Genomic DNA, 57671 nt, shown 5'->3' on the forward strand with positions numbered 1-57671 from the left:
ATACCGCCATACATCAATATACCTGTCACCACCAAAACACCCAAACTCTCCGAAACCGGGGAAGTCAATTCCTGCCGAAAAACCATACGCAATAAGGAATGGCGGTAACGCAAATTGGTTTCTTGAAAGCGGGCATCCATAACGGGTTCCGCTCGAAATGCTTTCACAACGCGCATCGCACCAAATGTCTCATCCAACAAACTAATAATTCCACTCAAATGCTGTTGCACTTCTCCAGCCGCGCGACGTAAACGGCGCGTGATGAGCGCAATTACACCACCAGATAATGGCAAAATAATAAGCGAAAACAGGGTTAATTTCACCGACATGCTCGCAAGGAAAACGAAGAACATAATCAAGGTGAATATTTCTTTAAAGGTCGCCGTGAAAGCTCGACCGATACTATTTTCAACTTCTTGAACGTCCGTCGTTAAGCGCGACATCAAATTGCCTTTCTTTTGTTCTGAGAAATAACTCAAATCCATACGTATAGCACGTTCAAATACGGCCTGACGCAACGAGGCAATCGTATCAGCCTCCACCGTTTTCAAAATACGTTGCGAAAAATACCGGAAAATATTGGCTAACAAAACCGAGATGATAATCGCCCCGCATGCATATTGTAAAGCACCCAAACGACCATAGGACTCCAAAGCCCCATAAAAATAATGATTGAATACGAAGGAAAAGTAACTTGGTGTAACTGAAAACGCAGGCAAATGACGAAACATTGCCGCTTGATTTGCTGATGCTTGATTGAATAAAACATTCAACAAAGGAATCAACAAGGTGAAATTTAAAATCCCAAATAGACTACCTAGCAGTGAGAACCCGAAATATGGAAATACATATTTGCGGATAGAATTAGCATAGGTCAATAAACGGATATAGGTCTTCAACGGATTATTTCAAAATTTGAGGCAAATTACGACAATTTTCACATTTACTTACGTTCAGCGAGTTTGGTATACACATCAACATAGCTCGCGGCAGCCACCGACCAGTCAAATCGTTTGGACCATTCCTGAATCGACTGTTTTTTATCATGTTCCTGATAATCATTTAAGCCATTCACCAAGGTATCCCGCATGGAAGCCCCATCAAAGTCGGTGAAATAATAGGCATCCGGACCACCCACTTCAGGCAGGGAAGTAAATTGCGACAAAAATACGGGTTTCCCAAGGTGCATCGCCTCCACAACGGGTAAGCCAAAACCTTCTGCCAAAGAAGGAAACACGAAAGCTTCACAGTGCACATACAAAGCCATTTTATCTTCCTCGCTGACCGCTCCCGCAAAAATGACACGATCCAAAACACCCAGATCATTCGCTTCCTGCTTGATTTGCTCCAAATAATGTGCTTGCTGGGTTATCCCCGCGATGATTAACAAGCGATCATTTCCGACCAACAAGCGAGGCAAGACGTGAAAATTCTTTTTCTCTGCAATCGTTCCAATCGTAAATAAATAAGGTCGACCAGCAGCAAGCGCAGGATAAGATACGTCCGTTGATATTGTAGACCAATTACAGCCATTGGGTATAACTTCTTGGGGTGTATCGCCCAATACAAAATTCGCCTGCACATCACGTTGTGTGTATTCCGAAATAAATACGAGGTAATCGGCACGATTAATTTTCGCTTGTAACTGATCTCTAAATCGCTGCTTTTTTGCCTCCGATTTCCGGGCGTCATGCAGGTAATTTAAATCCTGAATGGTCAGTACGATAGTCGCCTGTGAATTGGTGGGAAAATATTCGGTATCCTGGTGTGTGGCATGCCAAATGAATGGGCCACTCACAGGTTTTAACCACCATTTATTCCAAAAATGTATTGATATACGTGGACTAAGCACATCGTTGGGCGAAAAAAAACGAATATGACAACGTTTCGAAATAGCTTGTCCCAGTTGGAGGCAAAAATGATATAAACCCGTGTTCGGGTATTTCAAGCGTTCGGCATCAAAAAAAACAGGAACCTTCACCTAAATCATTTTATAGTTACAATACTCACCAATTCGCCATCCTGTCCAATCTTCAATCTGCTGCAAGATTTTGCGTCGTAAACTCATACGTTTACGCAATGCGACAGGATCAAATTGAAAAGGCCATTGCATGGATTCAATTCGTTTTTGGGCGACTTGCGGATGCGTTCCCTCAAAGCGAGTCAACCGTTCTGCATTACCTAAATCAAATGTGAAATTTTCCGGCATATGTCGGTCAAGCCACGCATCATCATGGTAAAACTGATGGAAATTCCGAACCTTATTATTGAGCCCAGTGGGAGGTTTGACCCATCCATAATGATAAATCGAAGCATCAATTAACTTTGCATGTATCTTTTGACCTGCTTTTCGAAAACCCTGCGCATCTTTATACGAATGTACATCTTTGTCAAATTTAACCACGCGTATTTCTCTACGGTACCAGCGACGTGAATCCGCAATGAAATTATACGAACCGTAAAAATGTTTGTAATGGAAAAGTAATCCTTCTACGTTGGGGTCGTTTGCATTGTTTTGCATCGCCTGTAAAATGACGGGCAAATCTTTTTCATGGACACATTCATCTCCTTGAATATAAAATGCCCAATCCGTGTCCGGCGAAATCGCTTGATAGGCCTTATCCGTTTCTAAAGCAAATACGCGCCCCCCTTCTCGGGCTGATTCATCCCAGACCGTTTCAATGATTCGGATTTTTTCCGAAGGAATCCCTTGAATTAATTCGAGCGTTCCGTCATCCGAATTCCCCACAGCGACCACAAATTCATCGCAAATAGGCAAAATGGACGTAATGGCTTCCACGATAGGATAGTCATTCTGCACCGCATTTCGAATAAAAGTAAATCCGGCTACTTTCATCCTTCGTACTTGACTTTAATTCCATGGTAACGCTCTTGCTCCACATAATCCTTTCGCAAAGGATGGCCTTCCCAATCAGCGGGTAATAAGATCCGTGTCAAATTTGGATGTCCAATGAATTGAATGCCAAAAAAATCAAATGCCTCGCGTTCATGCCAGTCGGCGGTTTTCCAAATACCCGATAAACTAGGCACCTCTGGTTTTTCACGATCTAGGACAACCCGCAAGTGCAAAGTCACATGAAAAGGAATCGAGTAGAGTGTATAGATTACTTCCATTTGGCCTGAATCAACACCCAAGTCAATCGCCGTTACACAGGATAACGAATCAAAATAGGTAGTCGGATTCCGCCAAAGGAAATCACAGACAGCAACAAGGTCTTGGGTATGTAAGGTTAGTTGGCCTGATTTTTCATTCAGCTCAACCGATCGTTTCAGCTCATTTTCGAGTAATGCTTTGATTTCTAGCAAATCCATGATGTTACGATATGGCGTCTAAAATGCGTTGAGGAACGACCAAGGTTTCCCGATTAATTTTCTCTTGTAATTTCAAAATGCCCCCAATGAGTGCTTCGGGTCTAGGCGGACAACCGGGCACGTAAACGTCGACAGGAATAATCCGATCTACGCCTTTTACAACATGGTAGCCGTGTTCCCAATAGGGCCCACCGCAATTCGCGCAAGAACCCATGGAAATCACATAACGAGGTTCGGGCATTTGTTCATATAGCCGACGAATACGATCCGCCATCTTGAAGGTTACCGTTCCAGCGACAATCATCACATCGGACTGACGAGGGGAAGGCCGTGGAAACACGCCAAAACGATCCAAATCATAGCCTGCGGCAAAAGTTTGCATCATTTCAATGGCACAACAAGCTAATCCAAAGCTCATCGGCCATAAAGAGCTCGCACGCGCCCAGTTCAACAGGTCCTCTACTTTCGTAATGACAAATCCCTCTTCCTGAAATTCTTGGTCTAGTAAACTCTTCATTTAGCGTATGATGGTTAACGAACCGACCACATCCGGATAATCCGCATTAGGTTTAATTCGGTACATGTAAACACCCGTAGGCAATAATTTACTGTCTAATTTTCCACGAAAAGGTCTTTCTTCATAGGTTTCCCCCTTCCCTTCGAACACCGGCGTACCCCAGCGATCAATGACCGTGATAGTTGCCTCCGGATAGGATGAAATATTATCAATGGCCCAGTAATCATTTAAATCATCTCCATTGGGTGTTATCGCATCGTAAGGTTTTACTCGAGCCAGAATGATTACATCGATCGAGGCAAAGACATTACAACCTAGACTCGGGGCCTTACCTTTAATAATAAAAGAGGTCTTGAAGGCATTTCCACCCAAATCTCCTAATTTTTGAATATCAAAATAGGGCTGCAAAAGACGCGAGCCATCATTTCCATTTTTATCAACCATGCCCAAAGCGGGTGTCCAAGTCCACTCAATCAAAGGACTCAACGACCCATTCACGGGAACCAGAATAGGCTTAATGATTTCGCCTGGTTCCGGAGAGAACATCAAAATCTTGGAATCTGTCGCGACCCAAACATCTTTACATGGATTTGTTGGAACCGCCTGTGCCGATAATGCATACGATATTCCCAGAAAGAATAAAGAATACGTGATTTTATGATAAAAAGTAGAAATCGACATAAAGGATTTTAAGATACGCTTTAACCGTTTTGTAAATATACCTAAATTCACAAAAAATTTGTTCAATGTCGGTAGGCCATTTTTTCGATACGGATCTTTCGCAATTACGCGGCATGACTCCCACCCGTCTCAGTTTACTCCAAACAGAGCTGGGCCTATTCACGTTTGGCGACCTAATTCAATATTACCCCTTTCGCTACGAAGATCGAACACAGATTCATCGAATCGCCGAAATAACGGACCAAATGGAGCATGCGCAGTTCATTGGTCGCATTCGCTACAAAGAAAAACTGGGCAATGGATCCAAACAACGAATCGTCGCCGAATGCTGTGACGAGAGCGGATGCATCGAACTTGTTTGGTTTCAAGGAGTCAAATGGCTCGAAAAATCACTAGTCACCGGGGTTGATTATTTATTTTATGGTAAGCCAACTTCCTTTAACGGTCAGATGCAAATGACGCATCCGGAAATGGAGGTGTTTAAAGGGGCTAATCATACCGATAAATTTTACCAACCGGTCTATCCACTCACAGAAAGACTGCGTAAAAAATACATCGATAGCAAAGTAATCGCAGGATTACAGCGGACCTTACTCGGGTCTGCTTTCTCCCATATTCGCGAGACCTTGCCCATGGAAATCATCCAACAGTTTCGCTTGGTTTCCAAACAAGAAGCGCTTTACCACATCCACCACCCACAAAGTGAAAATTGGTTACATCAGGCTAGGCGCCGACTGAAATTTGAGGAATTATTCTACAATCAATTACGCCTCATTAAGCAGAATCTCGTTCGAAAAGAACAGTTTCCAGGTCAGGTATTCGCATCAGCTGCATTATTAACGACCTTTTACCAGGACCATATGCCTTTTGATTTAACGGGTGCACAGAAAAAAGTGATCCGAGAAATCTTTCAAGATATGAAGTCGGGCAAACAAATGAACCGCCTGTTACAAGGAGATGTAGGTTCAGGAAAAACCATCGTTGCCTTTATTTCCATGTTGCTTTCCATCGATAATGGCGCGCAAGCCTGCATCATGGCGCCAACCGAAATTTTGGCAGACCAACATTACCAGGGTTTGAAGAAATTTGCCGATGTACTTGGCATCACCATCGCGAAGCTGACCGGATCTGTCAAGAAAAAAGACCGAGTCGGTTTACTCGCAGATTTAGCTTCTGGTGAACTAAAAATATTGGTGGGGACTCATGCGATTTTCGAGGATGTTGTCCAGTTTCACAACTTGGGATTATGCGTCATTGACGAGCAACATCGTTTTGGCGTAGCGCAACGAGCCAAACTTTGGGATAAGAATAAACATATTCATCCACACGTTTTGGTTATGACCGCGACACCCATTCCGCGTACATTAGCCATGACGCTCTATGGAGATTTAGATGTTTCAGTCATCGACGAATTACCTGTAGGACGTAAACCGATTCAGACGACACATCGCTATGACAGTCACCGACTGCAAGTGTTTGCCTTTATTGAACATGAATTAGCGAAGGGCCGACAAGTCTACATTGTTTATCCGCTGATTGAGGAATCTGAAAAAATGGATTTCAAGGATTTGATGGATGGCTATGAAAGTATTTCACGAGCCTTTCCGGAAGTTCCGTTGGGCATTTTGCATGGAAAGATGAAACCCGCGGATAAGGATATCGAAATGGCGCGCTTTGTCAAACATGAAACCAAAATCATGGTGGCGACAACCGTGATTGAGGTTGGGGTGAATGTCCCTAATGCGTCAATCATGATTATCGAAAGTGCGGAGCGTTTTGGCTTATCGCAATTACATCAGTTGCGCGGCCGGGTTGGTCGGGGAGCAGAACAGAGTTATTGTATTTTGATGACGGATTATAAATTAAGTGCCGATACAAAGAAGCGAATTGAAACGATGGTTCGTACCAATAATGGCTTCGAGATTGCTGAAGTCGACTTACAATTACGAGGACCCGGCGATATTACAGGAACGCGTCAAAGCGGGGCAATTGATTTAATGATTGCGGACTTGGCGAAGGATGGTGAGATTTTAAAAGTTGCGCGAGAAACGGCGATCAAGATTTTAGAAGAGGATCCGCATTTAGCTTTTGACCGCCATTTAATGATTCGCGAACAAGTAATGCAGCAACGAAAAGAGACCACAAACTGGGCACGAATTAGTTAGCACCTTACCTTTGGCAATCCTCCAAGGTTTGCCAAAGGTACACGGGAGAAATTTAATTTAAGTTGGGATCGTCGGGATAAGTTGATAAAACGCGAAAATTACCACCTTTCTGATAAAGTACATTGCGCCACAATTTTCCAGGCTCCTCTTCAAATACATCTTCTATGCGCGCTTGAGAAACCATCCACGCGTTCGACTTTAATTCGCGGTCCAGTTGGCCCGCCGACCACCCCGAATAGCCAATAAAAAACTTAATCTCTTGAAAAGAAATCGTCCCATCGACGACAGCCTCAATCACTTGTTCGAAATCACCAGCCCAAAACAGACCTGGGCTAATTTCTTGCCCCCCTTGAATGAGATCTGGGCGCCGATGAATAAATTGTAATATCGTAGGATCAACTGGACCACCGGCAAATAAGGGAATTTCCCCCATGACTTTGGCATCCATGATGGAGTCTAAAATCACTTCTTGGGGTTGTGTGAGCACCAAGCCAAACGAATGCGAACGCGTATGTTCACATAAAAGAATCACCGCACGTTTAAAGGAAGGGTCTTCCAAAAAAGGCTCGGAAATCAGTAAAACACCTGGTTTCAAGTCAGATGGGCTAGGCATAAAAAAGAAATTTGTAAGTTTGCTGAGAATATAAACGCAAGAACTATGCACGTTTTCCTCTCTTTAGGAGGCAATCTAGGAAATACTCAGGAAATATTTGAAGCTTGTTATCCGATGATTGAAAATAAAGTTGGGGTCATCCTCCAACAATCCAGCCTATACCGTACGGCAGCATGGGGATTGCAAGATCAAGCCGACTTTACGAATCAGGTTATTTTAGTCGAAACAACGCTGAATCCACATACGATTTTAACCGAAATTCAAGCGATAGAAAAGGCTTTGGGCAGGGAGCGAACAATCACGTGGGGACCACGAACATTGGATTTGGATATATTATTCATTGACCAACAAATCATTCAAACGACTGATTTACAAGTTCCTCATCCGCGCATACAAGATCGGAAGTTCGTTTTAATTCCGATGGAGGAAATTGCAGGAAACTTCAAGCACCCGGTATTCAATAAATCCATGATTGAATTATTGGAAGAAACGACAGACGAAACGGCTGTGTCACTTATTCTGAATCCGTAAATTTCTGGGTTGGGAAGCGCCAGCTTTGACCTACGATCTTCTCGTAGTAGCGCTCGTACATCGGCAAGATTTTTTCTAGAGAAAAGTCTTTTGCACGCGCCAAGGCATTTGCCCTCATTTGCAGGTGCAAAGTCTCGTCGGTCAGAATTTTGACTGTATTCGCAACCATATCATCGATGTCCCCAATTTTGCTAACATAACCCGTTACGCCATGGATATTCACTTCCGGAATACCTCCAGCGTCCGATGAAATAACCGGAACTTCACAGGCCATCGCTTCTAAAGCGGCTAAACCAAAACTCTCTTTTTCAGAAGTCAAGAAGAATAAATCAGCAAGAGAAAGCGCCTCCTCTATGGTATCCAATTTGCCCAAGAAACGAACATCCGATGCTACGCCTAAATCACGGCATAAAGCTTCAATACCTGAACGTTCAGGGCCATCACCTACGAGTAAAAGTTTGGATGGAACTTGTTTTTGCACTTTGGCAAATACCTGAATAATATCCTCGATGCGTTTTACTTTGCGAAAATTCGAAGTATGCATCAAAAGCTTTTCGCCGTTTGGACAAATCGCTAATTTAAAGTGCTCTTTGGGTTGCTTTTGAAAACGCTCCAAATCGATGAAATTCGGGATTACCTCAATATTGCTTAAAATCTCAAAAGACGAATAGGTATCATCCCGCAAACTTTCAGAAACCGCTGTGACGCCGTCTGACTCATTGATCGAGAAGGTAACAACCGGCTCAAAAGAAGGGTCACGCCCCACCAAGGTAATATCCGTTCCGTGTAGGGTCGTAATTACGGGCACGTGAATGCCCTTGTATTTCAAGATTTGCTTCGCTAAATAGGCCGCCGAAGCGTGTGGAATCGCATAATGTACGTGAATCAAATCCAATTTTTCATTTACCGTCACATCCACCATTTTGCTGGCTAATGCCGATTCATAGGGCAAATATTCAAATAAGGGATAGGAAGCCACTGATACCTCGTGATAGAAGATATTTTCACTGAAAAAATCCAAACGAGGGGGTTGGGTATAGGTAATAAAATGCACCTGATGTCCAACTGACGCTAAGGCTTTGCCTAATTCAGTTGCAACGACACCACTGCCGCCATAGGTTGGGTAACAAATGATTCCTATTTTCATATTTGAAGATTCAAACGCAAACAAAACTACGACAAATCCCGAAAGGTTCCTGAATAAGCCCTAAATTTGCAAAAATAAAATAAGCTCCTGTGAAGAACATTGTCATTTTTGCCTCTGGCTCTGGCTCAAACGCCGAGAAAATCATCGAACATTTCAAGCAATCCGATCAGGTAACAATTACCCATATTTTTTGTAATAATCCCACGGCAGGTGTGATCGAAAGAGCGGCAAGATTGCAAATTCCTTGTAGCATCTTCTCGCGTGAAGAATATAAAAACGGAACCGTCTTGCGTAAAATCCAATCCCTGCAAACCGACTGGATTATTTTAGCAGGCTTTTTGTGGTTAGTCCCGTCGGAATATGTACAAGCCTATCCGCAACGCATTATAAACCTACATCCTGCATTGCTGCCTAAATTTGGCGGAAAAGGCATGTATGGGCATTTTGTCCACGAAGCTGTTGTCGAAGCAGGCGAAAAAGAATCCGGCATCACCATTCATTACGTGAATGAACATTATGACGAAGGAGCCATCATCTTCCAGAGTTCATTCCCCGTGTTACCGAGTGATACTCCGGAAGATGTAGCTAAAAAAGGGCAGGTATTGGAACACCGCGACTTCCCAAAGGTCATCGAATCGCTTGTTTTACCAGCCACCACCTAATACGCGATACAATTGGATCGCATGCGTCCATCGTTTTCGAGAAATCTCAAGTAGTTCTAATTCAGAACGCAACGCATTTTGCTGCGCTGTCAAAACCTCCAAGTAATTGGCATTTGCAGTTAAAAACAATGTCCCAACCGTATTGATAGCTCCTTTCGTCAGCAATACTTCGCGCTCCTTTAATTGATTCTGTCTTTGCAAATATCCCAACGATTTAACCTCGGTATCCCATTCTAAATATCCTTTGATCAAGGCGTTTTGATAGGCCAAATCTTGTGACTTCCATTGTGCATCCGAACGTAAAATATCAGCAGTTATCGCAGACCGATTTAACCACGGTGCGGTCACCCCTCCCAGCAATTGATAGGCCATCGATGCCGGCAATTGAAATAGATACGCCGGCTGAAATCCTTGAACGCCTAAAATACCCGACAACACAACAGACGGCTTTAGGGCTAATTTGGCACTTTCTTTCGATTCAAATGCGGCCGACAAATTTAATTTTGCTTGTCGGATATCAGGCCGTCTCTCCAACTGATCAATCTGCACATGCGCAAACAAAGTACTATCCAACGTGCATTGAAAAGGGAATGGAGTCCGTTTAATTTTGGCTCCAGGCTTATTTAAATAATAACGAATCTGATTCTCCAATACCGTTATTTGTTGAAGGACATCGCCCTCCTGCGCACGGGAATTCAACAACTGTGCTTCTAATTGTTGGACCGCCGACTCGTTCACGGCCCCGGCTTCTTTTTGAACTTGAACTAGCTCAAAGGCTTTCCGTTGAATCGAAATATTCGTTTTTAAAATCTCCAATTCCTGATCCAAGGAAATCAATTGACCGTAGGCACTCGCAACCTCCGAAACCAACGAAGTAATCAACCACTGCTGGCCAGACTCCGTCGCTAAATACCGTAAAGCACTCGCCTTTTTTCGTTTCGCTAATTTCCCCCAAATATCCCATTCCCAACTTGACTGAATTCCAATCTGTAGATCCGGTAAATTTTCGGGAATTATCTGGTCCTTTGTAATGTTTGTTGAAAATTGCGTGTCATAATTACCTACGCCATCCATGGTATACTTACCGAATCGTTTGAGACTCGGCTGAATGATGCCGGAAACGATTGGCTTACGCAAACCTCGCTGAAACGTAAAATCTGCACGCGACATAGCCAAGTCCAGAAAGCCAATCTTAATGTCGTTGCTTCGCACTAATACAGAATCAATTAGCTGCACGAGTAAACTGTCGCGGCGCCAACAAGCCTGAACATCCGAAACGGAAGTTTGATCATTCACGATGCGATAGCTTTCTAAATCCGCATCGACACGCTTCTGAACGCTTAAGTTGGATTGGCAGGAAAAAAATCCAAAGCCAAATATGATTAACCAAAATCTATTTCTCATTTGTTGACCATTTAGCCGAGAGCGTTGCAAAGACAACATACAATCCCGGAATTACTAATAAACCTCCTACTGTCCCTAAAATCATCCCGCCGGCTGAGGCAGTACCAATTGTCCGGTTTCCAATTGCACCAGCACCCGAGGCAATCATCAGTGGGATTAAGCCCGCGACAAAGGCGAATGACGTCATCAAAATTGGACGTAAACGAGAGAAGGCTCCTTCTTTGGCAGCCTCGATAATCGATGCCCCTTCTTTCTGTTTTGCGATCGCAAACTCGACAATCAAAATCGCATTCTTACCTAATAAACCGATCAACATCACGAGCGCTACTTGCGCATAAATGTTGTTTTGTAGACCAAATAGGTACAAGAACGCATAAGTCCCCATCGCTCCCAATGGTAGAAATAACAATACCGGGAATGGCAACAGGAAGGATTCATATTGCGCCGCGAGTAATAAATACACAAACAAAAGACAGATGGCAAAAATGAAGATAGCTTGATTCCCCGCCAAATCTTCCTCTCGCGTCATCCCTGACCACTCCAGCGTGTAACCTCTAGGCAAACTTTTCGACGCCTCCACCCGAATAATGTCCAATACAGCCCCCGAAGAGAAGCCCGGTGCCGGCTCGCCATTTACCATGGCCGACGTAAACATATTGTAGCGCGTAAATTGCTCAGGACCATAAACTCGTTTCATTTTCACGAAAGATGAATACGGTACCATTTCACCTGCTTTGTTTTTAGCATAAAACTTCAACACATCGTCTGGATGCGCGCGGTAACGTGGATCCACTTGCACCATCACTTTGTACATTTGACCAAAACGAATGAAGTTCGTTGCATAAAAACTACCCAACAACGTTTGTAAGTTATCCATGGCCGGAAGAACATTCACGCCTTTTTGAGCAGCAGCTTCTTGATCTACTTCCAACATATACTGCGGGAAACTCGGGTCAAAACTCGAAAAGGTATTTTGAATCGCTGGCGTTTCGTTTAATTTCTTTGCGAATTCATTGGAAACGGCTGCCAACTTCTGTAAGTCCCCTGAACCACTCCGATCTTGAATTCTAAATTCAAAACCAGAGGCATTTCCAAAACCTGGAACCGCCGGCGGCGGGAAAAACTGAATACTCGCATCCTTAATCCCATTCGTTTTCGAACGAATGATTTCCGTTAATTCATCGACCGTCTCCTTGCGTTCTTCCCACGGTTTCAGCGTGATAATCCCGGTTCCATAAGAAGCCCCTGAACCATCGGTTAATAAACTAAAACCGGCCAACGTAGAAAAGGATTCAATCGCATCTACACCCTTAATGGATTTGAATACCTGATCCATGACACCTTCCGTGCGCTCTAAAGTTGCACCGGCCGGAGTCGTTGCGTTTACATATAGAGTCCCTTGATCCTCCGATGGAATAAATCCACTCGGCACGATACCAGATAAAACTACCGTTCCCACGACCGAGCCCAGCAAAATCAACCACATCAATATTCGCTTACTAATCAAAGCCCCTACCCAAACCAAATACTTTTGCGCGATTTGATCATAGCGGTGATTAAAGGCATGAAAGAATTTACCCAGCCAATTCTTTTGATTGTGCTCTGGCTTTTTCAACAATAACACACAGAGCGCTGGTGTCAAGGTCAATGCTGTCAATCCGGATAATGCAATGGATATCGCCATCGTTACAGAGAACTGGCGGAAGAATACCCCGATCGGACCAGAAAGAAAGGCTACCGGTACAAACACCGCTCCCATCACCAAGGTAATCGCTAAAATCGCTCCAGAAATCTCATGCATTGCCTCTTGGGTAGCAGCAAGAACAGGCATGTCTTTTTCTTCCATTTTGGCATGAACAGCCTCGACAACGACAATGGCATTATCGACAACAATTCCGATGGCTAGTACCAAAGAAAATAGGGTCAACAAGTTGATGGAAAAACCAAAAGCCAACATGAATGTAAACGTTCCTACGAGCGAAACGGGTACCGCGATAATCGGAACAAGCGTCGCCCGCCAATCTTGCAAGAAGATAAAAACAACCAAAGCCACGAGTAAAAACGCCTCGAGCAAGGTCTTGATTACTTCGTGAATCGATGCATCCAAGAAACGGGAAACGTCATACGAAATCGTGAACCCCATGCCTGGGGGGAAGGTTGTCGTTTTCAATTCAGCCAACCGTTTTTTCACGTTGTCAATAACCTCAGCCGCATTAGAACCGGGACGTTGCTTTAATAGAATCGCAGCAGAAGGTCGGCCATTTTCTTTCGAAAGCACATCATAATCCAAGGACCCAAACTCCACTTCGGCCAAATCTTTTAGGCGCAATATTTGACCTGTCTCAGTTGCCTTAATCACTAAGTTTTCATATTCCGCCACCTGCGTAAACTTACCTGTGTAGCGCATGACGTATTGCAAAGCCTGCGGATGTTTTCCTGAACTTTCCCCAATTTTACCGGGCGCTGCCTCCACGTTTTGATTACGTAGGGCTTGAATAACATCATCTGCTGAAAGCTTGTAGGCAAACAAACGATCTGGATGTAGCCAAATACGCATGGCGTATTCTCTTTGACCCATAATATCGGCAAAACCGACCCCATCAATTCGCTTCAATTCCGGAAGCACGTTGATATCCGCAAAATTGTAGATAAACTTCTCGTCGATGTCGGAATCCTCACTCAATAGATTCACGTACAATAACATACTATTTACCTCTTTCTCTGTAATTACCCCGGCTTTAATTACCTCCTCGGGTAATTCATCCAGTACTGTTTGAACACGCGTTTGGACGTTGACCGCCGCGACATCGGGATCGGTTCCCACCTCAAAATATACCTGAATAATACTTGTTCCGTCGTTACCGGAAACTGAGGTCATGTAGGTCATGCCAGCCACGCCATTGATCGCACGCTCTAAAGGAGTAACCACAGCTTTGGCACACACCTCCGCGTTTGCACCCGTATACTTAGTCGTAACGGTTACCGCAGGGGGAACAATATCTGGAAATTGCGTAATGGGCAATTGCTTCATGGCAATCACCCCTAAAATCACGATAAAAATCGATACAACGATCGATAATACCGGTCGGGTTATAAATTGTTGGACCATGTTACAGTGCTTTATAATCAGTTAATAATTGACGCATCGGCTTGAAAGTCGACTTGATTTTTTGGCCCTGTTTCACCAGCTGAATCCCTTCAATTAACACCGTATCTTTCGCAGAAAATCCTGACTTAACAAGGTAAAAATGAGGAATGCGCAAATCTGGAATGATGCTCTTCATTTTGACCATGCCAGCTGCGTCTTTGACAAAAACATAGCTTTTCTCTTGAATTTCAAAGACCGATTTTTGAGGTATCGCCCAATATCCTGAGACCTTTTTAGGCAATTGAACTTTCCCTGAGGCTCCATGGCGAAGCAATTTATTCGGATTAGCGAAACGGGCACGGAAGGCAATATTCCCCGTATTTTTATCAAACTCACCTTCGATTGTTTCCACAATTCCTTTTTCGGAATAGGTCTCTCCATTTGCCAAAAGCAAATCTACCGCGGCTGCTTTATTCACCCCTCCTTTCATACTAAAGGCCAGATATTCCTGTTCGGAAACATTGAAATATGCAAATACACTCGCATTATCAGAGAGTGTAGTCAGCAAAGTTCCCTCATCCACCAAACTACCGCGTTTAAATGGCAGTCGGTCAACCACCCCATCAAAGGGAGCACGAATATTGGAATGATCAACTTTGAGCTCAGCAGTCAGTACATGCGCGAGCGCCTCCTCTCTTTTTGCTTTTAAGCCATCTACTTTGGCTAAGGAAATAGCCAATTGATTTTTAGAAATGACATTTTTATCCACCAGCAAGCGAGTATTCACCAAGGTTAACTCCTCTGCTTTTAATTCCGCAGTAGCTTGACTTAACACGGCCTTCGCACGGGCTAAATCAGCTACATATTCTTGACTATTGATCGTAAACATAATCTGGCCTTTATTCACCCGCTTACCTTCGTCGACCAAAATGCGATCTAAATAGCCTTTGACCCGTGCGCGAATCTCTACATTTTGCACGGCATGAATATCAGCAACAAATTCCTGACGAATCGTGGTATCTAATGAGATCGGGGAAGAAACCTCCAAGGTTTGAATTTCCAAAGCTTCTTCTTTTTTTGCCGTACAGGCGGACAAAAGCAATAGTCCGAATAGGTATTTTTTCATAGCTACTTAGTTTGGCCTTCCTCCGTGTTGTTTATAGGAAGGGGTTTGCGTTTTAAATGTATCGACCCATTCTATATTGGGTTTATTAACTTGGTACTTCGGGGTTTGATTACTAGGTTTCGTTTCTTTGATTTCCACCCGTTTTTCAATCACTATGTTCTCTTTTAATGTCCTATTTATCTGGTTTTTATAGTGCTTCCCCTGAGCCAATCCATTAAAAACCATACAGATAAATACAGACGCATATGCGTATATTTTCATACCGTTCATTTGTATGCTATAAAAGCACACGTTACAAGAAATTATTCTGATTTTGTTTCAATAAGGCACGCGTATTATGCGATGCGGGGTGGGGGACTCACCTGCTCTAGGAGCACATTTAACACGGATTTCTGATACTGATCATCAATGGATTTATCAATAAATCCGTCTTGAGAGTTTTGATTTAAGGCTAAACCAAAATCTTCACTGGCAAAAATATCATCTAAACTATCTTCTTCGAAGGAATCTTCCAAATTCATCTCACAGGCAATGTTACCCTTTTCTCGTATGACATCAAGCGCTAACGAAATGCCATCTTTCGTTAACAAACAAAATAAAAACAAGAAATAAACAACAATTCCTTTCAACATACCTATTCCTTAACCTCTTCATAAGGGACATAATCCCCCTCTAAACTATCTGACTTCGCTTTTTGTTTTGGTGGCACATAATCCACATCAATCGTACCCTCTTTACGAGGATTTGATTTTTGTTGATTGCGAATATCTTGTTCTGACATCTTTCTGTGCACCTGCGTGATGACATACCCCTTCATCAAAAACTTGATTAAGGGCCAAATAATGTAATAAAACAGAAAAATTAAGCCTAGTACTTTTAACATAGTCTTTTAACGACTTAAATATAAGTTTCGCTCTCCATAAACCTTGCGGAAGAAATCGTCCTTCAAATCATCAATGAAGTAAATCGCTTCACCCGTTGACTTCATCTCCGGTCCTAATTCCATATTCACATTCGGGAATTTACTGAAAGAAAACACCGGAATTTTAATCGCGTATCCTTTCTTAACCGGTTGGAAATTAAAGTCTTTCACCTTCTTGTCTCCCAACATCACCTTCGTCGCATAATTCACATACGGCTCTTGGTATGCCTTACAAATAAACGGAACCGTACGAGATGCACGCGGATTCGCTTCGATGATGTAAACTACCTCATCTTTCACGGCAAACTGAATATTCAACAAACCTTTCGTTTTCAATGCTACCGCAATCTTGCGCGTATGATCTTCGATTTGCTTGATGACGTTGTCCGACAAATCAAATGGAGGTAATACCGAGTGAGAATCACCTGAGTGAATTCCTGCTGGCTCAATGTGCTCCATCATACCGATGATGTACACGTCTTCGCCATCGCAAATCGCATCCGCCTCCGCTTCAATCGCATTCTCCAAGAAATGATCCAATAAGATCTTGTTACCCGGAATATCGCGTAAAATATCTACGACATGTTGCTCTAACTCTTGCTCATTGATAACAATCTTCATCGACTGACCACCTAATACATAAGAAGGACGAACCAACAAAGGATACCCCAACTCGCGACCTAAGGCCACAGCATTATCCGCATCTTCACAAACCCCAAACTTCGGATAAGGAATTCCTAAATCTTTCAATAAGCTTGAGAATGCCCCACGATCTTCTGCTAAATCCAACGCCTCATACGAAGTTCCGATAATCTTGATACCGTATTTCGATAATTTCTCAGCTAATTTCAAGGCTGTTTGACCACCCAACTGAACAATCACACCTTCCGGTTTCTCATGCTGGATAATGTCATACACATGCTCCCAGAATACAGGCTCAAAGTATAATTTATCGGCAATATCAAAGTCGGTAGACACCGTCTCTGGATTTGAGTTGATCATGATTGTCTCGTATCCTGCCTCTTTCGCTGCCAAAACACCATGCACGCACGAATAATCAAATTCAATACCTTGACCAATCCGGTTAGGACCTGAACCCAATACAACCACTTTTTTCTTTGGCGTAACTTGTGACTCATTATCCAAGACATCTGTTCCTACTTGACCAAAAGTCGAATAATAATAAGGTGTCTTTGCTTCAAATTCCGCCGCACACGTATCGACACATTTGTAAATACGATTGATTCCCATGGAATTACGCATGTCATAAACCTCTGATTCAAGGCAACGTAACGTATGTGCAATTTGGCGGTCCGCAAAACCTTTGTGTTTTGCTTCTTCCAATAATTCCTTTGGTATATTTGAAATCGTATACTTTTCAACTTCACGCTCCACACGCACTAAATCCTCGATTTGATTCAAGAACCACTTATCGATTTTCGTTGCTTGTTGGATCGTCTTGAACGAAATGCCCATCTTAAAGGCATCGTAGATATGGAACAAACGATTCCAAGAAGGATTCGCCAACGAGTGCATAATCGCATCTTGATCACGCAATTCCTTGCCATCCGCGCCCATACCGTTACGCTTAATCTCTAAGGATTGACACGCTTTTTGCAAGGCCTCTTGGAAGTTCCGACCGATACCCATCGTCTCACCTACCGACTTCATTTGAAGTCCAAGGGTACGATCAGAACCTTTAAATTTATCGAAGTTCCAACGTGGGACCTTCACAATCACATAGTCCAAAGCCGGCTCAAAATAAGCGGAAGTTGTCCCCGTAATCGCATTGGTTAATTCATCTAAATTGTAACCGATCGCCATTTTTGCGGCAATCTTCGCGATTGGATAACCCGTCGCTTTCGAAGCTAGTGCTGATGAACGTGAAACACGTGGGTTAATTTCAATCGCAATAATCTCATCCGTGTCCGGATTTAATGAGAATTGTACGTTACAACCTCCTGCAAATTGACCGATCGCATTCATCATGTTGATCGCCATGTCACGCATGCGCTGGTAAATAGTATCCGGCAATGTCATCGCTGGAGCCACTGTAATGGAATCTCCCGTGTGAATACCCATCGGATCGAAGTTCTCAATCGAACAGATGATAATCACGTTACCTAAATTGTCACGCAACAACTCTAATTCATATTCTTTCCAACCCATGATGGATTGTTCAACCAAAACCTCATGGGTTGGTGAAGCGTGCAAACCTTTATTTAAAGCTGCATCAAAATCTTTGGGATCATGCACAAAACCTCCACCCGTACCACCCAAGGTAAATGATGGACGAATAACCAAAGGGAATCCCGTCTCTTGTGCAATCTCTTTTCCTTCCAGGAATGAACGAGCCGTACGGCCTTTACACACCCCAACACCAATTTCCAACATCTTCAAACGGAACTTCTCACGATCTTCCGTCGTTTCGATTGCTGCAATATCCACCCCAATAATCCGCACCCCGTATTTCTCCCAAATTCCTGCCGCATCACAATCGATCGCCAAGTTCAAGGCCGTCTGTCCACCCATGGTAGGCAAAACCGCATCAATTTTGTGATTTTCTAAAATATGAATGATCGAAGCCTTCTCTAAGGGTTTCAAGTACACATGATCCGCATTCATCGGATCCGTCATGATGGTTGCCGGATTTGAGTTAATCAAGATTACTTCAATGCCTTCTTCACGTAATGATCGTGCGGCTTGAGAACCAGAATAATCAAATTCACAGGCTTGACCAATGACAATAGGACCAGAACCAATAATTAGGACAGATTTAATCGACGAATCTTTAGGCACGAGATGGTATAATTTTAAGAGTATTGATTAGCAAATTGTGAGACCTTAACACTAGGCTCAAAAATTGTACAAAATTAGGGTTTTACGCCCGAAAAGTGAAGCGTTTGTGAAAATAAAATTCACAAGGACAATCCAGCCAAAAAATCCCTTATTTTTGACAATTAAAACCTAAAATCGTGCTAAAAATCTTGGTGGCCTTCGATGAAAATCGGGTAATTGGAAAAAATAATACGTTGATTTGGCATTTACCTGCCGACTTGAAGCGTTTCAAAACCTTGACAACGGGTCACGTGATCATCATGGGCCGCAAAACCTTCGAGTCAATCGGGAAACCATTACCTAATCGGACAAGCATCGTGATTAGTCGGCAGGCCGATTTACAAATCGATGGCGCAATCATCGCCCACTCAGTTGAGGAAGCCATCTTAAAAGCCAAATCCATCACACGAGAAGACATTTACATCGTTGGGGGAGCTGAAATTTATGCCTTGAGTTTACCTTTGGCAGATCAGATATTAGTTACCCAATTGCATGATATTTTTGAGGGGGATGCTTATTTCCCCGAAATTCCCACGGAAACATTTGAGGTCGCGGAAAAAGAACGGGGGATTACGGATGAGAAAAATGCTTATCAATACAGCTACATAACCTATACCCGTAAATGACCCATCAGATTCTATTAAGTGAAACCGCTTTGTCCATCGATGAAACCTACCAGTATCTTCAGGATCCCGAGGCAGGTGGAATTTGCCTATTTGTAGGAACAATCCGAAACAAGAATCAACATAAAGATGTAGAACATTTAACCATGGAGGCCTACTCTGCCATGGCAAAAAAACAAATGGAACGTATTGCGAATGAAGCAGCAGCTCAATGGCCAATTCGGAAGATTAGTGTTTCTCATCGGACCGGCAAACTTGAGATTGGGGATATTGCTGTGATTATTGGTGTCTGTTCAGTTCACCGGGCGGAGGCATTCAAAGCCTGTGAATGGCTCATCGACACATTAAAACAGGAAGTTCCTATCTGGAAAAATGAATTTTACACGGATGGTTCCGCTTGGCTCGTTCCCCATCCTTGATCCACCATCAAATTACACCCGCGTATTTCCGAATTATCGAACCGACCTAAGACTTTAAATCGAATTCCATCTTCTTCCAAAGAACCCAAATCCCGTGTTTCGATGAATGGACATGAATCGATGTTCGCCAAATCGATGATTTGAATACCTCCCACGCGACCCGCTTGTGTTACTTTGGCTAAAGGATCCGTCACTTCGCGCAGTTGAACTCGCATGGAAACACCGGGAGTAAATATTCCATCCGATGTCGCATATGCCTGCGAAAACAATTCGGTCATCCCATATTCCGACGCGATTTGATCAATACCCATGGATGTTTTAAGAAACTCATGTACTCTTTCTCGGATCCATTCTTCTCTTCTCCCTTTCATCCCTCCTGTTTCCATCACGATCAATCGGCCGGCATCCACCGCTTCCTTCCAAAAAGAAAAATCCTGACCTGAGTCTACCCAATCCAATAAACCGAAGGTTACCCCCATCACCCAGATCTTACGATCCGATTGCAGGGCTTTTTTTATTTGGCCAACGAGATCCTCATATTGATTGAGAAAAAATCCGGAAATCGGGGAATTGGATTCTTTGATAAAATAATCCATCATGAAAACGAGTGAAGAAGTACTTCGCTCTAGATAAGATGGCAGCAAGGCGTAAATATGGTAATCGGTCAAGGCGCCATATTGCTCCTCAAAAATACGCTTGGATTGCATTTGGTAAAACGCCGGATCACAAACGGGGTGTTTGGAGGGGATTTGACCCGTCGTCCCCGAACTTTCAAAATCGAATAAAACGGGTGCATTACCGCTTAGCACGCGGTGGTTTTTAAACAATTCAATGGGCAAGAATGGGATATCGGAGATTTCCTTGACAGCCTGGATATCGATTTGCATTAAGTCGATATATTGCCGATACAAAGGATTATATGTCGAAGTAAATCGAAACATTTCCAGAGCGATTGCCTCAAAATCAGCATCCTGCATCGCTAGAACCTTATTTTTAAGATCCAAACGCCAAGAGTCCCACATGTTCAAATCGTCCTGCATCGCTTTTTTTGAATAATCATACAAAATTAAACCAATTCATTAACTTTACGAATTATGAAATGGGGCATTCGCTTTTTCGTTGGTTTATTTTGCTGCACAGGTCTTTTGGCTTGTACAGAAGAACCTCAATGGAGTTTAACTCCAAGCATAAGCTTTAGCCAAATTCAAAAAATCACAAAAATAAGTAACGATGGATTTGGAGGAAAGGCCAAAATTGATTCCGTTGTGATGTCCATTCGCTTTCAAGACGGTGACGGAGATTTAGGCATCACGCAAGCGGAACTAAAGGCTAATCCAACAAAATACAAGGACTTCCGCAATTTCGAAGTCAATGTATTGCTACAAAAAAATGGCAAGTTTATTCCGGTCAACTTTAGTCCAAGTTTAGGGGGACTCATGAATTTCAAATTTAAAGGGGAACAAAAACCCGGGCCGATCGAAGGGACCGTTGATTATTCTACGCAATTCGTTTACGCCTTTTACAAGGGGTATTCACCGCTGTTTACAGCCAAGAACGACACGGTAAAATTTCAAATTTACATTCGAGATAATGCATTACAAACAAGCAATGTGGTAGAAACCGACCCCATTGTTATTTTCCAAGATTAACCTACTTCTAACAAACAATGAATATCAAACACTTTCTTTTAGGATTCCTATTACTAGGATCTTCGCCAGCATTTGCACAAAAAGACATTACTCTTGAAGATATTTGGGCGAAGCCTACTTTCCGTCAAAAAAGCATTCAAAACTTGAATTGGACCCAAGATGGCCAATCGTATTTGGAACTGAAGGAAGGCAAAATCATCAAGTACAATATATTGGATCCGAGCAAGTTCGAAACCTTGTTTGACGAATCGATTCACAAAACAAGCAATGGCGGCACGATTCGCGTTCAACAGTTTTCTATTTCTGCTGATGAACAGACAATTTTAATCGGGACCGCTTCAGAATCCATATACCGTAGAAGTTCGAAGGAAACGAATTACATCTTTACCCGCAGTAAAAATACATTGCAGCTTCTATCGCAAGGGGGCAAACAGATGCATGCAACTTTGTCGCCCGATGGAAAACGCGTGGCATTTGTTCGAGACAACAATCTTTTTTGGACGGACATTCAAACAGGTAAAGAAACCGCTGTAACGACGAATGGGAAATTCAATCACATCATCCATGGAGCTTGCGACTGGGTTTATGAAGAAGAATTCTCATTTGCAAAAGCCTTTACTTGGTCACCCGACAGTAAAAAAATTGCTTTTTACACATTTGATGAAAGCCAAGTGCCGGAATACAATATGCAAATGTGGGGTGATTTATATCCCAAAGATTACCGTTATAAATATCCCAAAGCAGGCGAAGCCAATTCAATCGTAAGCCTTTCGGTAGCTTTATTAGATGAAAATAAAATCCAAGCGGTACAAGTTGGCCCCGAAAAAAACCAATACATCCCGCGCTTAAAATGGACAAAAAATCCAGATGTCGTTGGATTCATTCGCTTGAACCGCTTGCAAAACCACATGGAATTATTGCATCATAGCATTAGCAAAGCAACAACTAGTTTAATCTATGAGGAACATGCAGAAACTTCCATTGAAATTGAAGCCGTAGGCAATGATATTACGTATTTGAATGACGGGAAATCGTTCATTTTTAGCTCGGAGCGGAGCGGGTTTAAACATCTATACGTGGGCGACATCGCTAGTGGCAAATTCACTCCCATCACCACAGGCAACTGGGAGGTAGATGATTTGTATGGATACAATGAAAAAACGAAAACCTTGTATTTTAATTCGGCGGAATTAAGTCCGATCGGCCGACAAGTTTATTCAATCAAATTAGACGGAACGAATAAAAAAACCATTTCAACCTTATCGGGAACGAATACGGCAAGCTTTAGCCCTGACTTTTCTTATTATATTTTGAATAACAGTTCAGCGAAAAAACCCTTAAGTATCGGCTTATACAGTGCTTCAAAGGGTCTCGTGCGTGTCTTAGAAGACAACCAAAAACTACAAGCACAAATCACCGAATATCAAATTTCGCCACGTGAATTCTTTGAGATTCCTTTGGCAAATGGGGATCACTTAAATGCGTATTGGATCAAGCCCACAAACTTTGACCCAAACAAAAAATACCCTGCATTAATGCATGTGTATGGAGGCCCGGGCAGCCAACAAGTGTTGGATTCCTATCCAGGCGGTGATTTTTACTGGTATCAAATGTTGTTGAAAAAAGGCTATTTGATCTATTGCGTGGATAACCGTGGAACGGGTGGACGCGGCGTAGCATTCAAAAAAATCACTTACCAAAACTTAGGACGCATTGAAGTCCAAGATCAAATTTTTGCTGCTAAATTCATCGGCAATCTTCCTTATGTAGATGCAAGCCGTATTGGAATTTGGGGATGGAGCTATGGTGGATTTATGTCGTCTAATTGCTTGATGCAGGGAGCTGATGTATTCAAGGCTGCGATCTCGGTCGCGCCGGTGACCAACTGGCGTTTTTATGATTCGATCTACACAGAAAGATATCAACGCACGCCACAAGAAAACCCGACGGGATATGATGAGAATTCACCGGTTTACCATGTAAACAAATTGAAAGGAAACTTACTATTAGTGCATGGGACAGGAGATGACAACGTACATTTCCAAAATGCGGTGGCGCTCGAAGATGCGTTGATTAAGGCCAACAAACAATTTCAAACATTCTATTATCCAAACCGAAATCATGGAATTTCAGGAGGGAATACACGTTTGCACTTGTATAATATGTTGACAAATTTCTTAGAAAAGAACCTATAGCTTTTTAATCGCTTGGTAAATCGAATCGGTTAGTCGGTAAGTCAGCATCCGTTGGTCCTTATCATCAGCTTGAATATCGAGTACCTGTTCCCCCGGGAACACAAGGCCAAGTGACTTATTTAATCCTTCAATTAATTTAGCCCTGAATTGCCTTTGCGATTCGGGGCTACTTTTATGTTTGCCAAAGAAGGCGACAATTTGATGTCCCGAAACATAGCCCTGTCGGTAATTCAAGCGCAAGAAATCCAAGAATTGCTTTTCGTTTGGACCTAGTAACATGCGCAATTGCTTCCTTTTATTACGTCTTTTCAGCAAAATAAAGAAGCGTAACACGAAAAACACAATCAATACTCCGAAGAAAATCACAGCAAAATCACGGGCCGTATCCAGCAAGGGTTTTTCCATGATGGGACCAAGCGGTGTACTTTCGGCTAGCAAGGTTTTGATGGGAACCTCCACAATCTGGTAGGATCCATAGGGAAATGTCTCCTGGGCCTGAGGCAAAAATAAAGTTGTCCCGTTTACAAATACACTGTATAATATACCCCGATCTTCAATAAATTTTCGAATTTGAAAACGCGCAGGATTTGTCCACAAATAGGCTTTGAACGAATCCTTGACATCTATAATATAGAGTAAATCGTGATTATAGCCAGGAACATCATGTTTAGGAGAAATGACAATATATTGACCCAATGCGAGCATAAAATTACTGGGTTCGCCTGACATCAATTCTTTCAACAAAGGTTCATGAACTTCTCCTAAGCGCTTGAAACTTTTATCTGAAAATTTGAAATCATAAACCGAATAATTTAAATCGAGCGCACCTGCTGATTCCGTCTGATTAATGCGTCGTGCACCAATCGCGACAAAGCGATCTAATTCAGGCAAATAAACGGATGATTTTTTATGAATGGCCTGAGGAATATCACCTTTTGCTAAAATATGCGTCCAATCTTTCGAAACCCAATTAAACTGGGTCATGATATTCGTTGACTGCCAAAATCCATACCCACCAAAACTGTACAAAGTATCCTTTCGCGTAAATTGGGCTGCTTGACAATTTGCTCCACGGTAATAGGTCAAATCCTCTCTTTTAAGCGTTTTAGAGGCCAGATTGAAATGATATACTTGTCCACTGCATTCCATGACCAACAGCGTACCCGGTCTCCCCTTAATTTTGATCGGATTTATAGCATCTGCATTCGAGTATAAATCGGCAGATTTAATATCAACCAAATTTACTTCGCCTAAATCAACCCATTGCCCTTTGACATTGGATTCAAATAAATGATTAGCTACAAAATCAATTTTATAACAGGTTGATACTCCCGGTTCACGCCAAGAAAACACTTGCGCATGCGACAGCAATGGGGCAAATAACAGGGCAAAAAGAATGAAAAGAAGAAATCTAACTCGCATGCATCGAAATATCAAGACCTCAAAAATGCACTTTTTTTATACAAAAATTGAATATTGTTTAGGTAACGGCGGGAAAAATGTAGTAATTTTGTCTTTATGCTATTAAAATAGCGCAAAACCATTCGATTTATGACATTACACCGAGAAGGAAAATCTTTATTAATTAGTTCGTTACTTATTGTTTTAGTGATTAATGGGCTTGTCGCCTATTTTTTCCCAGCGCAAGTTTATTTTCGCGAAAGTGTTGTTGTCATTACATCACTCTTCTTTTTAATTATTCTTCAGTTTTTCCGTGTGCCGAAACGTCATACCGAAATTAACCCCAATCACATCATTGCGCCAGCGGATGGAAAAGTGGTTGTAATCGAAGAAGTCGAAGAGCCCGAATATTTTAAAGGCAAGAGAAAACAAGTTTCCATCTTCATGTCACCGATTAACGTGCATGTGAATTTTAACCCAATTTCAGGGATTGTAACCTATTTCAAATACCATCCAGGCAAATATTTAGTAGCTTGGCACCCCAAATCAAGTACAGAAAACGAACGTACAACTTGTGTCGTTAAACATGAGAATGGTACGGAGGTATTATTCCGTCAAATCGCCGGAGCACTTGCAAAACGCATATGTTGGTACGTTAAAGAAGGCGACCAAGTAACCCAAGGACAAGAATTTGGGTTTATCAAATTTGGTAGCCGCATTGATATCTACCTACCCTTAGATGCTGAAATTTGCGTGAATATTGGGGATAAACCGGTAGGAAGCGAAACGGTTATTGCCAAGCTTCGTTAATTAATCCGAGTATTTTTTCGAGTCCTATTTGGTCAACTTCTGAAAAGTCGTTGAGCAAATCTGAATCGACATCCAATACCATGGTCACACGACCTGCCTGATTTTTCACGGGCAACACAATCTCTGATTTAGATGCAGACGCACAGGCAATGTGTCCCGGGAATTCTTCTACGTCGGGAACGATGATTGTTTCCGCTGTCGTGTAGGCGTGTCCACAGACTCCCTTATGAAATGGAATTCGAGTACATGCAACAGGACCTTGAAAGGGGCCAAGAACTAATTGTTCATCCTTCACAAGGTAGAAACCCACCCAAAAAAATCCAAAAACTTCTTTGATCGCAGCAGCTATGTTGGCGAGATTGGCCGTTAAGTCATTTTCACCCGCAACAAGCCCTTGAATCTGCGGAAAAAGTGCTTCATATTGTTGGGAACGTGAGCCTTGCGGAATAATTAAATCTTCTGCCATCTTAGAAATAACGCTTTAAATAGGATTGATCGGCTGAGCTTAACCAATTGTTCCGGTACTGTTCAACACTTTGTAGCAAGGGCGTAATGATTTGATCTCCGGCTTCTAAAATCCCGGCTTGAACCGCTGATTTTAATTGGCCTAAGCCTAATAATTCGACTTGTTCATTGCGTACAACCGCCACATCCCGACTAAAAAAATCAACCTGCAAGGTTTCGCCTAAAGCCTTAAACCAACGGGTAGATGCATCGATAGAACAACCAGATGCAGCATTCATAGCTTCATTTACGGCAACGATGATTACTTGGTTATACTTTATCTCAAAAGAGGCTTGTAAGGGTGCGCCATGCGCTTCCCAGTTTTGGCAAGATTGAGCGAGTACTTGCTTGATTTGATCAAGTTCTGTTGCGTGTAAGCTGCGTGAAGCCTGGTAGACCCATATACGCGCTTGGCCCGGCATTTCCTGAAAAGGTATATACATCTTATTTTAAACTTTGCTGAACTAATTCAGCTAGATCGACTACTTGGATTTCATGTTCTTTGCCAGATTTGTTCAAGCCATCTTGAAGCATCACCATGCAGAAAGGACATGCCAAAGCTACTTTATTTACGCCAGATTCTAGTATTTCATCCGTACGTTTTACTTGAACTTCTCCCGTTCCAGCCTCAGGTTCTTTGAATACTTGAGCGCCACCCGCACCGCAGCAAAGCCCTTTGGTCCGACAGCTTTTTAATTCCTTTACTTCTTTTTTAAGCCCAGCGATTATTTCACGAGGAGCCTCAAAAATTCCGTTTCCACGGCCTAAATAACAGGAATCATGGAATGCAATCGTCTCAGCCTGTTCATTGAATTGAATCTTACCGGCTGCTAACAAATCAGCCAATAATTGACTGTGATGAATCACTTCATAAGTCCCACCAAGTGAGGGATATTCATTTTTGAGCGTATTAAAGCAATGCGGACAAGCGGTTACGATTTTTTGAACGCCATACATGTTCAACACCTCGATGTTTTGCATCGCCTGCATTTGAAACAAAAACTCATTCCCTGCCCGACGAGCAGGGTCACCTGTACATGCTTCTTCCGTTCCTAAAACGGCAAAATTTATCCCGACATGGTTCAGAATTTCAGCCAATGCACGCGTAACTTTCTTGTGTCGGTCATCGAATGAACCAGCACAACCTACCCAAAACAATAGGTCGGGGCTTTCTCCTTTTGCGGCCCATTCGGCCATCGTGGTCACTTGTAGTTCCATGATTATTTCTTTTTCGCTTCTGCGCGCATTTGTTCGACGGTTAATCGGCTTCCATCATCACTCCATCCTGGAGGGCCAAATAGATAACCGGCCACTTGTTTCATGCTTTTGGCATGAATTAAATCCTTCCCGATTTGCACCCATTCATAGAAGGCAATTTTGGCCGGATTGTAACTTTCAATTTGCTTCGTTAAGCCATAATGTGGACGATCTTTTTCCGTTTGAAAAGATCCAAAAATACGATCCCAAATGATTAATACCCCCGCATAATTTGTATCAAGGTAATCCAAATCGGTACCATGATGTACCCGATGGTGTGAAGGCGTATTGAAAAACTGCTCAAACCAATTAGGCATTTTTTGAATAAACTCTGTATGAATCCAATATTGGTAAAGCAAGCTAGTTTGTTGGAAAAAGAACACAATAAACGGATGAACACCGAGCAAAGGCAACCAAGCCCAAAACAGAAATCCACCGGTTAAATTACCCGTCCACGTTTGGCGTAAGGCAGCTGCTAAATTGTATTTAGGCGAAGAATGATGCACCATGTGAGATGCCCAGTAAAAACGTACTTCATGGGAAATGCGATGCACCCAATAATAAGTCATGTCTTCCGCAAGAAAGGCAAATACCCAAACCGGCCACCAATTGAATTGGAAGTCGGCCACACGCCAATGATCATAGACATAGAAATAAGTAACAAAGGCTAGACTTTTGGTAATCGTACCTACAGCCAAATTACCTAAACCAAGGCCAATGGAAGTTAGTGAGTCTTTGGCCTCGATAAAATCACGATGTTCTTTGTAGGCAAGCCAGGATTCAAATAGTACCGTAATCAGAAAAAACGGGACAGCGTATAAAATTAGTTGAGGGGTCATAGTTTCTTAATAAAATCGAGGGAAGCTTGAATCGGTAAATCGACACGTTTCCCTAAGATATCGGACGTAATTACATGATAGCCTGAAAGTGGGAATGCCTGTTCTTTTTTAATTACACTTCCTAATTTTAGGAACATGTCGCGCATGGCTTGCACGGAAACGACATTATCTTGATGCGCTTCGTCTTGATAGTAATAACTTAAGAACACAGGTACTTTCACATTTTCAAAGGTTTCGTCGGTCATTGCATGCGTCAAGAAATTTTGAATCGCAACGATGCCTTCTAGGCGATAATGTAAACTCCAAAAGTTTTTATGTCCCGGACTCACGGAAGGGATATCACGAAAATCGGATTGCATAACGGTGCGAGCTAATTGCAATCCCCATGGATTATCAACGAGCGGCGCTGTCGGGTCTTTGATGGCGATACATGGGCCATATAACATCAAGGCCTTCAATTCTGGGTGTTTGGTCGCGAGGACTAATGACATCGCTCCCCCAAAAGAAGTACCCAAAACAATAACCTCATCGCCTAATTTTTTCGCAAGGGCATAATAGTTCTCTACGCTTTGGTAGAATTTATCGGCAGATGCTTTGGCCATGGTAGAATCGGTAGGGAACTCACCATGATCTTCAATGCGGGCTAAAACGAGATTAGCATTCAATGCTTTGGCCACCGATTTATGCAAGGGATTTCCTTCCATAGGAGACGCAGAGAACCCGTGAATGTACAAAACAACCGTCTTTGTTTTTTGGGGATTCGCCGAATCTGCATAGATGATTTGACCTTGGTTATCAGGCTTCAAATTTCCATTTTCAGCTTCTTTGGCTTGTAAAAAAGCTCTGATGGCTTGAGGTTCATTGGGAATATTATTCCAAGATGGACCTGGAAAAGTTGGGGCATCCGGATGAGGGCCTACGAAATAAAGGCCTACTAAAACAACAATGGCAATGAGGATTTTCTTCATGATTTGGCCCAGTTTAGTCGGTCGCTTGGATTAAATTTCCAAGGAGCTTGATTGGTTTCAATATTGGCAAACATCGCATTCCACGCCCCTGGAGCATCAGATTGTTCCATGATTTGGTAGCGACGTAAAGCCAAAATAATTTCTAGAGGTGATAATTGGATCGGGCAGGCCTCTACGCATGCTTGACAAGTCGTGCATGCCCTGAGTTCTTCAGCGGTAATGTAATTTCCTAAAAGTATATTGGTGGAATTGGGGTCTTTTTGAAGTTCTTCCAAACGATCCCGCGTATCCATCATAATTTTCCGAGGAGACAAGGCCTTACCTGTCTGATTCGCTGGGCATTGTTCCGTACAACGACCACATTCGGTACAACTGTAGGCATCTAATGTATTCTTGATCGTTAGGTCTTTGATATCTTGTGCCCCAAATTTCAAATCAGGGTTACTAGGTTCGCCAGGCTTACCCAACATGATGTTGACCTCATTGGTTACATGTGGCATTTCCGACATCTGTGCGCTAGCATCTAGGTTCGAATAATAAACGGCAGGGAAGGCGAAAAAAATGTGCAAATGTTTCGAATAGGTCACATAGAGCGCAAAAAACAGGATTCCGATGATGTGAATCCACCATGCACTTTGCTCAATGATATGCAGATTTTCTTCCGGCAGGAATGATTTAAGATGACGTGAAATAACAAAGGATTGATCCGGGTCGGCGGCGTTCATGATATATAGCGCCGACATGAGGACTAATTCAATGATTAAAATTTGCATCGCATCTTGGATGGGGAAGCCTTTTAATTCACGATGTGCCGCGGAGTCTAATCGAGGAACTTGTTTGCTTACTCGGCGCAAGATAAATACCAAACAGGCTAGTACCACCCCGCCAGCGAGTATTTCAAAAAAATTGATAATTACGGGATAAAAATCGCCTAAAAAAGGAGCAAAAATTCGATGAGTTCCGAGCATTCCATCGAGGATAATTTCGAGAATTTCGATGTTAATTAACACAAATCCCAGGTAAATCAACAGGTGCATTGTGCCGACAAACGGCTTCTCAAACATCTTCTTTTGCCCTAAAGCAAGCAATAGAACGCGTTTCCAGCGTTCCTTTGAATTCGTAATACTTATTGGCTTTGCGAGATGTATTGTTTTTGCAATTAGTCCAAAACGCCTTGCTATCAGATAGCCCATGGCTAGAAGTAGTGCGATGAAGCTTATTTGAGTCATGTTGATTGTGTTCTGGGTAAACGCTGCCGGGGTCTACGACCCCGGCAGCGTTACCGAAATCCACCACCAAACTAGCTCAAAAACATGAGAGAAAAAAATCAAAATCATGATAATTTTTATCTATTTATTTCAATCCATAAAAAAGACTTATTGCCAAATTTGAAGAAAAAATAAAATGAAAAATTTCACTGAGCCACTAATAGAAAATAAGGTTTTCCATATCTATACCCGCGGTATCGATAAAAAACCAATTTTTCTTTCCGACAAACATTACCGATCGTTTCTCTGGAAGTACCATAAAAAAGTAAGCCCCTATGTTGACACTTTTGCTTTCTGCCTTTTAGGTAATCATTTTCATCTATTAATTCGGGTTAAAACTTATCAAGAGATTGATAAACTGACTGATCTAAAATTATGTCCAAAACCCAAAGGACCAATTGGACTATTTATCAGCCGAGTTTTAGGAGATATTTTGAATTCACATGCACAAATGTTCAATCGTGCGACGGATCGAACAGGCGGATTATTTGAATCCCCCTTTAGAAGAAAACCCGTGGATTCATTGATTTACTTGACGCATTTAATCAAATACATTCATTTAAACCCTGTAAAGCATGAAATTTACAGTAATTATGAATTTTACCCTTACTCTTCCTATCAGGAATATTTAAAATTCAAACCACGAATAATTAATAAAACTGAAGGTTTAAATTTCTTCGGCAACCTGGCCATTTTTGAAAAATTTCACGAAACAGACACTTCTTCAGAAGAAAAAATATCCAAGTTACTGATAGAATAAAATTGAATATAACACGTTTGAGCGGTAACGCTGCCGGGGTCTGCGACCCCGGCAGCGTTTACCCTACATCTCCTTCTTTAAAAACCTCCCCGTTTCACTTCCCTTCACTTTACAAATCTCCTCTGGCGTACCCGATGCAACCAATTTACCTCCCGCATTACCACCCTCGGGGCCCATATCAATCACATAATCCGAAACCTTAACAACATCTAGGTTATGTTCGATAATCAAAACGGTATTTCCCTTATCCACCAACTTCTGTAAGACGTCTAGCAACAGCTTTACGTCTTGAAAGTGCAGACCGGTCGTTGGCTCATCTAAGACATATAAAGTCTTCCCAGTATCCTTTTTAGACAATTCCTCTGCCAACTTCACCCGTTGAGCCTCACCACCCGACAATGTTGTAGCGTGTTGGCCTAAAGTTATATACCCCAACCCCACTTCCGACAAGGTTTGAACCCTCCGATGAATGCGCGGTTGATGTTCAAAAAACTCAAGCGCTTGCTCAACTGTCATATCCAACACGTCGGATATAGACTTTCCTTTGAAGCGAACCTCTAAAGTTTCCCGATTAAATCGCTTTCCTTTACACGTTTCACATTCCACCAACACATCCGGCAAAAATTCCATCTCAATCTTCTTCCGACCAGCTCCTTCACAATCCTCGCAACGACCGCCTTTCACATTGAAACTAAATCGGCCGGCTTTATAACCTCTAATCTTTGATTCCGGTAACTCGCAATACAATGCACGAATATCTGTGTACATGTTTGTGTAGGTCGCTGGATTTGAACGTGGAGTACGCCCAATAGGCGATTGATCTACCTCAATAATCTTATCAATATGCTCAAGACCCGAAATCGACTTGAATGGCAATGGATCTCTCTTTGAGCGATCAAAGTGTTGTTTCAATTTCAACACCAAGGTATCATGAATCAAGGTAGACTTACCTGAACCCGAAACACCTGTTACCGTAATAAATTTCCCTAAAGGAAATGTAACCGAAACACCCTTTAAATTATTCCCAGATGCGCCTTTCAATTCAATTAAATGACCATTTCCGGATCTACGTACCGCGGGTGCCTTTATCGCCAATGTCCCATTCAAAAATTGAGCTGTGGGGGTTCCTAATTTCACAAACTCCGCTGGAGTTCCACTACCTATCACCTGCCCACCATGTCGGCCTGCACCCGGACCAATGTCCAAAATATAATCGGATTCCAGCATCATATCCTTATCATGCTCAACAACCAACACAGAATTCCCCAAATCCCGTAGATCCTTCAAAGCCTGAATCAACTTTTCATTATCCCGCTGGTGCAATCCAATGGAAGGCTCATCCATAATGTACAATACACCCACCAACTGCGTTCCAATTTGGGTAGCTAACCTGATCCGTTGGGACTCCCCGCCCGACAAGGTCTTCATTGGTCGATCTAAAGTCAAATAAGTCAAACCAATTTGTGTCAAGAAAGAAACACGCTTCCGAATTTCCTTCAATACTTCCGCACCAATTTGCAATTGGCGTTCTGAGATGCGCGAATCGATATCTTCCAACCAAGCAGCCAGCTCGGCAATATCCATTTGGGCTAATTCTCCAATATGCTTATCTGCAACCTTAAAATGCAAAGCCTCCTTCTTCAAACGATAACCCTTGCATTCCGGACAAATCTTGATCACTAAAAAATCACGTAACCAATCTTGCGTTTTCTCAGAACCACTCTCCTGCTGACGCTTTAAAAAATTGATTATTCCATCGTATTTTGAATTCCAGTCGGAACCCACATATTTCTTCGATGGCACGGGAACGGGTTCATCCGTACCATACAACATCACTTCCACCGCCTCGCGGGGAAACTTAGCAATAGGGGTTGATAAACTTACTTGATAAGGCTTCAGCAAAACCTCTAATTGCTTAAAAATCCACAACTCCCGATATTCTCCAATCGGTGCAATAGCACCACGTAAAATGCTTAATGATGTATCTGGAATAACAGATTCCTCGGTTATTTCTTCCACCACACCGAGACCCGAACAACAAGGACAGGCGCCGTAAGGACTGTTGAATGAAAAAGTATTAGGAGCTGGCTCATCGTAAGACAAACCCGTCTTAGGATCCATCAAAGTCTGAGAGAAATAATGCAATTTATTGGGGGCATCCAAGACAAAAACTTGCCCTTTACCCACATTCATGGCTGTTTGTAAACTTTGGGACAAACGTACACGCTCATCTTCCGTGATTACTAATCTGTCCACAACCACTTCAATATCGTGCACTTTAAAGCGATCTAATTGCATCTTGGGTTCGATATCCATCACTTCCCCATCGACGCGCACTTTGGTATATCCCCATTTGGCAATCTGTACAAACAATTCACGGTAATGGCCCTTCCGCCCCTTAACAACGGGCGCAAGCAAAACAACTTTACCGTTTGCAAATTGAGAAAGCAAGGTCCCAATAATTTGGTCCACGGACTGCTTCACCATCTTCTCCCCACTCAAATACGAGTAAGCCTCTGATGCACGCGCATACAATAAACGCAAGAAGTCATAAATCTCCGTTACGGTACCCAGGGTCGAACGTGGATTTTTAGAAGTTGTTTTTTGCTCAATGGAAATAACCGGCGACAAGCCTTCAATCTTATCTACATCCGGGCGTTCCATATTGCCCAAAAATGAACGTGCATAAGCAGAAAAGCTTTCCATGTAGCGACGCTGCCCTTCGGCATAAATGGTATCAAAGGCCAAAGATGATTTTCCTGAACCCGAAATACCCGTCACGACTACCAGCTGATTCCGAGGAATCGAAACATCAATATTCTTCAAATTGTGCTCACGAGCACCCAATACCTCAATATGTGAAAAACCCGTTAAGTCCATGCCTGCTGCTAAAAATTCAATCCATAAAGGTACAAAAAAAGAGGCTGCCCTTTTCGGGGCAGCCTCAAGAAAAACGAGATTATCTTATTTATTCAATAACTCATCAAATGTAATGCTTACATAGTACATACTTCCCACAGTTGGGTTAGCCCAACCTGTTGTGTATGGTGTACCAAATAAGTTAGTAGCTCCCACTTTTAAGATAGATTTCAAGCCAGACAATTTCTTGCTCACTTGCGCATCTAACGTATTAAATGAAGGAATTAAACTCTGTTGTGACTGATTAACCACTTGGTTAACAATCGATGATTGCCAAACAAATTTCTCTTGGTATCTCCAAACTGCATTTACACCCCAACCAGATCCACCGATGTTACGGTTACCAATTGTAATGTTAGTACGGTAGTTTGGCGTGTTGAATGCCAATTGGTAATTATTCAAACCACCATTATCCTTTACTGCGTTATAAGATACGTTCGTTCCTAAAGTCCAGTTAGAGCCTAATTGGTAATCTAAACTCAAGCCCCATCCATTTGTAACAACTTCATTGTCAACATTTGAAGGGAAAGAGTAAAGTTTGTTACCCAAAACAGCAGGATCTTGATGCTGAGCAGGCGTTTGAACAACAACTTGACCCGCAGAGAAGTTGGTGAAGTTTGATTGATATACATAGAAATCAGCCAAAATACGATCACCTAAAAATCCTTTATAACCGAATTCAAGTGTGCGAACTTGCTCAGGCTTCCAAGCCTTTGATTGATATGGAGCTGGCTTACCTGCTAATACAGATTGCAAGGTATATGAGTTACCTGAAAGTTTGTAACGATCTTGAACTACTGCTAAACCTCCTAATAAACGAGCAGAAGGTGTCTGCAAGTCAATGTATTGGTCTTGTGTCGTAGGAATACGGAAACCTGTTTGGTAAGAAGCACGGAAGTTTGAACGTCCTTCCGAGTAAACCCCTGACAAACGTGGACTAAATTGTCCTTCAAAATTTTCGTTCTTATCATAACGTAACGATCCAGTCAATTTGAATTTGTCAGCAAACATTTTCTTCGCCACTTGTGCATAAGCACCAAACTCATTGATTGTAAATTCATTTCCTGCATTATCTAAAGCGAACAAAGTTCCTTCAGAGTTCAATGCATATTGACGATAATTTGCACCTACAATCATTTCAACTTTATTGTTCAACTTTTCAGTCAAATTGTACATCCCTTCTAGGTGATACAAAGCCGACTTATCTGTAAACTTAGCACCTCGTGGTAACGCTTGGCCTTTGATTGCCTCAACAGCTGTATTAAACGCCGCTGTTCCAGGAACCAAACGACCTACATCCGCTACCGAACGAGCTGTTCCATGGTAGTATGGAAAACTAGCTTGTGTACTTGCAATGGCAGTTCCAACAGCAGTAGTAGGATTTCCTGTTTGCGCTAATGTTGTTTGTAACACCTTTCCGAAGTTTGTTAATGCCAAACCAGCAAATGTGCTAAAGTATTCTGGATACCAAGCCTGGCTAGGTTTCGCTGCTTCGTTGATCAACTGGCCCAATGTACCCGTTGCATAAGCATCACCTGAATTTTCTTGCGTCGTGTAAGCACGTAAGAAGAAGTTAGAACCTTTTAACTCTGCCTTGTATTGTCCCATCGAGAAGTTCTTAATCGAATAACGATCAGCTCCTGTGTACATTGCTGTACCTTGACCATAAGAACCTTGTAAAATCAATTCTACTTTATCGTTGAAACGATAGTGCAATGCAGCATTAAATTTGATGTTACGATTTGCATATGAAGCGATATCGCTTTCTGCATAACCTTGACGAGAAATCGCTACGTTAGGAACGATGTAACCTAAAATAGCTGATGGAGTCAATAAACCTCCTGTCGCCTTTGAAATTTGGTTAATTCCAGCAGTTAATGGATTTGTTGGCACACCTAATAGTGGAGTCAATGATGACAACATATTTACATTTGTCTCATCACCATAAATACCTACACCATTGTAAGCCAAATTCGTTGAACGATCACCGAAACCTAATGAACGGCCGTTCAATAAACTTTGATCACGCGTGTCTGTAGCAGCCCAATCTTCCGCACTTAACATGTTGAAGTTGATCTTATAAGCCCATTTGTTATTGATCGCTTTCGCATAACGCAAAGAAACATCTCCATAAGGAGTCAATGCCTCAGCACGATTACCTGCATACATCGCACCGGCTTTCACCTGTGCACTTAATCCTTGGTACAAGAAAGGTGATTTTGAATTCATCAAAATGATACCGTTCATCGCATTGGGTCCGTATAGCGCAGAAGCAGCTCCTGGTAAAACCTCTAAGCCTTCCAAATCCAACTCTGAAATACCTACGATATTACCTACCGAGAAGTTCAAACCTGGCGCTTGGTTATCCATGCCGTCAATCAATTGAACAACACGAACGTTACCATTGCTATTGAAACCACGCATGCTGATGGAAGAGAAATTCACAGATTGTGTACTCACCTCTACCCCTTTCATGTTGCGTAAAGCATCATAAAAGTTGGCCGCTGGCGTCTCACGAATCGAACGCAAATCCATTTTTTCGATTGAAACTGGAGATTGCAATACTGATTCCTCAATACGTGAAGCCGAAACAACAACGTCTTGACCTAACACAGATTGCTCTTTTAAATCGATTTGAATATCTGATTTTGCAGATTTAACTGCAATTTCTTGACGCTCATATCCAACCATTGAAACGGAAATCGTAAATGGAACTGGAGTTGATGTCGTAAATGCAAAATGTCCATTTGCATCGGTAATTGTACCAATTACCTTCCCTTTAACCGATACACTTACCCCGATTAATGGTTCCTTTGATGCCGCATCTTTAATCGTTCCCCCAACCTTTGTCTGAGCAACTGCTGCAAACGCAAGTAAAAAGACAACCGTAAAAACCGGCAAGATTTGAGTAAAAAGTTTTTTCATAAATGTGATTGTTTGAAGTTTCTGTTAACGTTTTTATACACTTCTTTAACAAAGCTAAACAAGAATTAAGAATTTGCCCAATGATTCATATTAAAAATATACCAATTTTTCCGAAAATATTTTAATTATAAATAAATCTTAGCTTCCAATCCTACCAAAATGCTTCCGTAACGACATAATTCTTAGTAGCTTTGATCAATTATTTGACTCATGCAGCAAACACGTATTTTTTTAAAAACCCTCCTAATACTCTGTATTACAGCAGCTTGCAAAACTCAAGAGCCCGCTCGATTATCCATTGCATGGAAAGAAAGCCCTGTGCCTGCTGAAATTGACTATAACGCATCTGAAAATTGGGCTGCCTTACCCGAGCGGAAGGACGCTGCTGATGCAATTCCTACTAATTCCCCGCTAAAAGATGAACAACAACAGGCCGTAGCCGATGTATTTTTTGTTCACCCCACGATCTATACCTACGCTCCCACGACAGCATATCAGTGGAATGCCAACGTGCAGGACCAATACCTCAATCATAAAGTTGACTCATCTACAATCTTGAACCAGGCTTCTATTTTTAACTCTGCAGGAAGGGTATTTGCTCCGCGCTACCGGCAAGCTCATTATTTTGCTTTTGTCACGCCGAACAAGGCGGATAAAGATGCGGCGCTTCAAATAGCCTACTCGGATGTTAAAAAAGCCTTCGAATATTACCTGAGCCATTATAACCAAGGAAGGCCATTTATCATTGCTTCTCATAGCCAAGGAACTGTACATGCGACAAAACTGATCCAAGAGCTTATCGATGGCAAGGACCTACAAAAACAATTTATTGCAGCCTATTTAATTGGTATTGCCACACCCAAAAATACCTTTAAACAAATTAGCCCATGTCAAAATGCGGATCAAACGGGCTGCTTTGTTGCGTGGACGACGTTCCAACAAGGCTATTTGCCACCGTGGCATCCGGGTAAACCGACTGAGCTTGTCTCAACAAATCCATTAACTTGGACGCTCGATGAAAACTTTGCTTCGAAGAAACTTAATGATGGTGGCGTATCCTATGGGTTCAAGTGGGTTAAAAACTTTGCTGACGCACAAAATCATCAGGGCATCCTTTGGATCAATACGCCCTATGTATTCGGTAGATCATTTGTACGAATCAAGAATTGGCATCAAGCCGATTTGAATTTATTTTACGCACCCATCCGAAATAATGCTAGCAATCGGGTTTCGGCTTACTTAAAAGCAACAAAATAATATGCAAAATACATACCTCATCATTATGGCTGGCGGCATTGGCACACGTTTTTGGCCAATTAGTCGGAGTGCAAATCCCAAGCAATTTCACGATGTGCTGGGCGTAGGTAAAACGATGCTTCAACAAACAGCCGAAAGATTTGAAGGAATAATTCCACAAGAGAATATATATGTAGTAACCAGCGAAGAATTTGCCGGTATTGTCAAGGAACAGCTACCCTATTTGACGGAAGAGCAAATACTACAAGAACCCCAACGGAAAAATACGGCACCCTGTATTGCTTATGCAGCCTATAAGATTGGGAAAAAGAATCCTAACGCCACACTGATTGTAGCACCCGCGGACCATGTGATTATTAAAGAAATTGCTTTTCAAAATCATGTTAGAGCCGCTATTGAAACAGCAAAAGAGGATGTATTGGTAACCTTGGGGATTCTTCCTACTCGACCAGATACAGGCTATGGGTACATTCAATTCCAACCCGGAGAAACAACAGCCAAAACAGTCAAAACGTTTACTGAAAAACCTCACCTTGAACTAGCTGAAGCCTTTTTAGAAAGTGGTGATTATGTTTGGAATGCGGGCTTATTTGTCTTTAAAATTCCTGTATTTAAAAAGGAATTGGAAAAGCATCTTTCACGCCTGGCTGAACAATTTGAGGAAGGAGAAGAGTTCTATTTCACTAGCGAGGAACAAGATTTTATCCGCAAAGTCTATGCGGTTTGTAAAAGTGTATCCATTGACAATGGCATCATGGAGAAAGCGCAGATTGTTAAAGTAATCCTTGCCGATATTGGCTGGTCCGATCTAGGAACATGGAAATCACTCTATGAAATTCATGACAAGGATTCTAACGGCAATGTGATTGACGGCAACGTGATGATCTATGATACTCAAAATTGCATCATCAAAACCCCAAGCGAGAAATTAGTTGTCGTTCAAGGATTACAGAACTTCATTGTTGCAGAACATGAAAATGCCTTAATGATTTGTCCGCAAGATCAAGAACAAGAGGTGAAAAAGTTTGTGGAGGCTGCTACCTATTTGAACCCTAAATACTCTTAGGCATTCGCCAAATCAATCATGGCTTGAAAATCCGAGAGCAATTTAATATTAGCAGGAACTTTACGATCCGGTTGTAATATTTGATAGCCTGTTAACAAGACCTGAGATTTGGGAAAATCCTGTGCCATCTGAACTAGATAATCATCGATTAGCTCCGCATTGGGTTCAGAAGTAAATACGCTAAAAATATAATCGGGTTGATGAATTTCGTAAGCCAACTGCAATTCCTCATAGGGCAGAGATTGGCCTAAATACACCACCGAATGTTTACGGGCACGAAACACATAATTCGCAAATAAAAGTCCAATTTCATGCAATTCGCCTTCCGGCAAATACAAAAGGAATTTCTTCGAGTCTGGCTTTAAACTTAAATCTTGTGAATCAATGTTGGCAATCAGTTTTTGACGAATCAGATGACTGATGAAATGTTCCTGTGCGGGTCCCACGGAACCTGATAACCATAATCCGCCTAGTCGGCGCATAAAAGGATAAATCACATGCAACATATAGCTCTCGAAGCCATGCGCATTAATCATATTTTTGGTTAATAATTGAAATTTGGCTTCATCCAAATCCAACATAGCCAAGGTCAATGCTTGAATTTGTTCGGGAAAATCGAATTGACTTTCGGACAAATGTAAAATGTGCGATGCCATTTCGGCCTCCGACATATTCGCAATGGCTGATATCTTAAATCCGCCTTTATCTTGAAGTAAAGCAATATTGAGAACACGCTTTAACTCCTCGTCGGTGTAGGTTCTGATGTTCGTTTCCGTCCGACTCGGTGTCAAAATGCCATAGCGTTGTTCCCAAATGCGCAAGGTATGCGCTTTGATTCCGCTTAAATTCTCTAAATCTTTAATTGAATATATGGCCATTCCACGAATCTGTATAGTAGGCTAACGAATCTAATGGTAAAATGTTTAAGAAAAGATTTGCAATAAAATCCAATGTCCCAAAAAGAAACAAAATTGCAAGACAGCGATGAGTCGAAATAAACTCGATTTCGTAGATAAACCCGCCGTGTTGTACACCCAATGAAAAAAGAAACTAGCTAACCACCAGGCACCGAAATTCTGCACGGGTACCGTATTCCCTGCCCATTGCCAGAAATCATAATGCATGGCAACGGGTTCAATTAATAAATCCAAGGCCGTCATCAATCCTGCACCTATGGCTGCCTTTCCAATACGCCCTTCTATATTCCATTCTGCGACAACGGCATTCGTTGCGATGACTAAAATAACCCAATTTAGCCCGATGGTAATCGGAACATTCATCACTTGAAATCCAAGCGTCTTTCCATACGCATAAGAACCAAATATTTGGCCCGTTTTCACGCCCACAACTTCCAGCATCCAACCAGCAAATGCCAAGGCAAATAACATGATATAGGCGTTTTTATTGGGATTGGGATAATAAACCACACAGATAAAGGCCGTAAACCAAAGCGTCAAGGGTACCAAAGAGGTAAATAGCTGCGCCGTTTCAGGAATATGCATACCTAATAATCCTGCAGCATAGACGACAATCAAAAAACGTTTTAAAAATTGTGGATTCATATAATATTTTATTTACCAACCCGCGGGTTTTTGTAACTCGATGCCATCCTTTCCCACTAGCTTCATGGGAAATTGACACTCGATTAATTTTTCTTTGGTAATCAATTGACTTGAACGCGCCTCCTCCTCTAATGTTTCGTTTTCGCGCAGTGGAGGAAACAACATAACCACCGATTTTGAAGCAAAACTTTCATTGACAGCTTCAACACAAGGAGTAAAATCCGTATCGCCGGAAACCACAAATGCGACATCATAAGCATCCAAATGCGCATCCATGAGTAGATGCGTCGCCAAATTGACATCCGTCATTTTCTCCGTAGGCGTCACCCATTTGTGATTACATTGATAACATTCAATGGTTTTACTATGGTAAGATCCAAAAATCAAATCAACCCCGGATAATTCAAGCGCATCCAAATACGTTGCTTGGCGTGCTTCTTTCGCCACATCATGGGTTAAACGAGACGTAAAGAATTTTACAGCGACCAAGGATTGACCAGAATCTAGAAAACCTTCCATCAGCTTCTTAACATCTAACCATTTACAATACTTCAGGCCGGCATCGACCATGCCAAAATATAAATTAGAGCCATCGATGTAAGCAATTACGCGCTGCTTGGATTCGTTCATGCCCAAAAATAAAAAAAAGTCCTGGCATTATACCAGGACTTTTCAAATGAAACGGGCGGATGATGGGACTCGAACCCACGACCAAGCGCACCACAAACGCCTACTCTAACCAACTGAGCTACAACCGCCATTTAGGACTGCAAAAATACGGAAAGCTTGCAATAATGCAAACCTTAGGATAAAAAAAGCGGGAGATTTTTTTCAAATCCCCCGCAATAAATTATTTCTGAGCTGCTACGTAACGCGCCTCAGCCTTGTTCCAATCGATCACACTCCAGAATGCATCGATGTAATCCGGGCGCTTGTTTTGGAATTTTAAGTAATACGCATGTTCCCAAACATCTAATCCGATGACAGGAAATCCTTTTACATCCGCGACATCCATTAATGGGTTATCTTGATTTGGTGTAGAAGAAACGGCTACAGAGCCATCTTTTTGAGAAACTAACCACGCCCAGCCTGAACCGAAACGCGTTAAACCTGCTTTTTTAAACTCTTCTTTGAATGCATCAAATGAACCGAATTTCGAATCGATTGCTTTTGCTAACGTTCCTACGGGAGCCCCACCACCGTTTGGCGATAAGATATTCCAAAACAAATCGTGGTTAAAGTGACCACCACCATTATTACGAACCGCCGGAGATAGGGTTGAAATCGTTGTAAACAATTCTTCCAAAGACTTTCCTTCTAATTCCGTTCCAGCAACAGCTGCGTTCAAATTCGTCACATAGGCATTGTGGTGACGATCATGGTGAATCTCCATCGTCAATGCATCGAAATGCGGTTCTAATGCGTTATTCGCATAAGGTAAAGGTGCTAATTCAAAAGCCATATCTATTAAAATTAAAATTGTGAATTACCTATTGATTTTAGTAAACACGAATTGCGACAATTTTGTTCGCTTTCCCTATCGTTTACGTGAAAAAAATTCTTTTAATAATGCCTCCGATTCTTCGGCTAAAATCCCCCCAATAATTTCTGTTTTGGGATGCAAAACAGTTGAACCCAACGCACGAAAACCTCGTTTTTCTTCCAAAGCCCCAAATACCAGTCGGCCCAATTGCGACCAATATAATGCCCCCGCGCACATCAAACAAGGCTCAAGCGTTACATATAATGTACAATCCTTTAAATATTTCCCCCCGATTGTCTGCGCAGCTGAAGTAATGGCAAGCATTTCGGCATGTGCCGTTACATCGGTCAATATTTCAGTTTGATTAAATGCCTTCGCAACAATTTTGCCTTGACAAACGACAACTGCCCCTACGGGGATTTCATCCTCCTCTAACGCCTGTTCAGCTTGTCGGAGCGCCAATCCCATGTAATATGCATCTTCATTCAAGACCATTAGGCAGGCATTTGAATCACGCGATTACGCAAATAAAAATCCAACAGAACGATGGCAGCCATCGCTTCTACAATGGGCACTGCACGAGGTACAACACAGGGATCATGTCGGCCTTTGCCTGAAACCGTAATCTCCTCGCCCTTTTCATTCAAGCTTATTTGATCTTGCATGATGGTAGCAACAGGTTTAAATCCAACGCGGAAGTAAATGGGTTCTCCATTCGAAATACCCCCTTGAATACCACCTGAATGATTTGTCAACGTTTTTAAAGTTCCATCAGGACGTTTTTCAAACAAATCATTATGTTGGGAACCACGTAAAGCAACCCCGTCAAAACCACTTCCGTACTCAAAGCCTTTCACGGCATTGATACTCAACATCGCCTTGCCTAATTCAGCATGCAATTTATCAAAAACAGGCTCTCCTAATCCTACTGGACAACCAGTAATATAAGCGGAAACAACACCCCCAACCGAATCACCCTCTTTCCGGATACCATCAATGTAAGTGAACATCTTTTCAGCTAAGACTGGGTCAGGGCAACGAACAGCATTGGATTCCGTTAAACTCAAATCCAATTGCTCGACTGGGGTTTCTAATTTCAATGTCCCCACCTGCGATACATAAGCAGTGATTTTTACCCCCAGTTGATTTAATACTAATTTCGCCAATGCTCCTGCCGCAACACGAGCGACAGTCTCACGTGCCGACGAACGTCCGCCACCGCGGTAATCCCGCAATCCGTATTTCGCAAAATAGGTATAATCCGCATGCGAAGGGCGGAATTGATCTGCGATATGCGTGTAATCTTTCGAACGCTGATCTCCATTCCATACCAACATGGCAATAGGAGTACCCGTAGTCTTACCTTCAAAAACCCCAGAAACTACTTCAACGGAATCAGCCTCTTTACGCTGTGTCGTAATACGCGATTGACCGGGTTTGCGTCGATCTAATTCTGCTTGAATAAATTCCAAGTCAAAATTAATGCCTGCTGGGCAACCCTGAATCACGACACCCACAGCCGCACCATGTGACTCGCCGAAGGTACTTATCTGAAAAATTTTACCGTATATACTCCCCATATTACTATTTTGACGCCCTCCAAAAAAGGAAGACAATGAATCCAAACATGATAATCAATACAAAATTAACCAATTGTCGCCAGTTGACCCAGCGATTCCATTGTACTTCTAAACTGTCTTGTTGCTCGATCGACTCATAAATACCTCCTTTTTCTAACGAGGTATCTAATTTCCGATCACGCGGTTGGCCTTTGACAGTCAAAACCAATTTTGAACGCAAGGTATCAAAACGCGCCTTATCAACATTGAAATAGATCCAATTAAAATAATTGGCCAATGCAAAAGTACCGGCTTGCTCCGGAATTATACGAACAATGTCCGATTTATTCCCGAACATTTGATCGCGGTAAGGAAATACAACACGCTCCGTTGATAAAAGATTAAAACTTAAAAAATAATCCGATGCGACCGCCTTAGTATCCCATAGAATACTATTCCCATCGCCTAAGACCTTAGCGCGATACGTAATGGGATCACCTGTTTTAGCCACATTTTTATCTATCTCCTCTACCAAGGTATAGCGTCCCACAGGAACCCTACCGGAAAGAACGTGCTTAGGCATAGCTTTCGGATGAATAGAAAAAGCTGCTGATTTCAGGAAAACAGGTCTTTTCTCTGTGGATTTTACCTTTTGCAATACACGCAATTGAACAGATGGAATTTGAATAACATGCATATCCAAAGGAAAATAGGTTGCTTGAAAAAACCGATATTCCGTATACTTTTTACCTCCAAAAGTCACCTTCAATACACGTTCTACTTGTAAATTGAAGTTTTCTTCCCAACAATTATGCGGCCTGATTTGCTGAATCAGGGCCGGTATTTGAATATCATTCCGATCGAAACTCAACTCCATCGTATTATTCGAGGGCACATACAATGACATGGTCAATGTAAACGATTGGCCAACGTACGGACGATCGATCGTTGATCGTACGAGAAAAAAGGGTTTATTATTCGCTAGATCAACAGTATTAGGAACCTGAATTTCACTTGAGACATCATCTTGCTTCTCAATTCCCGGAACAACTACGATGACAAATGGCTCGATCTTAAAAACCTGTTTATTGACTTCTAATTCCAACAAAGGCACCAATACATTTCCAGGTCCGTTTGCTTGATAATATTGCGTAAATGTTAATGTCTGCTCAACTTGCTCATTCTCAAAATTAGAGGCTTTACTCCTACTGACCCCCAATTTCCTAAATCCATTGATTTCAGGAAAACGATAAGTAGGCAATTGCTCTGTGGCAGTAACGGAAAACTGAATACTGAATTGATCCGTTGTAGAAATAGATTTTGCGCCTATTTGAACGCTAATATTTTCTTTTGCTTGGCAAAACGCTTCCGCGGAAGGCAGGAATAGCCCCATGTACATAACCAGCAAAAAGCACAAAATATACCGCATCCCCGCAATTTACACAATTATCGTATTCAAGCACAATCACCAAAGACGCATACGGAAAGAAATACCCAGTGCGACATACCATGAATCACTTGTACGAAGACTCTTCCCAGCGGATACGTCAGCTTTGATGTGATCAGAAACATAATAGGCTAAGCCCCCATCAATCCAATGGTCCGTAAATTGTGATTGAGGGAAACGACCAAAAATCTCAGCATAGGCATAACCTCGTTTACCGAGGTTAACATTGGGAGCAATTCGGTAAATTCCCTCCACAGCCCCATCCGAATGATATTCAGCGCCCAAATTATATCCAATTCCCCAAGGTCCACCTAAGCTATTCTGAAAGGTTAATATAGTTTCCCCAATCGAGTGTGGAATCGAATTTAACTCACTTTGATCTCGATGATCCTGATTGACGTGGTATTGGACGATAAGTGCTGAACGTGGGATAAACCCTTTCTCTTTGAATAAGTGTGCCTTAAATCCGAATGATTCATTCGAAATTCCACTTCCTGGCTCATGCAGCACGGTGTAGCGTAATTCTACTAATGGATGAACACCTACTTTCAATAGGCTTGTTGGCAATAAATAATGAACTTGACCCGCTTCGCTAGCGCGATTAAAGCCGATTTCCGCTTGAAAATAGCCTTTCTTGACAATAAAAGGACATTCCGTTTGATCGGGACGATCTGTCTCAATTCGACCGCTTTGTTGGGCCCAAAGCACATGGCCCAAAAACAAAAAAAAGATAACTCCGTAGCGCATGCCACGAAGATATAAATTTTTAGACTAATCTAAAATTTATTTTTTGCGCCCAAAAGAAAAGCCGAGCGCGCCATAGACCTCCCCAAACCATATACTTTGATCGGCGGAGTCGCCTGTTTGACCTGTGGTGCGAATATCCCAAAGCGTCGTGTAACCTCCTTTCACCGTTGTTTCAAAGAATAATAGCTTGGTCAAATTCAAGCGCAAACCTGTTTTAATAGATGCCCCAGCCCCTGCTAAATTCCAGAAATTATTACGACCCAAGGTAAACAATCGCACATCGGAACGTGGAACCACAGCCCCCAAACCAACACCATTCATCCACTCCAATTCCAATTTCCCTACACTTGGTTTCCATAAGGACGTATAATGCTCTAATTCCACAGAAGCATAATTAAATCCATCCGTATGTTCAAAACGTAAAAAATCCTTTGAAGCAATGGTAAAGGGGGTATTCGAATAGGTCCCTACATAGGTGGGATTGATCGTATATGCAGGATTAGATACCTGCGCACCGATTGTCCCGCTAATGTGTGAAGCCTGATCAGGTACCATCACATATTTCATGTGATCCCAGCCTAGGCTAATGGATAAATTATCCTGAATGAAATAGCCCACATGCAGATTAAACTGTGGAACAGAAAACAAATTCGGGTTAAAATAGGTGGTAAAACCGTCAAAGGGCGTAGGCGCATCAGCAGCCTCAACGTTTGCTAACGTAAAATCATAACCATTGCCTGCAAAGTGAATATCGGAATTGGCATAATTAGACCGATTATATCCCCAAGTGACATTATAAGAACCTTTACGCCCTTCATGTTGGGCTTGTAATAGAAACGGGAAACAAAGTAAAAAAACGTAATAAAACTTAGCCATTCGAGGTGAAATTTGAAAAGACAAAATTGCAAATAATTCCAGGGATAAAACTGATAAAATGCTGATTTTAGTCAGAATTTTAAAAGCAATTGAAAATATTTCAAGAACATTGGCGTAAATTGCATGTCCAATTATTGCCTAAAAGTAGCTAGGAACAATCTTGAAACATAAGCCTGAAAGGCCTTGATCAACATGAAAAAAACAACACCTAAATTTGAATATAAAACCTTCACCCTCGGCGAAGCCTTGACGGAGGAACAAAAACAATACTTCCAGAAGTATGGTGTTATACAATTCAAAAACTTCATTTCAAACGAAACTGCTGAACTATTCATTGCTGAGCTAGGAAAAATTGAGGCTAATTGGTTAGCTGAGGGCGTCGAAAAAATCAACGGAATCCCTTTAAAATTTGGCAAAGATCCAGAAGGGAAAGACATGATTCAACGGATGTGTTTTACGAATAAGCACAGTGACGTTTTAGCTGAATTCCTAAAAGATCCACGATTCGAATTGTTATTGGAATTCCTTGAACCTTATGAAGGAAGAATGGGTTCCGACGAAAAAGACGGTTTAGTATTCAACCATTATATCAACCAACCCAATTCCAAGTTCACTCAAATGGGTTGGCATACAGACTCCCCGCGTGATTTGTTCTTAGGACAAAAAATTCTACCGATGTTAAACGTAGGGATTCACCTAGATAAATGTCCCTCTTCCAACGGAGGATTACGCGTTTTACCAGGCACCCAGAATCAAAGCATGTTAAAATTACTGTTTGGTAAAAAACAATTCATTGATCATCGTCCAGATCCACGTGAAGCAGCTTTTGAAATCGACCGTGGAGACTTAACGATTCACGATGGCCGCCTATGGCACCGCGTTGAAGTATCTCCGAATTTTGGCGAAAAATCAAGAAGACGTGTCATGTATGTTCCCATTATCACAGGAAAATACAAACCAAAGTCTTCCACGAGTAAGACTCCTTTTTATCACCGATTTGCCAAGGTGGTAACCAAATAATAAAAAAGGCCATCCGTTGGATGGCCTTTTTCTATGCTTGCGACTCCATATAGGATTGCAAAATGATTGTCGCCGATACTCGATCGACATTTCCTTTTTCCCTTCGATCTTTTTTCGACATGCCTCCTGAAATCATTGCTTGCATCGCCATTTGCGAAGTAAATCGCTCGTCATGCTCAACAATGGGCATGGCCGGAAACTTCTTTTTAAAATGCTTGATGAGTACGCGGACACCATGTGTAGAATCCGTATCTGAACTATCCAAGTTCTTTGGCATTCCGATGATCACTTGATCGACCGCCTCTTTGGCAAAATAAGCTTGTAAATAGTCCAACAACGTGTGCGTAGGAACTGTTTCCAATCCCGTAGCGATAATCTGCAAGGAATCTGTTACTGCCAAACCCGTACGCTTTAATCCAAAGTCAATGGCTAGCAGTCTTCCCATATTAGTTAATCAAACCCTTATCACGCATAATTTTATCCATCAACTTACGATCATTGTCATTATTGAAAATCGCTAATGGCAAGTAAATGAATTGGTATTTACCCATTTCTAATACGTAGGCTTCTTTATCCTTATAGGCCGACAAAATCATATCCCACTTTATCACACCACCTTCTTTGTCGGAGATTTTCATGAATATCTGCCGACTATCGATTTCGTAACGGTATTTATCGAATAGTTGCTTGTATTGTGCTAATTGAGTGATACCTGTAAATTGGATTAACCAAAATAAGATATATCCAATCACACCGATAGCTAAAAAGATGTAGATCCAATAGTTTTTATACGTGCCCGACAGATTAAGAAAGACATTTAGTCCGACTAAAGCCAAAGGTAGAAACGCCCATTTCCATTGGTTAGCGAATAATTGACGCATGCACATGGCAATGTATTTATTCTTCTCTAAGCCGTATTTCTTCGTTTTTATTGCTAAAGGATTGGAAGGTGCTTGCATTTGGGCACGTTGTTGTGCTCCGTAATTCTTAGCCATAGGTAATTAATTTAAACGCTAAATAAAGGCCAAAGGTACAAAAATTGGATAATTTTGGGTAATTTTAGTCGGCTAATTTAGACAATAAGCGAAAGAATATGTCGGCAAAACAAGTTTTAGACGGACCCGCTCTCCTACAGAAAATCAGACGGATTGCTTTTCAAATATTTGAGAACAATTTTGAAGAACAAGAAATCATCATGGCAGGTGTTCATGGACAAGGGTATGCACTTGCTGACATGTTGAGCAAACACCTCAAAGAAATCTCAACGATTAACGCGATTCCGGTAGAAATTAAACTGAACAAAGAGGTACCCTACGAAAGTCCGGTTCAGTTTTCCGCCGATATTAAAACATTCGAAAATAAGGTCATTATTGTCGTTGATGATGTACTTAACACAGGCCGCACTTTCTCTTATAGCCTAGCACCCTTTTTAAGTATCCCGGTAAAAAAACTTCAAGTTGCTGTTTTAATCGACCGAAACTATCGCAAATTTCCCATCGCGGCAGATTACAAAGGTTATGAACTTTCCACGACCATTGCAGAACATGTGGAAGTCATTGTAACGGACGACGTGAAACGAGGTGTGTATTTGAAATAACTAAGACTGCCAAATTTCCCAAGCCTTATCCGCTTGCCCATACAGCATCTCAATACCTGTATGGATTCCGCCAGCACCATGCGCTAAGCCATTCCTCAGAAAGGTTGTTTCCAAGGGATTGTAGACAATATCATAGAGGTAATGTTGGCCTCTCAATAATTCATAAGGAATAGGCGGACAAGCTGCTTCATTCGGATGCATGCCCAGCGGCGTTGTATTGACAATTAGCCCAACAGATTCCATTAACTGCGGTAATGCTTCGTATGCAACAACACCCTCACCTGCCTGGCGAGATACTTTAATGACAGGAATCCCCAAGTCCTCAATCGCCGCGATAACCGCTTTGGCTGCGCCCCCTTGACCCAAGACCAAAGCACTAAGTGATTTAAAATGCGGATAAGCAGGCCAGGCCTTTAAAGTTCCTTGAAAACCAAAATAATCCGTGTTGTACCCACGCGTACGCCCATCCGGCAAAATCTTAATGGTATTCACGGCACCAATTCGCGCGGCAGCAGGATCAATTTCATCTAGAAATGGAATGATTTGTTTCTTATAAGGGATTGTTACATTAAAACCTTTGATTGATTCCGTACCTAATAGCGCTGGAAAATCTTCAATCGTTGGGATCTCGAATTGCGTATAGGCATGTGAATCCTGTAAGTCTAATTGCTCAAACTTTTCCGTAAAATAGCGCTTTGAAAAGGAATGTCCCAGGGGATAACCGATCAATCCGAACAAGGAATTCATCTTATTTCTTTGAAAATTGTTGCTTGAGAACTCCTACAATAATGGGCAATACCGATACTCCAACGATTCCCAAAACGACTTTCTCGAAATTATCTTTAATCCAAGCGTTATCTCCTAAGAAATAACCCGCGAGTGTAATGCTTATCACCCAAAGGCAAGCACCCACTACGCCAAAAAACAAATATAAAGGATATGACATCCGGCCCGCGCCTGCAACAAAAGGGGCAACGGTACGTACAATCGGGATGAATCGAGCTAAAATAACCATTTTAGCGCCGTATTGCGCATAAAACGCTTCTGTTTTTTCAATATGCTCACGCTTTAAAAACAAGATTTTTTCTCGGCTTTTTACCCATTCACTGAAGTTGCGACCAATGTAATAATTCAATTGATCACCCAATAGCGCAGCGATAATCATCAATGGAATAACCGTCGTTAAACTCAGTTGGCCACTTGCCGCTGCTAATAAACCCACAGAAAACAGCAAAGAATCTCCGGGCAACAAAGGCATAATAACAAAACCCGTCTCGACAAAAATAATGGCGAACAACAAAGCATAAGTCAATGACCCATTTGCCGCAATAAAATCACTCAAAAATGTCAAGGGATCTTTAAGTAAATCGAGTATGATTTGAAGCATCTGCTATTTATCTAAGAAATGATCAAATGTATCACCACGTAAACCCAAACGTATTGTTTCTAACGAAATCACCTCATGAGGTGCGATATTTCCTACGTTAACATTGGCGCCAACCAATTTCACAAACCAAACTTGTTGGGATTTCTGAGGAGCCTCCCAAATGATTTTTTCCTCTGGGATTTCTGTCAATATTTCTTCAACCAAACCTTGGCGTACTTCGCCTGAAGCACGAAATAGCCCCACATTACCTCCTTCACGCGCTTCTCCGATAACCTTCCAAGATCCCGCTTCTAATTCCATTCGCATCAATTTGATCCATTTGTATGGAGGAATTATTTTGGCCTCATCTTTTGATCCAACTTCCGACAATACCGTTACTTGCTGAGATAATGTGCGAATAAACTCACATTTTACCTCGGATTCCATTTCAACTGAACCATCGGAAACCTCGGCATATTCCATCCCATACTGGTCTAAAACACGGCGGTATTCATCGAATTGCCCTCGGATATAGAAAGCTTCAAACAGAGTCCCTCCGAAATAAACAGGAATGCCTGCAGATTTATACAAGGCTAATTTTTCTTTTAAATTGGGGGTAACATAAGACGTCGCCCAACCCAATTTTACAATATCGGTATGCCCAGCTCCCATTTCCAAGAAATCTTCTACTTGACGTAGACTTAATCCCTTATCCATGACCATCGTCAAACCTTTTTGTCTTGGCTTGGTTGTTCTGTCGGGTATTTGATTCAAATTGTAATTCATACGTTCAAAAGCTTGTTATGAAATTATTTATTAGCGGGTAATATCTCACAAAAATAAGCATAACATCTGACTGAGGCAAACACTATGTTCTTCGAATTAGAAACAACAAATCCCAAAATCATCCTATATTTGTCACAAAACTTACACACACAATGAAAAAAACAATTGCACTACTGCTTTACTTAGCACTCACACAAGTTCCATTATTCGCAATGAGCAATGGTGATACCATTTTGGGCGAATGGATTTCCGAAAACAAAGACGGGAAAATCGTCATTTTCAAGCAAGCCGACCGCTATTATGGTAAAATCACTTGGGGGAAAACACCTGGTAGAAAAGACACGAATAACCCCGATAGTCGTTTACGCAACCGTGAACTCGTGGGCAGCGTGATTCTAAAAGAGTTTGTATTTAAAGGCGAAAGTTGGGAAAATGGAACGATTTACGACCCAAATTCTGGAAAAACTTACGACTGTATTTTAAAGGTAAAAGATAATAATCGAAAATTAGATATTCGCGGATTTGTGGGCATGGCCATGTTTGGCAGAACTTCCACCTGGTCTCGAAATTAATCTACATCCGCCTAAGTAATAACATGAAACCAAACGAAAAAATACTCGCTTATTTACAAGCGAACTTAAACAAAAAAATTGCCGACGGGAATCCAAATCCCATCTCCACGTGGCTTGATGGAACACTGATTAAAGCTTCTGCTGGTTCGATTACGGCTGAATTTACCGTACGTGAAGATCAGTGCAATCATGCACAGGTGTTACATGGAGGCATTATTACGACAATCTTGGACGAGATTATGGGCATGACCCTCATTACCGTGGAGATTGAACACCTTTATGTGACAATCAACCTACATGTAGATTTCCTATTTGGAGCGAAAGCTGGCGAAAAAGTCACAGCGGTTTCGGAAGTATATCGCGTAGGTAAAAAAATTGCCAATGTTGAGGCAAAACTTTATAATGCGGAAGGCAAATTATTAGCGAAGAGCACGAGCAATTTAGCCGCTACTTCAATTCCGATGAAGTTTTAGGATAATACTTGGTAAACGACGAAGGCCGACAAATATGCCAAAGCCGTCATATATAGAAACTGAATCGTTGGGTATTTCCATGATTTGGTCTCCCGATAAGTCGTTGCCAGCGTACTCATACACTGCATCGCAAATGCATAAAATATCAACAAGGAGAAACCGAGAGCCGCATCATAAAGCGGCTTTCCTGTTTCAGGATTTATTTCGGCACGCATCCGATTTTTGATCGTTGCATTTTCATCATCTACTTCGCCACCTAAACTGTAGATGGTCGACATCGTTCCCACAAACACTTCACGTGCAGCAAAAGAAGTAATTAACGCAATACCAATCTTCCAATCGTATCCGAGCGGCTTAATGACTGGCTCAATAAAATGCCCAAAATGACCCGCATAGGATTGCTCCAATTTCTCTGCCGCAACCTTATTGGCCAAAGCCGTTTCTGATAATGTGGGGTTCGCTTGTCGAACAGTTTGCTCAACAGAAGCCAAACTGTCACCGGGCCCATAACTCGCCAATACCCAAAGCACAATCGATATAGCCACAATAATTTTACCCGCTTCAAAAACAAATGCTTGTACCGAATTATAAATCGACAAAGCCATGTGTTTAAAACGAGGACCCTTATACGTAGGCAACTCCATGATAAAATAGCTCTTTTCCTTCACTTGCAACAATTGTTTCATCACCCAAGCCGACAAGATTGCCATGAAAAAGCCCAATAGATACAAGCCAAACAAGGCTAAACCTTGTAGATTAAACATCCCAAACAAGGTGCTTTTCTCCGGAACGACTAACGCAATTAAAACAGTATAAATAGGTAAACGAGCAGAACACGACATCAAAGGCGTCACCATAATCGTAATCAATCGATCTTTCCATGAACCAATGGAACGCGTACTCATAATCGCAGGCACCGCACAAGCGACACCAGACATTAGTGGCACGACTGATTTACCATTTAAACCAAAGCGACGCATCAACTTATCCATAATGAACATGACACGCGACATATAGCCTGTTTCTTCCAACATGGAAATAAAGAAAAACAAGAAAGCAATTTGAGGAACAAATATTAACACCCCACCAATTCCGGCAATCAGCCCGTCGGTTAGTAAACCCGTCAGAGCGGAAGGAGGTAAAATCCCTTTTAAATAATCATTCAACTGAGCAACACCGCCATCAATCGCATCCATAGGATAAGAAGCCCAGGTAAATACTGCCTGAAACATCAAGAATAAAATGCCCAAGAAAATAAGGTAGCCACCTACAGGATGTAAAAAAAACTTATCCAAACGGTCGGTCATCGTTTTTACCGGTGGTGCGTCCCATTGTCGATTCAAATTAATGACACAACGCTCAACAATTTCAGATAAGGCCTCGTAGCGCTTAACGGTTTCTGAGGTTTTATACGATTTTGCATCGAAACGATGTTTCTCTTGCAAACGGTCAAATCCCATACGTTGCTCATCCGAAAACATTTTCATGCGATCATGTTCCATCAACCACAACAATGAACGATAAGGATCCGCTTCACCAAATTGCGCTGTAATGTCAGCCAATAAATCTTCGCCTACAGGCAAAGGTAAAGCGTCATTAGAGGCATATCGATTTTTCAAGGTTTTCTCCACAGCCAAACGTAATCCGTTTACTCCGATACCTTTTTTCGCATTGATTTCGGCGACTTCAATACTTAACTCGCGAGCCAACTTAATGGAATTAATCACATAGCCTTGGCTTTCCGCCACATCAACCATATTCAAGGCCAAAACAGTCGGAATGCCTAAATCTCGCACTTGCGAGAATAACAACAAGTTACGCTTTAAATTAGAGGCATCTGCCACCACAATCGCCATATCGGGATAATCTGGGTGGGCTGGATTCCCTAAGATATTGATCACTAATTCTTCGTCAATAGACTTCGGGTAAATGCTATAAATACCAGGTAAATCAAGTACCTCGACTTTGGAATTTGGCTCTAACTCCCAAATACCAGTATGTTTGTCCATTGTAACACCCGGAAAATTCCCCGTCTTCTGATTCAAGCCCGTGAGGCTATTGAACAGCGACGATTTCCCCGCATTCGGATTCCCGATTAAAGCTATTTTAGGTAGTTTGGACAAAATTTAGTTGGTTTTAACTTGAATGGTTGCTGCTTCCTCTTTTCGCATACTCAGCGTATAACCCGAAACTTTAATGGCAATCGGATCACCAAAAGGCGCCTGATGTGTCAATTCAATTACGGTACCTGGCAAACAACCCATTTCTAACAATTTCAATGAAAGCAATTCGTCAGTAAAGCCTATGATTTCTGCCTGCTCTCCCACCTTTAAATCTGCTAAAGTTACCGACATCAAATTTTACTTATTTAGAATTGTTCAAAATTAGGACAAATGTACTAAGTATTTCCGACCTAAAAAATGATAAGTTACAGTTTTGGCGTAATTGATTTGAATTAGCTAAAATACTGACGGGATTATACTTTAAAGCAAATTTTCTATTGTAAATTGCATGTCCTTTAAGGAAATCGAGGCATGATCCTGAATGAAATACACGTGTTGGTTAAAAAGGAGCTACATCTTGAGTGGCGGCAGCGCTATGCCCTGCATGGTTTGCTCTTGTATTTAGCATCCACTATCTTCGTTTGCTACCTCTCATTCAAAGCCAAACAACAAGCCATTAATCCAATTACCTGGAATACCCTTTTTTGGATTATTATGCTTTTCATTGCCATTAACGCAATCGGGAAAAGCTTTACCCAAGAATCCAATCAGCGTAACTTATTTTACTATACGTTAGTCAGCCCTGAGGCGATCATTTATTCGAAAATTATCTACAATTCCATCGTTATGATTGGGATCTCATTCGTAGGCTTCTTTTTTTACTCGTGGGTCATGGGCAATCCCGTGGGAAATATCCCGCTTTACCTGGTTGCGATTGTTCTGGGAGGCATCGGATTTGCCTCGAGCTTATCATTGATGGCGGGTATTGCCGCGCAAGGGGAAAATTCTGCCACACTCATGGCCGTATTAAGTTTCCCTCTCATCATTCCCTTATTATTATTGATTTTAAAATTGGCCAAAAGCGCCATGGATGGCATATCAATTCAGGAAAACTGGGATGAAATCGCTATTCTGAGTTCGCTTGACACCATTGTGATCGTCTTATCCGGAATTCTATTCCCGTTTATATGGAAACATTAAAAAAACATTATGGCAAAATTCTCTGCATGATTTTGCTTTACTACACGATTTATGCAGGGTTTGAAGGGAAAGTACCCCGGCAACCCATTTTAAATGAAACGGTTCGGAACCTATATTTCCACGTAACCATGTGGTTTAGCATGATTTTCCTGTTAGGAACCTCTGTTTATCATTCCATAAAATATTTACGTTCGGGTGATGTTCAAGCAGATTTAAAATCCTATGCTTATGTCGAAACTGGTTTGGTATTTGCTTTGTTGGGCTTAGTAACGGGTAGTTTTTGGGCCAAATTTACCTGGGGAGATTGGTGGACCAACGACCCGAAACTGAATTCCGTTGCCGTAGGTTTATTGATTTACTTAGCTTACCTCCTTGTCCGTTCTTCACTTCCAGAAGAACAACAAAAAGCGCGTATATCCTCTGTGTATAACATTTTTGCATTCGTCGTGTTTATGGTATTGATCTGGATCCTTCCACGCATGACCGATTCTTTACACCCCGGAAATGGAGGAAATCCTGGTTTCAACTCCATGGACTTGGACAATCGCATGCGCATGGTGTTTTATCCAGCTATTATCGGTTGGACTTTACTCGGCTTTTGGATTGCAGGTTTACGCATTCGAATCAAACAATTGGACCAACAAATTGAAGAAAACAACTAACATGAAAAAATACATTTTCAGCTTATTCATGGCGCTTATTTCCTTCGCGGGACAAGCACAGGCACAGGTAGAAATGGCCGACCAATTTCGGGCCGACGGTAAAATCTATGTTGTCATTGCCATCGTGGCAATCATCTTAACGGGTATATTCATTTATTTATTCCGCTTAGACCGTAAAATCACAGACTTAGAAAAACGAATCAAATGAAAAAGAAACATATCGTAGGGCTTATTCTCATTGCGATTGCGATTGGCATCATCTTGATTACAACAGGGGACGCAAGTACTTATGTGGGATTTGATGAAGCCGAACGCATTAGCCAGCAAGATCCTAGCCAGAAAGTTCACGTGGTGGGTAAATTGAAAAAGGATGAAGCCGGGAAAATTGTGGGAATGATTTTCAATCCAGCTTTGGATGCCAACCGACTAGA

The 57671-nt window shown here is 41.9% G+C and carries 60 protein-coding genes and 1 tRNA gene (2 of these 61 cut by a window edge); 19 read left to right on the plus strand and 42 right to left on the minus strand.

Annotated features, from left to right (window positions below; all coding sequences use genetic code 11):
• The 6 genes in view from PQG45_RS10150 to PQG45_RS10175 are tightly spaced (at most 44 nt apart) and all read right to left on the minus strand, a layout consistent with a single transcriptional unit that may run on beyond the window.
• Window positions 1-899 carry the beginning of an ABC transporter ATP-binding protein gene (locus PQG45_RS10150; RefSeq protein ID WP_315576910.1) on the minus strand. It extends 931 nt beyond the left edge of the window, so the window shows 899 of its 1830 coding nt (coding positions 1-899); its start codon is at window positions 897-899; the stop codon falls past the left edge of the window.
• A 44-nt stretch (window positions 900-943) separates the two neighbouring features.
• Window positions 944-1981 (minus strand): glycosyltransferase family 4 protein, encoded by a 1038-nt coding sequence (locus PQG45_RS10155; RefSeq protein ID WP_315576908.1) that lies wholly within the window; start codon window positions 1979-1981, stop codon window positions 944-946.
• Window positions 1982-2857, minus strand: coding sequence for a glycosyltransferase family 2 protein (locus tag PQG45_RS10160; protein ID WP_316070807.1), 876 nt, complete (start codon window positions 2855-2857; stop codon window positions 1982-1984).
• Window positions 2854-3333 (minus strand): NADH-quinone oxidoreductase subunit C, encoded by a 480-nt coding sequence (locus PQG45_RS10165; RefSeq protein ID WP_315576903.1) that lies wholly within the window; start codon window positions 3331-3333, stop codon window positions 2854-2856. The genes PQG45_RS10160 and PQG45_RS10165 overlap by 4 nt, the downstream gene beginning before the upstream one ends.
• A gap of 4 nt (window positions 3334-3337) precedes the next feature.
• Window positions 3338-3850: an NADH-quinone oxidoreductase subunit B gene (locus PQG45_RS10170; RefSeq protein WP_315576901.1), complete on the minus strand. Its 513-nt coding sequence runs from the start codon at window positions 3848-3850 to the stop codon at window positions 3338-3340.
• A complete protein-coding gene (locus PQG45_RS10175; RefSeq protein ID WP_315576899.1) occupies window positions 3851-4531 on the minus strand; it encodes a T9SS type B sorting domain-containing protein in 681 nt (226 codons plus the stop codon).
• Window positions 4532-4596: 65 nt separating this feature from the next.
• Here PQG45_RS10175 and recG point away from each other — a divergent pair, with 65 nt between their 5' ends.
• Window positions 4597-6696 (plus strand): ATP-dependent DNA helicase RecG, encoded by a 2100-nt coding sequence (recG, locus tag PQG45_RS10180; protein WP_316070808.1) that lies wholly within the window; start codon window positions 4597-4599, stop codon window positions 6694-6696.
• A 52-nt stretch (window positions 6697-6748) separates the two neighbouring features.
• Here the strand turns inward: recG and PQG45_RS10185 are convergent, their stop codons facing one another.
• Window positions 6749-7309 (minus strand): YqgE/AlgH family protein, encoded by a 561-nt coding sequence (locus PQG45_RS10185; protein WP_316070809.1) that lies wholly within the window; start codon window positions 7307-7309, stop codon window positions 6749-6751.
• Between the two features lie 45 nt (window positions 7310-7354).
• On the opposite strand from PQG45_RS10185, the gene folK reads away from it, so the two are divergent.
• A complete protein-coding gene (gene folK, locus PQG45_RS10190; protein ID WP_316070810.1) occupies window positions 7355-7840 on the plus strand; it encodes a 2-amino-4-hydroxy-6-hydroxymethyldihydropteridine diphosphokinase in 486 nt (161 codons plus the stop codon).
• Here the strand turns inward: folK and bshA are convergent.
• Window positions 7824-8987 carry an N-acetyl-alpha-D-glucosaminyl L-malate synthase BshA gene (gene bshA / locus PQG45_RS10195; RefSeq protein ID WP_315576891.1) on the minus strand — a complete coding sequence of 388 codons (1164 nt, stop codon included), beginning with the start codon at window positions 8985-8987 and terminating at the stop codon, window positions 7824-7826. The two genes, folK and bshA, sit on opposite strands and share 17 nt — an antisense overlap.
• A gap of 89 nt (window positions 8988-9076) precedes the next feature.
• Between bshA and purN the strand changes: the two genes are divergently transcribed.
• Window positions 9077-9649 (plus strand): phosphoribosylglycinamide formyltransferase, encoded by a 573-nt coding sequence (gene purN, locus PQG45_RS10200; RefSeq protein WP_316070811.1) that lies wholly within the window; start codon window positions 9077-9079, stop codon window positions 9647-9649.
• Here purN and PQG45_RS10205 read toward each other — a convergent pair.
• The 7 genes from PQG45_RS10205 to carB form a co-directional block, all read right to left on the minus strand.
• Entirely contained in the window at window positions 9632-11053 is a 1422-nt protein-coding gene (locus PQG45_RS10205; RefSeq protein ID WP_316070812.1) for a TolC family protein, read from the minus strand. The genes purN and PQG45_RS10205 overlap by 18 nt on opposite strands.
• On the minus strand, window positions 11043-14162 hold the full coding sequence (locus PQG45_RS10210; protein ID WP_316070813.1) for an efflux RND transporter permease subunit: 3120 nt from the start codon (window positions 14160-14162) through the stop codon (window positions 11043-11045). Before PQG45_RS10210 ends, PQG45_RS10205 begins: the two co-directional genes overlap by 11 nt.
• A gap of 1 nt (window position 14163) precedes the next feature.
• Entirely contained in the window at window positions 14164-15267 is a 1104-nt protein-coding gene (locus PQG45_RS10215; protein WP_316070814.1) for an efflux RND transporter periplasmic adaptor subunit, read from the minus strand.
• Window positions 15268-15273: 6 nt separating this feature from the next.
• Window positions 15274-15528: a hypothetical protein gene (locus tag PQG45_RS10220; RefSeq protein ID WP_316070815.1), complete on the minus strand. Its 255-nt coding sequence runs from the start codon at window positions 15526-15528 to the stop codon at window positions 15274-15276.
• A gap of 74 nt (window positions 15529-15602) precedes the next feature.
• Complete coding sequence (locus PQG45_RS10225) at window positions 15603-15899, minus strand: hypothetical protein (protein ID WP_316070816.1); 297 nt, start codon at window positions 15897-15899, stop codon at window positions 15603-15605.
• 2 nt (window positions 15900-15901) lie between these two features.
• Complete coding sequence (locus PQG45_RS10230) at window positions 15902-16150, minus strand: hypothetical protein (protein WP_315576878.1); 249 nt, start codon at window positions 16148-16150, stop codon at window positions 15902-15904.
• A 6-nt stretch (window positions 16151-16156) separates the two neighbouring features.
• Window positions 16157-18988: a carbamoyl-phosphate synthase large subunit gene (gene carB, locus PQG45_RS10235; protein ID WP_316070817.1), complete on the minus strand. Its 2832-nt coding sequence runs from the start codon at window positions 18986-18988 to the stop codon at window positions 16157-16159.
• A gap of 176 nt (window positions 18989-19164) precedes the next feature.
• Here carB and PQG45_RS10240 point away from each other — a divergent pair, with 176 nt between their 5' ends.
• Entirely contained in the window at window positions 19165-19653 is a 489-nt protein-coding gene (locus tag PQG45_RS10240; protein WP_315576874.1) for a dihydrofolate reductase, read from the plus strand.
• Window positions 19650-20069, plus strand: coding sequence for a molybdenum cofactor biosynthesis protein MoaE (locus PQG45_RS10245; protein ID WP_316070818.1), 420 nt, complete (start codon window positions 19650-19652; stop codon window positions 20067-20069). Before PQG45_RS10240 ends, PQG45_RS10245 begins: the two co-directional genes overlap by 4 nt.
• On the opposite strand, the gene PQG45_RS10250 is transcribed toward PQG45_RS10245, so the two are convergent.
• Window positions 20030-21133 (minus strand): LuxE/PaaK family acyltransferase, encoded by a 1104-nt coding sequence (locus PQG45_RS10250; protein ID WP_316070819.1) that lies wholly within the window; start codon window positions 21131-21133, stop codon window positions 20030-20032. The genes PQG45_RS10245 and PQG45_RS10250 overlap by 40 nt on opposite strands.
• A 30-nt stretch (window positions 21134-21163) precedes the next feature.
• Between PQG45_RS10250 and PQG45_RS10255 the strand changes: the two genes are divergently transcribed.
• Complete coding sequence (locus PQG45_RS10255) at window positions 21164-21718, plus strand: hypothetical protein (protein WP_316070820.1); 555 nt, start codon at window positions 21164-21166, stop codon at window positions 21716-21718.
• Between the two features lie 17 nt (window positions 21719-21735).
• Window positions 21736-23913 carry a S9 family peptidase gene (locus PQG45_RS10260; RefSeq protein WP_316070821.1) on the plus strand — a complete coding sequence of 726 codons (2178 nt, stop codon included), beginning with the start codon at window positions 21736-21738 and terminating at the stop codon, window positions 23911-23913.
• On the opposite strand, the gene PQG45_RS10265 is transcribed toward PQG45_RS10260, so the two are convergent.
• Window positions 23908-25335 carry a hypothetical protein gene (locus tag PQG45_RS10265; protein ID WP_316070822.1) on the minus strand — a complete coding sequence of 476 codons (1428 nt, stop codon included), beginning with the start codon at window positions 25333-25335 and terminating at the stop codon, window positions 23908-23910. The two genes, PQG45_RS10260 and PQG45_RS10265, sit on opposite strands and share 6 nt — an antisense overlap.
• Window positions 25336-25464: 129 nt before the next feature.
• Between PQG45_RS10265 and PQG45_RS10270 the strand changes: the two genes are divergently transcribed.
• Window positions 25465-26124, plus strand: a complete 660-nt coding sequence (locus PQG45_RS10270; RefSeq protein WP_316070823.1) for a phosphatidylserine decarboxylase family protein — start codon at window positions 25465-25467, stop codon at window positions 26122-26124.
• Here PQG45_RS10270 and PQG45_RS10275 read toward each other — a convergent pair.
• From PQG45_RS10275 to PQG45_RS10300, 6 genes are read right to left on the minus strand one after another with little or no spacing between them, the layout of a single operon-like run.
• A complete protein-coding gene (locus tag PQG45_RS10275; protein WP_315576861.1) occupies window positions 26105-26590 on the minus strand; it encodes a GAF domain-containing protein in 486 nt (161 codons plus the stop codon). The two genes, PQG45_RS10270 and PQG45_RS10275, sit on opposite strands and share 20 nt — an antisense overlap.
• Before the next feature lies 1 nt (window position 26591).
• Window positions 26592-27071, minus strand: a complete 480-nt coding sequence (locus PQG45_RS10280) for a hypothetical protein (protein WP_316070824.1) — start codon at window positions 27069-27071, stop codon at window positions 26592-26594.
• A 1-nt stretch (window position 27072) separates the two neighbouring features.
• Window positions 27073-27846, minus strand: coding sequence for a (Fe-S)-binding protein (locus tag PQG45_RS10285; RefSeq protein ID WP_315576858.1), 774 nt, complete (start codon window positions 27844-27846; stop codon window positions 27073-27075).
• A gap of 2 nt (window positions 27847-27848) precedes the next feature.
• Window positions 27849-28724 carry a sterol desaturase family protein gene (locus PQG45_RS10290; protein WP_316070825.1) on the minus strand — a complete coding sequence of 292 codons (876 nt, stop codon included), beginning with the start codon at window positions 28722-28724 and terminating at the stop codon, window positions 27849-27851.
• Window positions 28721-29692 (minus strand): alpha/beta hydrolase, encoded by a 972-nt coding sequence (locus PQG45_RS10295; RefSeq protein ID WP_316070826.1) that lies wholly within the window; start codon window positions 29690-29692, stop codon window positions 28721-28723. The genes PQG45_RS10290 and PQG45_RS10295 overlap by 4 nt, the downstream gene beginning before the upstream one ends.
• Complete coding sequence (locus PQG45_RS10300; protein WP_315576852.1) at window positions 29689-30921, minus strand: (Fe-S)-binding protein; 1233 nt, start codon at window positions 30919-30921, stop codon at window positions 29689-29691. Before PQG45_RS10300 ends, PQG45_RS10295 begins: the two co-directional genes overlap by 4 nt.
• A 175-nt stretch (window positions 30922-31096) precedes the next feature.
• Between PQG45_RS10300 and PQG45_RS10305 the strand changes: the two genes are divergently transcribed.
• The gene (locus PQG45_RS10305) at window positions 31097-31720 is read left to right on the plus strand and encodes a hypothetical protein (protein ID WP_315576850.1); all 624 of its coding nucleotides are present in this window, start codon (window positions 31097-31099) and stop codon (window positions 31718-31720) included.
• A 63-nt stretch (window positions 31721-31783) separates the two neighbouring features.
• Here PQG45_RS10305 and uvrA read toward each other — a convergent pair whose 3' ends face one another.
• Both uvrA and PQG45_RS10315 read right to left on the minus strand, forming a co-directional pair.
• Window positions 31784-34600: an excinuclease ABC subunit UvrA gene (uvrA, locus tag PQG45_RS10310; protein WP_315576848.1), complete on the minus strand. Its 2817-nt coding sequence runs from the start codon at window positions 34598-34600 to the stop codon at window positions 31784-31786.
• A gap of 84 nt (window positions 34601-34684) precedes the next feature.
• Window positions 34685-37564 carry a TonB-dependent receptor gene (locus PQG45_RS10315; protein ID WP_315576846.1) on the minus strand — a complete coding sequence of 960 codons (2880 nt, stop codon included), beginning with the start codon at window positions 37562-37564 and terminating at the stop codon, window positions 34685-34687.
• 210 nt (window positions 37565-37774) lie between these two features.
• Between PQG45_RS10315 and PQG45_RS10320 the strand changes: the two genes are divergently transcribed.
• On the plus strand, window positions 37775-38821 hold the full coding sequence (locus PQG45_RS10320) for a DUF3089 domain-containing protein (RefSeq protein WP_315576844.1): 1047 nt from the start codon (window positions 37775-37777) through the stop codon (window positions 38819-38821).
• A gap of 1 nt (window position 38822) precedes the next feature.
• Window positions 38823-39887 (plus strand): mannose-1-phosphate guanylyltransferase, encoded by a 1065-nt coding sequence (locus PQG45_RS10325; protein ID WP_315576843.1) that lies wholly within the window; start codon window positions 38823-38825, stop codon window positions 39885-39887.
• Here the strand turns inward: PQG45_RS10325 and PQG45_RS10330 are convergent.
• From PQG45_RS10330 to PQG45_RS10375, 10 genes are all read right to left on the minus strand, one after another.
• Window positions 39884-40765, minus strand: a complete 882-nt coding sequence (locus tag PQG45_RS10330; protein WP_315576842.1) for a MerR family transcriptional regulator — start codon at window positions 40763-40765, stop codon at window positions 39884-39886. The genes PQG45_RS10325 and PQG45_RS10330 overlap by 4 nt on opposite strands.
• A 45-nt stretch (window positions 40766-40810) precedes the next feature.
• Window positions 40811-41449 carry a carotenoid biosynthesis protein gene (locus PQG45_RS10335; RefSeq protein ID WP_315576840.1) on the minus strand — a complete coding sequence of 213 codons (639 nt, stop codon included), beginning with the start codon at window positions 41447-41449 and terminating at the stop codon, window positions 40811-40813.
• Between the two features lie 12 nt (window positions 41450-41461).
• Complete coding sequence (locus PQG45_RS10340; protein WP_315576838.1) at window positions 41462-42079, minus strand: NYN domain-containing protein; 618 nt, start codon at window positions 42077-42079, stop codon at window positions 41462-41464.
• A 54-nt stretch (window positions 42080-42133) separates the two neighbouring features.
• Window positions 42134-42207 (minus strand) — tRNA-His (locus tag PQG45_RS10345).
• Window positions 42208-42299: 92 nt separating this feature from the next.
• Window positions 42300-42911, minus strand: a complete 612-nt coding sequence (locus PQG45_RS10350) for a superoxide dismutase (RefSeq protein WP_315576836.1) — start codon at window positions 42909-42911, stop codon at window positions 42300-42302.
• Window positions 42912-42986: 75 nt separating this feature from the next.
• Window positions 42987-43427 (minus strand): nucleoside deaminase, encoded by a 441-nt coding sequence (locus PQG45_RS10355; protein WP_316070827.1) that lies wholly within the window; start codon window positions 43425-43427, stop codon window positions 42987-42989.
• On the minus strand, window positions 43427-44512 hold the full coding sequence (gene aroC, locus PQG45_RS10360; protein WP_315576832.1) for a chorismate synthase: 1086 nt from the start codon (window positions 44510-44512) through the stop codon (window positions 43427-43429). Before aroC ends, PQG45_RS10355 begins: the two co-directional genes overlap by 1 nt.
• A gap of 4 nt (window positions 44513-44516) precedes the next feature.
• Window positions 44517-45920, minus strand: coding sequence for a BatD family protein (locus PQG45_RS10365; protein WP_315576830.1), 1404 nt, complete (start codon window positions 45918-45920; stop codon window positions 44517-44519).
• Window positions 45921-45956: 36 nt separating this feature from the next.
• On the minus strand, window positions 45957-46685 hold the full coding sequence (locus PQG45_RS10370; protein ID WP_315576828.1) for a transporter: 729 nt from the start codon (window positions 46683-46685) through the stop codon (window positions 45957-45959).
• A 36-nt stretch (window positions 46686-46721) separates the two neighbouring features.
• A complete protein-coding gene (locus PQG45_RS10375) occupies window positions 46722-47561 on the minus strand; it encodes a hypothetical protein (RefSeq protein ID WP_315576826.1) in 840 nt (279 codons plus the stop codon).
• Window positions 47562-47753: 192 nt separating this feature from the next.
• Here PQG45_RS10375 and PQG45_RS10380 point away from each other — a divergent pair, with 192 nt between their 5' ends.
• Window positions 47754-48581 carry a phytanoyl-CoA dioxygenase family protein gene (locus PQG45_RS10380; RefSeq protein WP_315576824.1) on the plus strand — a complete coding sequence of 276 codons (828 nt, stop codon included), beginning with the start codon at window positions 47754-47756 and terminating at the stop codon, window positions 48579-48581.
• Window positions 48582-48612: 31 nt separating this feature from the next.
• Here the strand turns inward: PQG45_RS10380 and ruvX are convergent, their stop codons facing one another.
• Together ruvX and PQG45_RS10390 are read right to left on the minus strand one after the other, a co-directional pair.
• Window positions 48613-49026 (minus strand): Holliday junction resolvase RuvX, encoded by a 414-nt coding sequence (ruvX, locus tag PQG45_RS10385; RefSeq protein WP_315576823.1) that lies wholly within the window; start codon window positions 49024-49026, stop codon window positions 48613-48615.
• A gap of 1 nt (window position 49027) precedes the next feature.
• Window positions 49028-49576: a YcxB family protein gene (locus PQG45_RS10390; RefSeq protein WP_315576821.1), complete on the minus strand. Its 549-nt coding sequence runs from the start codon at window positions 49574-49576 to the stop codon at window positions 49028-49030.
• A 98-nt stretch (window positions 49577-49674) separates the two neighbouring features.
• On the opposite strand from PQG45_RS10390, the gene PQG45_RS10395 reads away from it, so the two are divergent.
• Window positions 49675-50178 carry a phosphoribosyltransferase family protein gene (locus PQG45_RS10395; protein WP_315576820.1) on the plus strand — a complete coding sequence of 168 codons (504 nt, stop codon included), beginning with the start codon at window positions 49675-49677 and terminating at the stop codon, window positions 50176-50178.
• Here PQG45_RS10395 and PQG45_RS10400 read toward each other — a convergent pair whose 3' ends face one another.
• The 3 genes from PQG45_RS10400 to PQG45_RS10410 are packed head-to-tail and all read right to left on the minus strand — an operon-like array spanning window position 50179 to window position 52330.
• A complete protein-coding gene (locus tag PQG45_RS10400) occupies window positions 50179-50925 on the minus strand; it encodes a shikimate dehydrogenase family protein (RefSeq protein ID WP_316070828.1) in 747 nt (248 codons plus the stop codon). It lies immediately after the preceding gene.
• 1 nt (window position 50926) lies between these two features.
• Complete coding sequence (locus tag PQG45_RS10405) at window positions 50927-51565, minus strand: VTT domain-containing protein (protein ID WP_316070829.1); 639 nt, start codon at window positions 51563-51565, stop codon at window positions 50927-50929.
• A gap of 3 nt (window positions 51566-51568) precedes the next feature.
• Window positions 51569-52330: a phosphosulfolactate synthase gene (locus tag PQG45_RS10410; RefSeq protein ID WP_315576814.1), complete on the minus strand. Its 762-nt coding sequence runs from the start codon at window positions 52328-52330 to the stop codon at window positions 51569-51571.
• 152 nt (window positions 52331-52482) lie between these two features.
• Between PQG45_RS10410 and PQG45_RS10415 the strand changes: the two genes are divergently transcribed.
• A complete protein-coding gene (locus PQG45_RS10415; protein WP_315576813.1) occupies window positions 52483-52902 on the plus strand; it encodes a DUF2147 domain-containing protein in 420 nt (139 codons plus the stop codon).
• 23 nt (window positions 52903-52925) lie between these two features.
• A complete protein-coding gene (locus tag PQG45_RS10420; RefSeq protein ID WP_316070830.1) occupies window positions 52926-53375 on the plus strand; it encodes a PaaI family thioesterase in 450 nt (149 codons plus the stop codon).
• Here the strand turns inward: PQG45_RS10420 and feoB are convergent.
• Window positions 53372-55498: a ferrous iron transport protein B gene (feoB, locus tag PQG45_RS10425; protein ID WP_316070831.1), complete on the minus strand. Its 2127-nt coding sequence runs from the start codon at window positions 55496-55498 to the stop codon at window positions 53372-53374. The two genes, PQG45_RS10420 and feoB, sit on opposite strands and share 4 nt — an antisense overlap.
• Before the next feature lie 3 nt (window positions 55499-55501).
• Complete coding sequence (locus PQG45_RS10430; protein ID WP_315576808.1) at window positions 55502-55729, minus strand: FeoA family protein; 228 nt, start codon at window positions 55727-55729, stop codon at window positions 55502-55504.
• A 180-nt stretch (window positions 55730-55909) separates the two neighbouring features.
• On the opposite strand from PQG45_RS10430, the gene PQG45_RS10435 reads away from it, so the two are divergent.
• The 4 genes in view from PQG45_RS10435 to PQG45_RS10450 are tightly spaced (at most 1 nt apart) and all read left to right on the plus strand, a layout consistent with a single transcriptional unit that may run on beyond the window.
• Window positions 55910-56578, plus strand: a complete 669-nt coding sequence (locus tag PQG45_RS10435) for a heme exporter protein CcmB (RefSeq protein ID WP_316070832.1) — start codon at window positions 55910-55912, stop codon at window positions 56576-56578.
• Window positions 56566-57240 (plus strand): cytochrome c biogenesis protein CcsA, encoded by a 675-nt coding sequence (ccsA, locus tag PQG45_RS10440; protein ID WP_316070833.1) that lies wholly within the window; start codon window positions 56566-56568, stop codon window positions 57238-57240. The genes PQG45_RS10435 and ccsA overlap by 13 nt, the downstream gene beginning before the upstream one ends.
• 1 nt (window position 57241) lies before the next feature.
• Window positions 57242-57448 (plus strand): CcmD family protein, encoded by a 207-nt coding sequence (locus PQG45_RS10445; RefSeq protein WP_315576802.1) that lies wholly within the window; start codon window positions 57242-57244, stop codon window positions 57446-57448.
• A protein-coding gene (locus PQG45_RS10450) for a cytochrome c maturation protein CcmE domain-containing protein (protein ID WP_315576800.1) crosses the window boundary here: on the plus strand, window positions 57445-57671 show its 5' portion. It continues 217 nt past the right edge of the window; only the first 227 of its 444 coding nucleotides appear in the window; the start codon lies at window positions 57445-57447; its stop codon lies off the right edge, out of view. The genes PQG45_RS10445 and PQG45_RS10450 overlap by 4 nt, the downstream gene beginning before the upstream one ends.

Origin of the sequence: Aquirufa regiilacus (genome assembly GCF_032470275.1) — a bacterium.
Lineage (GTDB): Bacteria > Bacteroidota > Bacteroidia > Cytophagales > Spirosomataceae > Aquirufa > Aquirufa regiilacus.

Coding starts and splice junctions, on each gene's coding strand:
- PQG45_RS10400 (WP_316070828.1), bottom strand. CDS start 50,925: ATGAATTCCTTGTTCGGATTGATCGGTTATCCCCTGGGACATTCCTTT.
- PQG45_RS10430 (WP_315576808.1), bottom strand. CDS start 55,729: ATGTCGGTAACTTTAGCAGATTTAAAGGTGGGAGAGCAGGCAGAAATC.
- PQG45_RS10445 (WP_315576802.1), top strand. CDS start 57,242: ATGAAAAAATACATTTTCAGCTTATTCATGGCGCTTATTTCCTTCGCG.
- PQG45_RS10370 (WP_315576828.1), bottom strand. CDS start 46,685: ATGCGCTACGGAGTTATCTTTTTTTTGTTTTTGGGCCATGTGCTTTGG.
- folK (WP_316070810.1), top strand. CDS start 7,355: ATGCACGTTTTCCTCTCTTTAGGAGGCAATCTAGGAAATACTCAGGAA.
- PQG45_RS10420 (WP_316070830.1), top strand. CDS start 52,926: ATGAAACCAAACGAAAAAATACTCGCTTATTTACAAGCGAACTTAAAC.
- PQG45_RS10185 (WP_316070809.1), bottom strand. CDS start 7,309: ATGCCTAGCCCATCTGACTTGAAACCAGGTGTTTTACTGATTTCCGAG.
- PQG45_RS10215 (WP_316070814.1), bottom strand. CDS start 15,267: ATGAAAAAATACCTATTCGGACTATTGCTTTTGTCCGCCTGTACGGCA.
- PQG45_RS10375 (WP_315576826.1), bottom strand. CDS start 47,561: ATGGCTAAGTTTTATTACGTTTTTTTACTTTGTTTCCCGTTTCTATTA.
- PQG45_RS10340 (WP_315576838.1), bottom strand. CDS start 42,079: ATGAACGAATCCAAGCAGCGCGTAATTGCTTACATCGATGGCTCTAAT.
- PQG45_RS10270 (WP_316070823.1), top strand. CDS start 25,465: ATGACATTACACCGAGAAGGAAAATCTTTATTAATTAGTTCGTTACTT.
- PQG45_RS10220 (WP_316070815.1), bottom strand. CDS start 15,528: ATGAAAATATACGCATATGCGTCTGTATTTATCTGTATGGTTTTTAAT.
- PQG45_RS10210 (WP_316070813.1), bottom strand. CDS start 14,162: ATGGTCCAACAATTTATAACCCGACCGGTATTATCGATCGTTGTATCG.
- PQG45_RS10435 (WP_316070832.1), top strand. CDS start 55,910: ATGATCCTGAATGAAATACACGTGTTGGTTAAAAAGGAGCTACATCTT.
- PQG45_RS10330 (WP_315576842.1), bottom strand. CDS start 40,765: ATGGCCATATATTCAATTAAAGATTTAGAGAATTTAAGCGGAATCAAA.
- PQG45_RS10300 (WP_315576852.1), bottom strand. CDS start 30,921: ATGACTCAAATAAGCTTCATCGCACTACTTCTAGCCATGGGCTATCTG.
- PQG45_RS10320 (WP_315576844.1), top strand. CDS start 37,775: ATGCAGCAAACACGTATTTTTTTAAAAACCCTCCTAATACTCTGTATT.
- PQG45_RS10290 (WP_316070825.1), bottom strand. CDS start 28,724: ATGACCCCTCAACTAATTTTATACGCTGTCCCGTTTTTTCTGATTACG.
- PQG45_RS10175 (WP_315576899.1), bottom strand. CDS start 4,531: ATGTCGATTTCTACTTTTTATCATAAAATCACGTATTCTTTATTCTTT.
- PQG45_RS10275 (WP_315576861.1), bottom strand. CDS start 26,590: ATGGCAGAAGATTTAATTATTCCGCAAGGCTCACGTTCCCAACAATAT.
- PQG45_RS10315 (WP_315576846.1), bottom strand. CDS start 37,564: ATGAAAAAACTTTTTACTCAAATCTTGCCGGTTTTTACGGTTGTCTTT.
- PQG45_RS10380 (WP_315576824.1), top strand. CDS start 47,754: ATGAAAAAAACAACACCTAAATTTGAATATAAAACCTTCACCCTCGGC.
- PQG45_RS10255 (WP_316070820.1), top strand. CDS start 21,164: ATGAAATGGGGCATTCGCTTTTTCGTTGGTTTATTTTGCTGCACAGGT.
- PQG45_RS10265 (WP_316070822.1), bottom strand. CDS start 25,335: ATGCGAGTTAGATTTCTTCTTTTCATTCTTTTTGCCCTGTTATTTGCC.
- uvrA (WP_315576848.1), bottom strand. CDS start 34,600: ATGGACTTAACGGGTTTTTCACATATTGAGGTATTGGGTGCTCGTGAG.
- PQG45_RS10165 (WP_315576903.1), bottom strand. CDS start 3,333: ATGGATTTGCTAGAAATCAAAGCATTACTCGAAAATGAGCTGAAACGA.
- PQG45_RS10245 (WP_316070818.1), top strand. CDS start 19,650: ATGACCCATCAGATTCTATTAAGTGAAACCGCTTTGTCCATCGATGAA.
- PQG45_RS10365 (WP_315576830.1), bottom strand. CDS start 45,920: ATGCGGTATATTTTGTGCTTTTTGCTGGTTATGTACATGGGGCTATTC.
- bshA (WP_315576891.1), bottom strand. CDS start 8,987: ATGAAAATAGGAATCATTTGTTACCCAACCTATGGCGGCAGTGGTGTC.
- PQG45_RS10405 (WP_316070829.1), bottom strand. CDS start 51,565: ATGCTTCAAATCATACTCGATTTACTTAAAGATCCCTTGACATTTTTG.
- PQG45_RS10355 (WP_316070827.1), bottom strand. CDS start 43,427: ATGGTCTTGAATGAAGATGCATATTACATGGGATTGGCGCTCCGACAA.
- PQG45_RS10280 (WP_316070824.1), bottom strand. CDS start 27,071: ATGTATATACCTTTTCAGGAAATGCCGGGCCAAGCGCGTATATGGGTC.
- PQG45_RS10350 (WP_315576836.1), bottom strand. CDS start 42,911: ATGGCTTTTGAATTAGCACCTTTACCTTATGCGAATAACGCATTAGAA.
- aroC (WP_315576832.1), bottom strand. CDS start 44,512: ATGGGGAGTATATACGGTAAAATTTTTCAGATAAGTACCTTCGGCGAG.
- PQG45_RS10285 (WP_315576858.1), bottom strand. CDS start 27,846: ATGGAACTACAAGTGACCACGATGGCCGAATGGGCCGCAAAAGGAGAA.
- PQG45_RS10335 (WP_315576840.1), bottom strand. CDS start 41,449: ATGAATCCACAATTTTTAAAACGTTTTTTGATTGTCGTCTATGCTGCA.
- PQG45_RS10295 (WP_316070826.1), bottom strand. CDS start 29,692: ATGAAGAAAATCCTCATTGCCATTGTTGTTTTAGTAGGCCTTTATTTC.
- PQG45_RS10395 (WP_315576820.1), top strand. CDS start 49,675: ATGTCGGCAAAACAAGTTTTAGACGGACCCGCTCTCCTACAGAAAATC.
- PQG45_RS10305 (WP_315576850.1), top strand. CDS start 31,097: ATGAAAAATTTCACTGAGCCACTAATAGAAAATAAGGTTTTCCATATC.
- PQG45_RS10170 (WP_315576901.1), bottom strand. CDS start 3,850: ATGAAGAGTTTACTAGACCAAGAATTTCAGGAAGAGGGATTTGTCATT.
- PQG45_RS10410 (WP_315576814.1), bottom strand. CDS start 52,330: ATGAATTACAATTTGAATCAAATACCCGACAGAACAACCAAGCCAAGA.
- PQG45_RS10225 (WP_316070816.1), bottom strand. CDS start 15,899: ATGTTGAAAGGAATTGTTGTTTATTTCTTGTTTTTATTTTGTTTGTTA.
- PQG45_RS10205 (WP_316070812.1), bottom strand. CDS start 11,053: ATGAGAAATAGATTTTGGTTAATCATATTTGGCTTTGGATTTTTTTCC.
- recG (WP_316070808.1), top strand. CDS start 4,597: ATGTCGGTAGGCCATTTTTTCGATACGGATCTTTCGCAATTACGCGGC.
- PQG45_RS10415 (WP_315576813.1), top strand. CDS start 52,483: ATGAAAAAAACAATTGCACTACTGCTTTACTTAGCACTCACACAAGTT.
- PQG45_RS10325 (WP_315576843.1), top strand. CDS start 38,823: ATGCAAAATACATACCTCATCATTATGGCTGGCGGCATTGGCACACGT.
- ruvX (WP_315576823.1), bottom strand. CDS start 49,026: ATGGGAAGACTGCTAGCCATTGACTTTGGATTAAAGCGTACGGGTTTG.
- ccsA (WP_316070833.1), top strand. CDS start 56,566: ATGGAAACATTAAAAAAACATTATGGCAAAATTCTCTGCATGATTTTG.
- PQG45_RS10160 (WP_316070807.1), bottom strand. CDS start 2,857: ATGAAAGTAGCCGGATTTACTTTTATTCGAAATGCGGTGCAGAATGAC.
- PQG45_RS10260 (WP_316070821.1), top strand. CDS start 21,736: ATGAATATCAAACACTTTCTTTTAGGATTCCTATTACTAGGATCTTCG.
- PQG45_RS10230 (WP_315576878.1), bottom strand. CDS start 16,150: ATGTTAAAAGTACTAGGCTTAATTTTTCTGTTTTATTACATTATTTGG.
- PQG45_RS10390 (WP_315576821.1), bottom strand. CDS start 49,576: ATGGCTAAGAATTACGGAGCACAACAACGTGCCCAAATGCAAGCACCT.